Source organism: Salinicola socius (genome assembly GCF_001937195.1).
GTDB classification, from domain to species: Bacteria; Pseudomonadota; Gammaproteobacteria; order Pseudomonadales; family Halomonadaceae; genus Salinicola; species Salinicola socius.
On sequence record NZ_MSDO01000027.1, the window covers coordinates 1 to 50,486 of the forward strand.

Sequence of the window (50,486 nt, forward strand, 5' to 3'; positions counted from 1 at the left end):
TGCCGTCGAGCAGATCCAGCTCGGCAAGCAGGACGTGGTCTTCGCCGGTGGCGGCGAGGAGGAGCACTGGACGCTGTCGTGTCTGTTCGATGCCATGGGCGCACTGACCACTCACTACAACGACACGCCGGAAAAGGCCTCGCGCCCTTACGACGTGGATCGCGACGGCTTCATCATTGCCGGCGGCGGCGGGATGCTGGTGGTGGAAGAACTCGAACATGCCAAGGCTCGCGGTGCCAGGATCTATGCCGAGATCACCGGCTACGGCGCCACTTCCGACGGTCATGACATGGTGGCCCCCTCCGGCGAAGGGGCGGCGCGCTGCATGCGTCAGGCGCTCGCGGGTCTCGACGGCAAGGTCGACTACGTCAACACCCACGGCACTTCGACGCCGGTGGGCGACGTGGCCGAGCTCAAGGCGATTCGCGAAGTGTTCGGCGACAGCACGCCGGCGATGAGCTCGACCAAATCGCTGACCGGCCACTCGCTGGGCGCAACCGGCGTGCAGGAGGCGATCTACTCGCTGTTGATGATGCAGAACCGTTTCATCTGCGCGTCGGCCAATATCGACACGCTCGACGAGCAGGCCGACGGTTTCGATATCGTTCGCCAGCGACGCGACGATGTCGACATCAAGCGAGTGCTTTCCAACAGCTTCGGCTTCGGTGGCACCAATGCCTGCCTGGTGCTGGATCGCTTCGAAAGCTGATCGCCGACATCATCGCTGCCAATGCAAAAGGCGCCCCGCGGGGCGCCTTTTTTGGCTCGTTCTAAGTGAGGTCCAGCTGCCGGAGAATGGGGTCAGGACGGCAGCTCTGCCGGCGGCGCCCTTTCCGGCAGCGGTGGACGCGGCACTTCGGAAATCTCGTCCAGCGTGCGCTCGATCCAGGCTTCCATCTCGGCCATCACGTCTTCGGGCCGGCGCCCGACGGTGGCGATCGGTTCTCCCACCACCACGTTGAGCACGCCCGGCTGCTTGATCCAGTGGCGTCCCCAGCGCTCGCCGGCATTATGGGCGACTGGCAGCACCGGCACTCCCGTGCGACACGCGATCACCGCACCGCTCTTGTTGAAGCGGCGACGCTCTCCCGGCGGCACCCGGGTACCCTCGGGGAAGATCAGCACCGACAGCCCTTCTTCCAGCCGCTGCCTGCCATGGGAAAGCACCTGGCGCATGGCCGCCGATGGCTTCGAGCGATCCAGCGGGATCGGTTTGAGCAGACGCACGCCCCAGCCGAACAGAGGAATGGTGAGCAGCTCCTTCTTGAGCACGGTACAGATCGGCGTCTTGAGCAATTGCAGGTAGACGGTCTCCCACTCGCTCTGGTGATTGGCCAGTACCACGCAGGGCCCGTCGGGCACCCGTTCGCGTCCCTCCACGCGATAGCGAATGCCGCAGGTCAGCGACAGCCAGGTGACGATGAATCGGTTATGGCAGTTGAACAGCCGAAATCGCGCGCGTACCGGCAGCATCAGGCCAAGAGGTAGCATCACCAGGCCGGAGACCAGGATCGCCAGAAAATAGCCGATATAGAAGATCACACTACGAAAGACTTTCATGCGCGGGCCGCTTCTCCTCTGCTGCTGTCTCGGCTGCCATTGTCGGCCTCATCGTGATCGGGATAGTGCTGCTGACACCAGGCGTCCAGCATCAGTCCCAGCTCCAGCCGCCAGGACTTCTGATGGATCCCGAAGACATCGAGTAGCCGTCGGCAGTCGAGCACCCGCCGCAGCGGCGTATCATGATGCTGGTTGAGCGCCTGTAACTCCCCAAGCGCCGGTGATGCGCCCACGCCCTCGAGGCGGGTCGCCAGCTGAGTCCGGACGACCGAGCAGAAGGTGAAGACGCTGACCGGCTCCGTGCCGCAGAGATGGTAGGTGCCCCAGGCGCCGGCACCACTGTCGAGCTGCAGCAGCATGCCCGTGATGGCACGCGCGGCGGCCATGACCGACGTCGGGCAGAGCACCAGATCCTGAGTCGCTCGCACCGACTCGCCGCGCACCAGCGACTCGATCAACTCACTCAGCCAGGCATCCTCACCCTCGAGACCGAACAGCGGCCCCAGACGCAATATGAGGTGTCGAGGATGGTGGCGCACGCGCTGGCCGACCTCGACCAGACGGCGCATTGCCGCGTCCCGCGGTTGCGGCAGAACGGTCTCGTCGATAGGGCTTTCCGCACCATCTTCGTAGAGCGTATCCGATACGCCCCAGACCAGCGGGATCCCGAGTGTCTGGCACGCCTCGAGCAACGCTTCGACCCGATCGGCATGACGATAGACCGCCGCCGGCTCGCAGTGGCCGGGATCCGCCAGAGGCGGCACGATCACGGCATCCGGTGCTATCTCGGTCAGCACGCCGACGTCCACCACGGCGGGCGCCGGCAGGTACGCGATATCACCACGCTGCACCGCGGTGCCCCGCAGCGCCAGATTCAGGCAGTGCTCCGCTTGCAACACCAGACACTTCACGATGGCACCTCGACACGCCTCATCGCCTTGGAATCCTTACTCGTTTGGAAAACCATATTCCCATCGTCGACACCGGCACTATGATAACCAAGGCAGTGACAACGGAAGCACTGAACACCTCGGAATCGATCATGACCGAGATCGATACCGGTAAAATATCGACTGCCACCTAGCCAATCATGGAGACCATCATGCACAAGGACGTCACCGTCATCTGGAACGTCGGCGCCGAACTCGGCGAGGGCCCCATCTGGTCCGACAGCCTCGATGCCCTGCTGTTCGTCGATATTCGCCAAGCCAGAATTCACGCCTACTTTCCCGATGGCGGCGAACGCCAGAGCTGGGATCTCGACGAGGCCTGCTGCTGGCTGTTGCCCCGCGAGGGCGGCGGCTTCGTCGCCGGCCTGCTGTCCGGCGTGGTCGAACTCGACCTCGATGCCGATGGGCCTCGCATCGGCAAACGTCTGACGCCGATCGAGTGGCTGCCCGCCGGCGACCGCCTCAACGACGCCAACAGCGATACCCACGGCCGGCTGTGGTTCGGCTCCATGGACAATGACGAGGCCGAGGTCCGCGGCCACCTGTTTCGTCTCGATAGCCGTGGCCTGGTCGAGATGGACAGCGAGTACCACGTCACCAACGGGCCCGCCATCAGCCCTGACGGTGCCACACTTTATCATAATGACAGCGCGCGCCAGATCGTGTTCGCGTTCGATCTCGACGACCGGGGCGAATTGTCGAACCGACGCCAACACATCCGGCTCGCGCCCGGTGCCGGCTATCCGGACGGGATGACCTGCGACCGCGAGGGCGGCCTGTGGATCGCCCTTTGGGACGGCGGGCGCATCGCCCGCTACCACGCCGACGGCTCGCTCGATCGCGAGATCGCGCTACCCGTCTCCCGGCCCACCTCGTGCATCTTCGCCGGCGAGGCGCTGGATCGCCTGTTCGTCACATCGGCTGCCACCGGCTGCCCCGACGAGCCCATGGCCGGTGCGCTGTTCGAAATCGAGGTCGACATCGGCGGCATCGCGACCACCCCCGTGATCATGCCCAACGATTCGTCTCTTTAACCCGGCACAGCGACGGGCTCGACCGGCAGGATCAGGAGTCGACCGAAAGCATCGGGATCACCCGGCCCTGGGTAGCGCCAGCACGCGCCGATAGAAGCCGAGGCAGACGACGACGAATGCCACCAGCCCCAGCCACCGGGCGGTACTGGCGAAGTCGTCGCCGACCAGCGCCAGCGGCGCCGGCGCCCCGCTCATGCCGATGACGCCGGCCAGCAGCACGCCGACCAGGCTCTCGCCAACGATCAATCCTGAAGCGAGCAGCACGCCGCGCTGGCGAGGCTGCGCCGAGGCACGCTCGACGTCCTCGCCCCGCGCCAGCGCGCGGGCCCGCAGCCGACGGTCGATCAACCAGCCCAGCACGGCGCCGATCACCAGCGGCATGTTGATGCTCGGCGGCAGATAGATACCGATCCCCACGGCCAGCACCGGCAGGCGTGCGGTGCCGCCGCGTTTGCGCAACCCTTCGTCGACGGCGATCAATGCAGCACCGATCGCCAGCCCGATGATGATCATCGTCCACTCGAGATCGTGGGAGAACACCCCCCGCACGATGGCCGTCATCAGCGATGCCTGCGGCGCCGCCAGCGCCTGGGCAGGATCCATGCCATCCCGCGGCATCGCCCCGACGAACCCGTAGGCGTTGTAGAGCAGCGACAGCACCGGCGGAATCACCATCGCCCCGACCAGGCAGCCGATGATCAACGCCACCTGCTGGCGCCAGGGCGTGGCCCCGACCAGATACCCCGTCTTGAGATCCTGCAGATTGTCGTTGGAGATCGCCGCCACGGCGAGAATGACGGAGGTCACGAACAGCGCCAGCGCCGTGGGCAGCATCCGCGCGACGCCGGGGTCCAGCGCATCGAAGGCATCGCTGATGGCGGTGAAGCCGAGCAGCAACAGCGATACCAGAATCACCGCGACGATACCGATTCCCGAGATCGGGCTGCTCGACGACCCCACCAACCCGGCCATGTAGCCGCAGGCAGCGGCGATCAGAAAGCCGAACACGCCGGCGAATACCACGCTACCCAGCGTCAACGTCCAGAATGCCCCGCCGGCCAGCTGCGGCGCGGCCTCATGCAGGAAGATCGCGAATACTCCGGTCAGCAACAGCAGTAGTACGCCAGTCAGCGCCAGAATGATGCCTGCCGGCAGATCACGCTCGGTGCGCGGCTGATCTCGGAAGCCCCCCTGATCCCCCCGCACCGCGCCGAACGAGGTGCGCATGCCGACCAGCATCGGCTTGAACAGCGTCGCCAGAGTCCATACCGCGGCGATACCGATGGTACCGGCACCGATGAATCGCACCTTGTCGGACCATAACGCCATGCCGGCATCGGCCAGCGACTGCCCCGGCCCCAGCGGCGTGATGCTGGTCAACCACGGGACCGCAACGCCCCAGGCGATCAGGGTGCCGATCAGCATCGCCATGCCGCCGACGATACCGACCAGATAGCCCGCGCCGACCAGCGCCAGCGAAAACCCGGTGGAGAGCTGAAACGCCGCGCGCCCCGCCGAGAACCAGACGCTGACACTGTCCGCCAGCACTCGCAGGCCACCACTGGCGATCGAAAACGCCGCGGCGACGATACCGCCCAGCAGAATCTCCCGGGCACCCGGTTCACCGGCAGACTTGTCGTCATCATTGCGCGAATCGTCCAGCTTGGCCGCACCCGACGTTTCCGGCGCCGATGAATCGCGGCTGCCGACTTCGAGGATCTCGGCGGCGGCAATCCCTTCCGGATAAGGAAGATCGCTCTGCACCACCATTACCCGGCGCAGCGGAATCGTGTAGAGCACCCCGAGAATGCCGCCGATCGCGCAGATTGCCGTGGTCTGCCAGAAAGGGAAACCCTGCCAGTAGCCGATCATCAATAGCCCCGGCAACACGAAGATGATGGCAGAGAGCGTTCCGGCCGCCGAGGCCTGGGTCTGAACCATGTTGTTCTCGAGCTTGTTGGCACCGGCCACACGCCGCAGAACGGCCATCGAAATGACGGCGGCCGGAATCGCCGAGGCAAAGGTCAGCCCGACCTTGAGACCCAGATAGACATTGGAGGCGGTGAACAACAGCGTAATGAGCGCACCGAGAATGACGCCCCGCAGCGTCAGCTCGGGGAGGCGGGCCTCATCGGGGATACGTTGTGGCATGGAGAGACTCTTGACGTGAGGGGCCGACGGAAAAGCAGTGCGCCTTCGCCGATGAGGGCGAAGGCGCAGTCACAGCGCACCCCATTAGCAGTACGCGCAAATCATTAGATGACTATCGAGAGCGGTATTCTAGAACCCCCCGCCTTCCGCGTCGAGGCCATCATATCGATGCCGTGCCTGACGGCAGGGCGCCTCAAACCTCCTCATGCCTCGCCGAGCGGATGATATTGCCTTTCGCGTCGTGTTCGAGCGTCACGCTGCGGGCGCGTTGCAGCTCGGCGACCTGAGCCGAGTTCACGCCAAAGGAAAGCGCCAGTTTTTCAGGCGTCACCGGGGAAGCCGGCTGTCGACGGTCGGCATGTCGGAAGCGGCGATAGTTGTAGAACGCCCAGACCAGCAGCGCGGCACCGGCCAGCACGATGGTGGCCGCGTAGATCGCCAGCGACGCCCAGGCATGACCATGATTGTCGATGACATAGGTGTCGAATCGGTGCACGCCGAAGATCCAGCTGCCGATCGTGGCCAGCGGCAGAAGCAGGTAGAGCCACAGCATCCAGCCGATGCCTGCCACCAGCGCGAAGACGCTTCGCTGGCGACGCGACTGCAGGTCGGGACGATGGATGATTCGAGGCAGCCTGACGGCGCCCCGCTGTCTGTGGAGGTCATGAGGAAACTCTTGCATGGCGATACGTCCTGTCAGGGTTGAATGCCGCGATCCGGACTTTTCCAGCGCGCCCGCTGGCGGCGTGAGGCCAGCAGCGTCTTGGGCACGGCAACGACGGCGGTCAAGGTCGACAGCACCCAATACAGCAGCGGATACCAGATGACCCAGAAATAGTGGCGTAGAAATCCCGCACGTTCGTAGCGCTGGTCGATGCTCAGGCTGACCAGAAACTGGATCAGGCAGGTGGCACCCAGCAGCAGCCCGTTCCACTGCGGCAACAGCGTGGCGACCTGCCAGCGCGGCGGCAGCGGCATGAACCATCCGATGCAGAACAGGACGGCAATGGCGAGCATCACGTATGCCCATATCAGGCTGGTGAGGTACTCGAGCGCGACGCCCCAGAAGCGACGCTGGCGCCACGCGAGCAGACGTCTGCCATAGCGCAGCATCACCTCTACCCCGCCCTGGGCCCAGCGCAGCCTCTGCTGCCACAGCCCTTTCAAGGTTTCCGGCATATAGATGTAGCAGAGCGCTTCGGGCTCGAAGCGAATATCCCAATGGTTGATCTGGAGGCGCCAGGAGACGTCGATATCCTCGGTCACCATGTCGGAACGCCAGTAACCGATGCTATCCAGCGCCGCGCGATTGAAGCCCGTGATTACCCCGGAGACGGTGAAGATACGACCGTAGGTCCGCTGCGCCCGCTTGATCAGGCCGATGATAGAGGAGAACTCGCCTACCTGGATTTTGCCCAGTAGCGTCGAGCGATTGAGAATGCGCGGATTGCCGGTCACCGCGCCGACGCGCGGCCCGCCGGTGAGATGCTGCATCATCCAGTAGACGGCAAACGGGTGAAGCAGCGCATCGCCGTCGATGCACACGAGATAGTCCGAGGGCGCCGCCAGCGCGCCGGCACGCAGCGCCACCGCCTTGCCCTGGTTGGTCGCGAAATGAATCACGCGCAGGCGTTCATGCTGCTCGGCCAGACGGTCGAGGATCGCCCCGGTGTCATCATGGCTGCCGTCGTTGACCGCGATGACATCGAAATGCGGATAGCGGGTAGCCAACGCATAGCGGATCGTCTGCTCGACCTGATCCGCCTCGTCGAAGCAGGGAATGATGATGCTGGCATGGGGCGCATCGGAGCTCAGCGTTTCCAGTCGCGGGGTCATGTCTCTGCCACGCTCGCGACGCAGATAGAACCACAGCCCACCGGTAATCCACATCCAGGCCATGAAGATCGGATAGTAGAACGCGAAGCCGAACATCACGTCCCGCCAGTCGATGGCCACGATCCAGGCTTCGATATCGGCGATCATGGCTGACTCCGGAGAGGGGAAGTTGAGTAGGGAAATTCGTTGAGGCTCATGCCCTCGAATGTCGGCTGAAACGCCGGTTTGCCGGTGATGAAGTCATCCGGGTAATAAGCGAGATTCAATCCGCCGCGGCGCACGAGCTGCTGCATCCAGCCCTGGAAGCGTTGCGGTTCGATCCAGCGCTCACGCGCCCAATCGTATGCCTGCAATTCGAACACCGTCCTGTCGAGCCCGTCGGGATAGCGCATCACCTGATCGATCAGCGCATTCAACCACTGGCTGGCCGTATCGCCGTCACGCGTCATGTCCGCCTGATCGAGATACGGCATCGCCATCAGCGCCACTTCGTCGTAACTCTCGAGGAATGGCCCCAACGCTTGGGCGAAACGCGACTCGGCATCGGGATCGAGCACCACTCGCGGGTAGATATTGCGCGCCACTCGGAAGCGATGGCTCAGATTGACGTATTCACGGGCACCGGCGACCGCCTGGCGACTGAAGTCGATCAGCGCTCGGGTCTTGTCGCGAGCGCTCAAGCCACAGTCGGTCAGCACCTGCTGAGTGCCGGGCCACCGCGCTTCGGGGGTGCAGGCCTGTGCGTCCTCGTCGGCAGCCAGGTAGGCATCGTCGTGAATCAAGATGCCGTTGATGCCCGATGTGTTGCGGGCCAGATCGGCATAGATCCCGCGAACGATCGACAGCGTAGCGGGGCGAAACGGGCTCAGCCGGCGATAATCGCGATCGGCGGCCTGACTGTCGCCGTCGGCGCCATGCGCTCTCACCGCCAGCCGCTGCTGGCGTTCTTCATCCGGCAGATCGAAGGCGAGCAGCGGCAACCAGGCGTAGACCTCGACGCCGGCTCGGGTCTTCAGCTGCCAGGCGACGCGGTTGAACAGATCGGCACGCATCGGTAGCGAGTGGTTGGGGAAGTAGAGCGACGAGGCCGTGCCGTCGCCATCCGGATCGGCGAAGGCCTGCAGGTAGACCGTGCGCACTTGCATGGCCTGGATTCGATCCAGCAAGGCGCTGAGATTGGCATTGACCTGATCGGGGTCCGGGTCGTAGAGATAGTCGAGATCCACCTGAACGGCGCGCTGTATCCGCTTGGGCGGCGCGACCGTCTGGGCGATCTGGGACTCGATGGCGACCGGATCGGGATCGTCCATGACCAGAAACCGGCCGAAATCGGGTCCGCTCGATGGCGTCGACAGGCGCTGATCGCCAAGGCTGAAGGTAAATCGGTAGCCCGCCTTCCTCGCGATCGCCTCGGTGACGGCATTGGTAGCGCCGTAAGGCCAGACCAGCGTTCGCGGTCGAATGCCGGTGTGTTCCTCGATGATATCGGCACTGCGAACCAGATCGTCATGCACTCGCCGTCGATAGTCGACATCGCTCTCGTATTCGCCGCTCGACGCATCGTACTGCCGCGTCAGCGCCGCAGGCTCGACGTTACCCTGCGGGTTGGCCGAAATGCCGCGGTGAAGATCGTCGGTATGCGACGCCACTTCCACCAGCCCGGACGCCTGCATCTCGCGCACCTGCCGCCAGTCGACGAAGCCGGCACTTCCTCGCCCGCGACCGTTGTAACGCACCTCGTTGTCGGTCTCGTCGCCGCCATCACCGCGGATGACGGCGCCCTCGTCGAGCGGCGAGGTCACCGGATCGGTATCGGCCGCGGCCACGGTATCGCCGCGACTGACACGCTCGATCCAGCCGGTCTCCACTGCGAACAGCGCCGGGTAGTCGAATGCCAGCAGCAGCGGAAAGGCTCGGGTGTAGAAGCTTTCCAGCCCATCATCGAAGCTCAGCAGAACCGCATTGTGCGGCAGTACTCGCTCGCCGTTACGAGCCGCCTGGATATCGTCCAGCGACACCGGATGCCAATCGTTGACCGCCAGCCAGTCGAACAGCGATGCCAGCCGCTCGGTGCTGACGGCGTAGGGGTCGTGATCCACGGCGGGCTGCGCATCGTCGCGGACGTCGTGGAATGCCAGCGTCACGAATTGGCCGGCCGGAATCTGCAGTGTGGCCATCTTCGACGACGCCTCGCCCAGGCCACGGATCTGCATAGCGGTCGCTGTCCCGGCCGAAGCGCCGGTCGATCCGACGGCCGGTACTTCGGTAGCGGCGCCGGCCTGCGCCGGTGCCGGCGGAATCGAGCCTGCCGCCAGCGCCACTGCCAGCAGGGATCGGATGCAGGTCGACCGCATCAACTGACTCATCATAGCGCCCATCACAGCACCCCCTCGAAACCGAACTGGCCCAGCCAACGCCGCTCGCGCTCGCCCTCGTAATCGTGTTGTCCCCAGCCGACGCCATAATGGATCGACCAGGTTCGGGTCAGTTGCCAGGTGTGACCGTAAGTGACGTCGTAACCCGCTGCGCTGCCGTAGCCGCGCTCCCATTCGGAGGCTGCGCCCAACGTCAGATTCTGGGTGAAGGCGTGGTTGTAACGGCGCCAGGTCAGCCAGTCGTGCTCGAGAGCCAACCCCATCGAACGGGTATCCTCGGGGTTGTAGTAATCCGCCTCGGATTGGCTGTTGTGCTCGGCGGAGAGCGAGCCGATCAGTCGCGTCTGATGATGGGCACTGGCCTGAATGCGCTGGGTCAGATCGGCCGCGGCGTCGCTTCGCAGGTTGCCGTCGCTGATATCCAGCGCTCCCAGTGTCAGCGTGGCTTCACGCGACTCGTTCTGACGCCAGGTCAACTGCGCCTGATAGAGCCGCCCATCCAGATCATCGCGCTCCGCACGCAATGGTGTTTCGGGGGACTGGGTCTGGGTTCGCAGCTGGTACTGCCAGCGATCATCGAGCCACTGCGACCAGCCGAGTTCGAGCCCAAGATCGTGGCTGAAATGCTCTCCACTCAGCCCCGCCCACCAGTGACGACGCAGCCATTGGCGCTCCACGCCGCCCCCCTCGCGGTCGTGACGCTCGGTACCCTCGTCGTAGTCGCCCCAGCGGTAAGACTGCTCGACGTAAGCGCGATAGCCACCCTCGCTCCATGGGGAGTTCAGCCGAAGCTGGTACTCACCATCCTGGCTGCCGTTGACGGCATTGCCACCGTGGGATCGGCCGAAGCTGCCCTGCCCCTCGAGGGAGAAATGCTGGCGGTCCTGCCACTCGAGGCGGTTACGCCGAATCGCGCTATCGGTCGGAAACTGCGCCGCCAGTGGCTCGATGGTGTGTTGCCAGCGCGGGAAGTTCTCGAGGTCCTGAGCATTTTCGGCAATGTTCAGCCGGGTGGCCTGATCGCCGGGGGCGTAGGCAGCCGCCAGCTCAGCGGTTGCCTGGGCCTGTTCATACCAACCTCTCGAACGCTGGGCGGTAGCCAGACCATCGATTACGTCGGTGTTGCGCGGCGCCTGACGATAGAGCCCTCTGGCCTGCTCGAGAGCCGCTGCCTCGTGATGACGGTAAGTGGCATCGAGCACTCGCAGACGGTCGACTTCGCTACGCTCCCAGTTCGGCACCGGCGAGGCCGTCGCATTCGGGCGCGAGCGCCAGATCGGTGTGTCGATGTCCATCTGCGCCAGCACTTCGCCCGCGGCGGCGTAGTTCTCGCTCTCGATCAGCGCGTAGTAGTAACCGGTGCGCACGGACAGCGGCGCTTGAGGATTGGCATCGATCGCGTTGCGGTAGAGTTCTGCCGCGACCTCCGGCTGGCGACGCGCCAGATAGGCATCGCCAACGGCACCCTTGGCATAGCTCGGAACGACAATCGAGTCACGCTGCAAGGCACGGTAGTCTGCAATCACGGCGTCGAAGCGATTCAGTTGGCGCAGCACGATCAGGCGGTCGACACGAGTGCGCTGGCGAGCTTCGCTTGCGGCGGGGAAGCGTTCGAGATTGGCATTCAGCGTCTCGAGCGACTTGACCAACTCGAGATTGCTCGTCGCATAGCGATGTCGTCGCTCGAGACGGGCCTGCTCCTGCGTGCCATCGCGAATCGCCGCCGTTGCCACGTCGGCGTGGAAGCGCTCCTGCGTGGCCTGCGGCCAATCGGGCCGATACTGCTCACGCAGCTGATCGGCGCGGCGATGCGCGCCCAGATTGGCCAGGCTGGAAATCCGGGTCTGAATGGCCTGCGGGTTGTCCGGTGCGTACGCCAGCACCCGCTGGGCGAGGCGCAGTGCCGTCGCCGGGTGCCCCTGCTGCCGCTGGCGCTCCGCGATACCGGCCAGATCATCGGCATTGGGTTGCCCCCTGGGACCGGGACGAACGTCGTTACCGTAGGCTGATGCCGGCGTGTCGATCGCCGGCAGGCGGCCGCCCGGAAAGCGTTCGGCGGCCTCAGCCGAAGGCGTCAATAGTGACAGGAGACCAAGTGCGAGCGGCGCAAGAGAATAAAAAGCGCTGTCGCGGACACGGCCAGAATCGCCACGAGAGACCGTCGAAAGGTCAAGACCTTCGACAGCTCGCGCGGCTCGACCGCGGAAGCAGGATGTTCGCATTACAGGATTGAACCACCGTTATTTCCGTTAAGACTCTGATACGAGAGCACTCAAATCCCTGAGTGTGGTGCAGACAAGCGAGGTCAACTTAGAGACAAATGGGGTTTCTTACAAATTAGTAAACAATCATATATTTATGTATTTCGAACGCCTCGGCCAGATCCCGGAAACGACGACGCCCCGCGTCGCGGGGCGCCGAGGTGACGGCCGACGAGTGGGTCGGCCGCACGGCTTCTCTCAAACGTTTTTTCAGATGACCGCTAGAACGGGATTTCGTCGTCGAAATCGTCGAAGCTACCCGGATTGGGCGCGCCGTAATTGGGGTTCTGGTTGGGCTGCGGCGCCGGCTGACCCTGCTGCGGTGGGCGCTGTCCCTGAGCCGGGCGCTGCTGGGGCGGCTGTTGCGGCTGCGCGTTGCCACCCTGCTGCGGTGACGACTGATCGTAGCCGCCCTGGTCATACCCACCCTGGGCCGCTCCACCATACTGACCCTGGGGCTGGTAGTCACCGCCCTGGCCACCGCCACGGGAATCCAGCATCTGCATGTCGTTACCAACGATTTCGGTCGAGTAGCGATCCTGACCGTCCTGGCCCTGCCATTTACGGGTCTGGAGGCGGCCTTCGATGTAGATTCGCGAGCCTTTCTTCACGTACTGCTGGGCGATTTCCGCCAGTTTGTTGAACAGCACCACACTGTGCCATTCCGTGCGCTCCTGGCGCTGGCCGCTCTGACGGTCGGTCCAGCTATCGGTGGTGGCGATGCGCAGGTTGCACACCGGATTTCCCGAAGGCAGGAAGCGAACTTCCGGATCCTGTCCCAGGTTGCCGATCAGGATGACTTTGTTTACACCTCGGGCCATCGTTGTCTCCTCGCATTCCTGCGTTGCGACGCGTTCACGCGTCGGTTCGTTGCCATTGATTACCTGCGATACTGGCCAGCGCCTCGACATCCAGGTGCTGGCGGTCGACCTTGAGATAGGCCACCTGCTCTTCGGGCACGACCATGACGTCCTCGACACCGGTCACCGAGGCAAAGCGCTCGAGTAGTGTATCGAGCCTGTCCATGGATTGCTCGTCGAGTGCAATGATCTCGCTGGAGAGGTGGCGGGGTGCCGGCATTTTCCAGACCACGGCCAGCCAGACCGCACCGACCGCCGCCGCCCCCAGAAAGACACTTTGCACGCCGAAGCCTTGCGACAGTGCGCCACCCAGCGTACCGCCGAGAAAGGCGCCAAAGAACTGACTGGTCGAATAGACGCCCATGGCAGTGCCCTTGGCACCGGCCGGGGCCAATTTGCTGATCATCGAGGGTAACGTTGCCTCCAGAAGATTGAAGACCACGAAAAAGCCCCAAAGTAGAGTAACCAGCGTCACCCGATCCGTGGCGAGTTCGCCGAAACCGAGCAGAATCAGCGTCATTGCCGCGACGGCACCGACGAAGATGGGCTTCATCTGGCGATACTTCTCGGCCACGATGACCAGCGGAATCATGCCGAGGAAGGCCAGCGCCATCACCGGCAGGTATACCCAGCCGTGGTCTGCCGGCGCGAACCCCAGGGCCTCGAGCCGAAACGGCAGCGCCGTGAAGCAGGCGGTCAGGATCAGATGCAGCGCGAAGATCGAGAAGTCCAGCCGTAACAGATCGCTCTGGCCGAGCGTCGCCCGCAGCTGGCGGCGATCGATGCCGACATCGCGATGCGACATGCGCCGCGGCGCCTTCGGCACCAGCTTCCATAAAATCAGCAATCCGCAGGCGGCCAGCGCCGCCGTGAACCAGAATACCCCGGCGAGCCCGCCGATGTCCGCTATCAGCGGCCCGGCGACCATGGCCACTGCGAACGCCACGCCGATGGAGAGCCCAATGGTAGCCATCGCCGCGGTGCGGATCTCTTCACGCGTCTGATCCGCCAGCAGGGCCATGATGGCACCGGCAACGGCACCGCTCCCCTGCAGGCAGCGGCCGATGATGATGCCGGTGATGGAGGTGGCATTGGCGGCGACGATACTGCCGATGATGAACAGGACGATGCCGCCGCCAATGACCGCCTTGCGGCCGATGCGGTCAGATAACAGCCCGAAGGGAATTTGCAGGAGCGCCTGGGTCAGGCCGTAGCCGCCCAGCGCCATGCCGACCAGCAAGGGCGTCGCACCCTCGAGATGATCGGCATACAGCGCCAGCACCGGCAGGACCATGAACAGGCCCAGCATGCGCGAGGCATAGAGACTGGCCAGCCCGACGATGGCACGTCGTTCGGTAACGAGAAAACGAGAAGTCATGGAGGTCACAACGTTGGGTGAACTCGGTCAGCACCGAGGATGGTTCGGAATGAGCGACGCATTTTACCGCTCGCCTTCCACTAGTGAAAGCAGCCGGCTTTGCCGGGCATTTGATCCGCGACCTATAATGGTCGTTTCCCGCGTCGCAGCACGAGGTAGTCATGGACAGCATTCTGGTCAGGGGCGCACGAACCCATAACCTGAAGAACATTGATGTCGAACTGCCGCGCGACAAGTTGATCGTGGTAACCGGTCTATCCGGTTCGGGTAAGTCTTCACTCGCATTCGACACGCTTTACGCCGAAGGACAGCGACGTTACGTCGAGTCCCTGTCGACCTACGCCCGCCAGTTCCTGTCGATGATGGAAAAGCCTGACGTCGATCACATCGAAGGACTGTCGCCGGCCATCTCCATCGAGCAGAAATCGACATCGCACAATCCGCGCTCCACCGTGGGCACGATCACCGAGATCTACGACTACCTGCGCCTGCTTTTCGCCCGCGCCGGTACGCCGCGATGCCCGGATCACGACGAGGAACTGGAAGCCCAGACGGTCTCGCAGATGGTCGATCAGGTCCTGAGCTTGCCCGAAGGCAGCCGGCTGATGCTGCTGGCGCCGGTGATCAAGGGCCGCAAGGGCGAGCACCAGCAGCTGATCAGCGAGCTGCGGGCCCAGGGGTTCGTACGCGCGGTGATCGACGGTCATACCGTCGAGCTCGACGATGTGCCGGACCTCGACAAGAAGCGCAAGCACGACATCAGCGTGGTGGTCGATCGAATCAAGGTGCGATCCGATCTCCAGCAGCGCCTGGCGGAATCCTTCGAGACCGCCCTCAACCTGGCCGACGGCACCGCGATCATCCATTTCATGGATGGCGAACGGGAAGATCTGGCATTCTCGTCGCGCTTCGCCTGCCCCATCTGTGGCTATTCGCTCGCCGAGCTGGAGCCGCGGCTGTTCTCGTTCAACAACCCGGCCGGCGCCTGCCCGACCTGCGATGGCCTCGGCGTGCGTCAGTTCTTCGATCCGGACAAACTGATCAGCCATCCCGAACTCTCGCTGGCCGAGGGCGCGATCAAGGGTTGGGACCGGCGCAGCATCTACTACTTCAGCCAACTGCAGGCGGTCGCCGAACACTACCGATTCACCCTGGATACGCCCTGGAACGAGCTCGCCCGCCACGAGCGTGATCTGGTGCTCAACGGCAGCGGCAAGGACGAGGTCGCGTTCAGCTACGTCAACGACCGGGGCCGCAAGGTCACCCGCGAGCACCCGTTCGAAGGCGTGCTGCCCAATCTGGAACGGCGCTATCGTGAGACCGAATCGTCCATGGTGCGCGATGATCTCTCCAAGTACCTGGCCGTTCGCCCCTGTCCGACCTGCGACGGTGCCCGCCTCAAGCGGGAGGCGCGCCATGTCTTCGTCGACGGCAACAATCTTCCGACGCTGACCCAGATGCCGGTGGGTGAAGCCTGGAAGTATTTTGGCCAGGTGACGCTGCCCGGCCGCAAGGGCGAGATCGCGGTCAAGATCGTCCACGAGATTCACGCGCGCCTGGAGTTTCTGGTCAATGTCGGCCTCGACTACCTGACCCTGGAGCGCAGTGCCGATACGCTTTCCGGCGGCGAGGCCCAGCGCATCCGCCTGGCCAGCCAGATCGGTGCCGGCCTGGTCGGGGTGATGTACATTCTCGACGAACCCTCCATCGGCCTCCACCAGCGCGACAACGATCGTCTGCTGCGCACGCTGATCCGGCTGCGCGATCTGGGCAACACGGTCATCGTGGTCGAGCACGACGAAGACGCGATTCGTGCCGCCGACCACGTGCTGGATATCGGTCCCGGCGCCGGCGTTCACGGCGGCCAGATCGTCGCCCAGGGCACACCGCACGATATCGAGACGTCGCCGGACTCGCTGACCGGACAATATCTCTCCGGAAAACGCTGCATCGAGGTGCCGCCCTATCGAATACCGGTCAATCCGGAAAAGCAGCTGCATCTGCGCGGCGCCAGCGGCAACAACCTGCAGGATGTGGATCTGGCACTGCCGTTGGGGCTGTTCGTCTGCGTGACCGGCGTTTCCGGATCCGGCAAGTCCACCCTGATCAACTCGACGCTGATGCCGATTGCCGCGCGTGAGCTCAACCGTGCCACGACGCTCACCGCAGCGCCGTATCGCAGCATCGAGGGCCTCGAGCAGCTCGACAAGATCATCGATATCGATCAGAGCCCCATCGGGCGCACGCCACGCTCCAACCCTGCCACCTACACCGGCATCTTCACTCCGATCCGCGAGCTGTTCTCGGGGACCCAGGAAGCCCGTGCACGCGGCTACAAGCCGGGACGTTTCAGCTTCAACGTCAAGGGCGGTCGCTGCGAGGCGTGTCAGGGCGAGGGCATGATCAAGGTGGAGATGCACTTCCTGCCGGATATCTATGTCCCCTGTGACGTCTGCAAAGGCAAGCGCTACAACCGCGAGACGCTGGAGATTCACTACAAGGGCAAGAGCATCCACGAAGTGCTCGAGATGACCATCGAAGAAGCGCTGGCGTTCTTCAGCCCGGTGCCGGCGATTGCACGCCGTCTACAGACGCTGATGGATGTCGGGCTCTCCTACGTGCGTCTCGGCCAGAGCGCGACGACGCTCTCCGGCGGCGAGGCGCAACGCGTCAAGCTCGCCCGCGAGCTGGCCAAGCGCGATACCGGCCAGACGCTCTATATCCTCGATGAGCCGACGACGGGTCTACACTTCGAGGATATCCGCCAGCTGCTTGGAGTGCTGCACCGTCTGCGCGATCACGGCAACACGGTGGTGGTGATCGAACACAACCTGGACGTGATCAAGACTGCCGACTGGGTCGTCGATCTCGGCCCTGAAGGCGGCTCCGGCGGTGGACGGATCATCGCGGAGGGCACGCCGGAACAGGTAGCCACACTCGAACACTCCCACACAGGCCATTTCCTGGCCCCACTGCTGCCAGCGCCCAAGGCCCGCAAGGCCAAGCGCGCCTGAAGCCCCTACGCCGGCATGCTGCGTTGACGAGAGGGCGACACCCGCTCGTCAATGCAGCACCATCCCGTCGATGACCGCCCTTGATCGTCAGATCCCGAAATATCAGGCAAAAGAAAACCGGCTACCCAGAAGACTGGATAGCCGGTTTTTGTCGTGCCGGAAGCGTGGGACTTATTCGTCGCCAGCGGCTTCTTCAACGACCGGACGATCGACCAGCTCGATGTAAGCCATCGGGGCATTGTCGCCAGTACGGAAACCGCACTTCAGCACACGGACGTAACCGCCCGGGCGAGTGGCGTAACGCGGGCCAAGCTCGTTGAAGAGCTTGCCGACAGCTTCTTTGGAGCGGGTGCGGCTGAACGCCAGACGGCGGTTTGCCACGCTATCCTGCTTGGCCAAAGTGATCAGCGGCTCGATATGACGACGCAGCTCCTTGGCTTTGGGCAGGGTAGTCTTGATCACTTCATGCTCGACCAGCGAGATGCACATGTTCTTGAACATGGCGTGCCGATGCGAGCTGGTCCGATTCAGATGACGACCACTCTTACGATGACGCATGATTGCTATTCCTTACCAAACTGGTGATTCGAGTCGGCACGCTGGTTTCGACGCTAGGGCGACGACACCGGAGACGGAGTCCCGGCGTCATCTTCCTCAGGCGGAAGCCTTGTCGTCTTTCAAACTCGCCGGCGGCCAGTTATCCAACCGCATACCGAGTGAAAGACCGCGCGAAGCCAACACGTCCTTGATCTCGTTCAAGGACTTCTTGCCAAGGTTCGGCGTCTTGAGCAGCTCGACTTCCGTGCGCTGAATCAAATCGCCAATGTAGTAAATATTCTCGGCCTTCAAGCAGTTGGCACTGCGAACCGTGAGTTCGAGATCATCCACGGGGCGCAGAAGAATCGGATCGATCTGATCTTCTTCCTCTTCGGTTTCCTGCTCTCTGTCAGCTTCGAGGTCGACGAAGGCGGCCAGCTGTTCCTGAAGAATGGTCGCACTGCGGCGAATCGCTTCTTCGGGATCCAGAGTACCGTCAGTTTCGAGATCGATGACCAGCTTATCGAGGTCGGTGCGCTGTTCGACACGTGCAGCCTCTACCGCATACGACACGCGGCGTACGGGGCTGAATGTCGCGTCCAGCTGCAGACGACCGATGGCACGGGATTCGTCCTCGTCGGAGAGTCGCGCATCCGCTGGCTCGTAACCACGACCCCGAACGATCTTCAGCTGCATTTTCAGCTCGCTGCCGTCGTTGAGGTGAGCGATCACGTGCTCCGGATTGACGATCTCGACGTCATGACCGACGGCGATATCACCCGCAGTCATTACACCGGGGCCCTGCTTGTTCAGGGTCAGGACGGCTTCGTCGCGGCCGTGCATCCTGATGGCCACGTCCTTGAGATTCAGGAGAATCTCGATGACGTCTTCCTGAACACCCTCGATGGCACTGTACTCATGCAGTACGCCTTCGATTTCCGCTTCGACCACGGCACAGCCGGGCATCGAAGAGAGCAGGATGCGACGCAGCGCATTCCCCAGGGTATGGCCGAAACCACGTTCGAAGGGTTCCAGCACGATCTTTGCGTGATGTGCACTGACCTCTTCGACCTTGATGTCGCGGGGAAGGAGAAACTCTGTCACTGAACGCTGCATATGAACACCTTCCCAGGCTGCCAAACGAAATTCGGTACCCAATGCTGGAATCGGGCCACACGGAGCGGCCCGATATCAGACTTACTTGGAGTACAGCTCGACGATCAGGTTTTCGTTGATGTCGGCAGACAGGTCACCGCGTTCCGGGACAGCCTTGAAAGTGCCTTCCATCTTCTTCGAATCGATGTCGATCCACGTCACGTCGCCGCGATTGGCAGCGATGGACAGGGCCTGCTGGATACGGGCCTGGTTCTTGGCCTTCTCGCGAACAGACACGACGTCGCCCGGACGCACCTGATAGGACGCCACGTTGACGGTACGGCCATTGACCATAATCGCCTTGTGGCTGACCAACTGGCGAGATTCGTTACGCGTGGAGCCGAAGCCCATGCGATAAACCACGTTGTCCAGTCGGCATTCCAGCAGCTGCAACAGAGATTCACCGGTCGCCCCTTTCAGGCGAGCGGCTTCCTTGTAGTAGTTGCGGAACTGTTTTTCGAGTACGCCGTAGATACGACGCACTTTCTGCTTCTCGCGAAGCTGCAAGCCGTAGTCGGAAAGACGCTGACGGCGCTGGCCGTGCACACCCGGAATCTGCTCGGATTTGCACTTCTTCTCGAAGGGAGTGACACCGCTCTTGAGAAAGAGGTCGGTACCCTCACGACGAGACAACTTACACTTGGGTCCAAGATAACGAGCCATGAGTCTGTCTCCTTAAACGCGGCGTTTCTTCGGCGGACGGCATCCGTTGTGCGGAATCGGCGTCGCGTCAGTAATGCTCTGTACACGGAAGCCGGCGGCATTGAGCGCGCGCACGGCAGACTCACGGCCAGGACCTGGGCCCTTGACCAGCACGTCGACGTTTTTCACACCATACTCGGCTGCAGCAGTCGCTGCACGTTCACTCGCCACTTGAGCTGCGAACGGGGTGCTCTTGCGAGAACCACGAAAACCCGAACCACCGGCAGTTGCCCAGGAAAGCGCATTGCCCTGGCGGTCTGTGATCGTCACGATCGTATTGTTAAAAGAGGCGTGGATATGCGCAACCGCATCCACCACCTGCTTTTTAACCTTTTTTCGGTTGCTACGCGGGTTAGCCATGTTGATGTATCCTGATCTTAAACGCCGGAACGTTAATTACTTACGAATCGGTTTACGCGGTCCCTTACGGGTACGCGCATTGGTCTTGGTACGCTGACCACGCAGCGGTAGACCACGACGATGGCGCAGACCACGGTAGCAACCCAAGTCCATGAGACGCTTGATATTCAGCGTCACATCACGGCGAAGGTCGCCTTCTACGGTGTACTTGCCCACTTCGGTACGCAGGGTGTCGAGCTCTTCGCCTGACAGTTCCTGAACCTTGGCGGTCGGTGCGATGCCGGCAGCGACACAGATCATCTGTGCACGCGTGCGGCCAATCCCGTAGATGTAGGTCAGCGAGATCGCCGCATGCTTATTGTCCGGGATATTGACGCCTGCAATACGGGCCATCAGCTTACTCCGAATGTTGAGCGGCTTGCTCGTTTTAGTCGTCCACAAAGGGCGCAATAGCATACCCCCTGACCTCTCTCAAGGCAAGGGGTATGCCATGGCCCGCTTTTTACTCGCAACTTCAGGATCAGATCAACCCTGACGCTGCTTGTGACGAGGTTCCGTGCAAATGACACGAACCGCGCCGTTGCGCCGAATGATCTTGCAGTTACGGCACATTTTCTTTACAGAAGCTCGAACTTTCATCGTTCTCTCCAAATGCTCTCTGGCGGAGGCTCAGCGCGTCAGGCCGCCGCTACCGTAGCCCTTCAGGTTCGATTTCTTCATCACCGATTCATACTGATTCGACATCAGGTGTGACTGAACCTGGGCCATGAAGTCCATGATTACCACGACCACGATCAGCAGCGAGGTACCCCCGAAGTAGAACGGCACCTGCCAGGCCACCACCAGGAACTGCGGCATCAACGAGACCAGTGTGATGTAGAGCGCCCCGAACAGCGTCAGACGCGTCATCACCTTGTCGACGTAGCGCGCCGTCTGCTCTCCCGGACGAATCCCCGGCAAAAAGGCACCGGACTTCTTCAGGTTGTCGGCGACATCTCTCGGATTGAACACCAACGCCGTGTAGAAGAAGCAGAAGAACAGCACTGCCGCGGCGAACAGGATGATGTACAGCGGCGCACCGGGTGCCAGCTGTTGCGAGGCCACCTGTAGCCACTCGAAACCATCGCTCTGACCCAGCCACTGACCGATGGAACCCGGGAACAGCAGGATACTGGACGCGAAGATTGGCGGAATCACACCCGCCATGTTGACCTTCAACGGCAGATAGCTGCTCTGTCCGGCGTACATCTTGTTGCCCACCTGCCGGCGAGGATAGTTCACCGTAATACGACGTTGGCCTCGCTCGATGAACACCACAAAAGCGACGGTGGCGATACCGAGAATCGACAGCGCCAGCAAGGGCAGCACGTTCCAGGCTCCATCGTTACGAGCGAGCTCGAACGACTGACCGATCGCATTGGGCAAGCCCGCCACGATCCCGGAAAAGATGATCAACGAGATACCGTTGCCGATACCCTTCTCGGTAATCTGCTCGCCCAGCCACATCAGGAATACGGCACCGGCCACGAACGTCACGATCGCCGTGAAGTAGAAGCTGATGTCGCCCGAATAGGCAACGCCCTGACTGACCAGACCAACTGACATGCCCGTCGCCTGAATCAATGCCAGCAACACCGTACCGTAGCGCGTGTACTGGTTGATCTTGCGGCGCCCGGCTTCGCCTTCCTTCTTCAGCGCTTCGAGCTGAGGCGATACCGCGGTCAGAAGCTGCATGATGATCGACGCGGAGATGTACGGCATGATCCCCAGCGCGAAGATACTCATGCGCTGCAGCGCACCCCCCGAGAACATGTTGAACATGCCCAGGATGGTGCCCTGGTTCTCCCGAAACAGGGCAGCCAGCTGGTCAGGATCGATGCCGGGGACGGGGATGTGGGCACCAATGCGGTACACCACGATCGCGATAAAGACGAAACGCAGGCGTGCCCACAGCTCGCTGAGACCACTACCCATGTTCGCCGGCATGTTTCCTGACTTAGCCATTTAGTCCTCTACTTTGCCACCGGCCGCTTCGATCGCAGCACGCGCACCTTTGGTGACCTTGAGGCCACGCACGGTAACTGCCTTGCTCAGCTCGCCGGAAAGAACGACCTTGGCGTACTCGGTAGCATTCTTGAGTACGTTGGCTTTCTTCAGGCTAGCGAGATCGGCGACGTCGCCATCGACCTTGGCCAGCTCGGCCAGGCGGACTTCTTCGGACACCAGCGACTTGGCCGAGGTGAAACCGAATTTCGGCAGACGACGCTGCAAGGGCATCTGACCACCCTCGAAGCCCGGCTTGACCGAGCCACCGGAGCGGGACTTCAGACCCTTGTGGCCGCGGCCACCGGTCTTGCCCAGACCAGAACCGATACCGCGTCCCACACGCTTTTCAGCATGCTTGGAACCCGGGGCCGGGCTTAAGTCATTAAGTTTCATGGATTACTCTCCCTCGATTCGAACAAGGTAGTTGACCTTGTTGATCATGCCGCGAACGGCGGGGGTGTCTTCCAGCTCGACCGAGTGCCCAATTCGACGCAGACCGAGACCGGTCATCGTCGCCTTGTGCTTCTGCAGGACACCAATGGTGCTGCGGGTCTGAGTGATTTTGATCGTCTGTGCCATGGTCACTTACCCCGCCAGCTCTTCGACAGACAGGCCACGCTTGGCGGCGATGTCATCCCGAGATTGCATGGATTCAAGCCCCTTGATGGTGGCGCGAACCACGTTCACCGGGTTGGTGGAACCGTAGCACTTGGCCAGAACGTCATGCACACCCGCCAGTTCTAGCACGGAACGCATGGCGCCACCGGCGATGATGCCGGTACCTTCGGAAGCCGGCTGCATATAGACCTTGGACGCACCGTGACGGGCGCGAACCGGGTACTGCAGCGTGCTGCCGCTGAGGCTGACCTTGACCATGTTGCGGCGAGCCTGGTCCATGGCTTTCTGAATCGCAACAGGCACTTCACGTGCCTTGCCGCGACCGAAGCCGACCCGGCCGTTGCCATCACCAACGACGGTCAGGGCGGTGAAACCGAAGATACGGCCACCCTTGACCACCTTGGCGACGCGGTTGACCTGCACCAACTTCTCTTGCAGATCTCCGCCCTTCTGTTCGTTATTCGCCATCGTTAAACCCTTTAGAATTGCAGACCGCCTTCGCGTGCGGCATCAGCCAATGCCTTGACACGCCCGTGGTACTGGAACCCAGCGCGGTCGAAGGCCACTTTAGAGATGCCGGCATCCTTGGCGCGCTCGGCAATCAGAGCACCCACCTTGGCAGCCGCGTCAGCGTTGCCCGTGGCACCTTCGCGCAAATTCTTGTCCAGCGTGGAAGCGCTGGCCAGGACCTTGCCGCCGTCCGGTGAGATGATCTGCGCATAGATGTGTCGCGGGGTGCGGTTGACGCACAGGCGAAACACACCCAAATCGCGGATCTTGGCACGGGCGCGGCGGGCACGACGGAGACGAGATTCTTTCTTCGCGTTCATAACCCTGCCTTACTTCTTCTTGGCTTCTTTGCGGCGGACACGTTCGTCGCTGTACCGAACCCCTTTGCCCTTGTAGGGCTCCGGCGGACGGAACGCACGAATTTCCGCTGCCACCTGACCGAGCTTCTGCTTGTCCGCGCTTTTCAGCACGATCACAGTGTTCTTCGGCGTTTCCGCCGTGACACCTTCGGGCAGTGTGTAATCGATCGGGTGTGAGAAACCGAGTGTTAGGTTCAGCGTCTTGCCACTAGCCTGGGCACGATAGCCGACGCCATTGATTTCCAGCGACCGAGTGAAACCCTCGGAAGCGCCGGTGACCATGTTCTGGACCAGGGCACGCGTGGTGCCGACCATGGCCCATGTCTTCGCCGTTTCGCTCGGGGCGAAAACCAGCTGACCGTCTTCCTGAGTGATCTTCACGTCGGGATGCACGGTCAGTTCAAGCGTGCCCTGGCCGCCCTTGACGGACAGCTGGTCGCCGTCGAACTTCGCTTCGACGCCGCTGGGCAGTTTAACCGGATACTTGGCTACGCGAGACATTTCTCACTCCTAGAATACGGTGCAGATGACTTCACCACCGACACCCGCCTGGCGTGCGGCACGATCGGTCATGACACCTTGGGAGGTGGTGACGATCGCCACACCCAGACCGTCCGCGACCTTGGGCAGTTCACCTTTGCCCTTGTAGATCCGCAGTGACGGCTTGGACATACGCTGGATGTGCTCGATAACCGGCTTGCCCTCGAAATACTTGAGGGTCACGGTCAGCTCAGGCTTGGCGCCTTCGGTGACCGCGATATCGGTGATATAGCCTTCCTGCTTGAGTACGCGGGCCACTTCAATCTTGAGCTTGGAAGACGGCATGGTAACCGTCTCCTTGGTGGCCATCTGCGCATTGCGAATACGAGTAAACATATCCGCTAGAGTGTCTTGCATGCTCATTACATTGCGCTCCTGAATTCCTCGACGTGGCTTACCAGCTGGACTTCTTCAGCCCAGGGACATCGCCACGCATGGCAGCTTCGCGCAGCTTGTTACGGGCCAGTCCGAACTTGTTGTAGTAACCGTGCGGACGACCGGTAATGCGGCAGCGATTGCGCTGACGGACCTGACTGGAGTCCCGCGGCAACTGCTGCAGCTTCAGCTGAGCGTCAAAGCGCTCTTCATCAGAAGCGTTGACGTCATAAATGACGGCTTTGAGCGCGGTACGCTTGGCGGCGTATTTGTCGACCAGCTTCGCGCGCTTGAGCTCACGCTCAATCATGCTTTTCTTTGCCATGAATCCACCCTTATTGCTTGAACGGGAAGTTCAGCGCGCTGAGAAGCGCACGACCTTCTTCGTCGGTGATGGCGCTGGTCGTGATGGTGACATCCAGACCCCGAATCCGGTCGATCTTATCATATTCGATCTCCGGGAAGATGATCTGCTCACGTACGCCCATGGAGTAGTTACCACGGCCGTCGAAGGATTTCGGGTTCAGACCGCGGAAGTCACGTACGCGAGGAATCGCGATGTTGACCAGCCGATCCAGAAATTCCCACATCCTCTCGCGGCGCAGCGTCACCTTGACGCCAATCGGCCAGCCTTCGCGGACTTTGAAGCCTGCGATGGACTTGCGCGCCTTGGTTACCACCGGCTTCTGACCGGAGAGCTTCTCCAGGTCGCCGATGGCGTTGTCGATCAGCTTTTTGTCGCTGGTCGCTTCGCCGATGCCCATGTTCAGCGTCACCTTCGTGATCCGGGGCACCTGCATAACGTTGGCATAGCTGAACTGCTCTTTGAGCTGAGCCATGACTTCGTTTTGATAACGTTCTTTCAAGTTCGCCATTTTGCTACCCGACTCGCGTTAGGCGTCGATCTGCTTCTGCGTCGACTTGTAGATACGTACCTTGGTACCGTCATCCTGTAGCTGAAAGCCGACGCGATCCGCTTTGCCGGTTTCCGCGTTGAAGATGGCTACATTGGACGCATGGATCGGAGCCTCACGCTCGACGATACCCCCCGGGTTGCCAGCCATAGGATTGGGCTTGGTGTGGCGCTTGATCATGTTCACGCCCGAAACGACATAGCGGTCGTTTTCGAGAACGCGCTTGATCGTGCCACGCTTGCCCTTGTCCTTGCCGGCGATGACGATGACTTCGTCGTCACGTTTGATCTTGTGCATATCCGCCTCGCTCCTTACAGCACTTCGGGCGCCAAGGAAATGATCTTCATGAACTTCTCGTTACGCAGTTCACGAGTTACCGGTCCGAAGATACGGGTACCGATCGGCTGTTCGTTGGTGTTATTCAACAGAACCGCCGCATTTCCATCGAAGCGAATCAGCGAACCGTCGTTACGACGGACACCGCTACGCGTACGCACGACCACCGCCTTGAGGACCTGGCCTTTCTTGACCTTGCCCCGCGGGATGGCTTCTTTGACCGTCACTTTAATGATGTCGCCAACGCGAGCGTAACGGCGGTGTGAACCGCCCAGCACCTTGATGCACTGCACCCGGCGCGCGCCGCTGTTATCCGCGACATCCAGCATTGTCTGCGTCTGAATCATTGGTTTTCTCCAAACCTAATCTGACTGCACTGGTTCAGAAGGCGCCTGTCGGGCTCAGCCCTTGGCCTGCTCGACCACCTCGACCAACGTCCAGGCCTTCTTCTTGGACAGCGGACGGCATTCCTGAATGGAAACCAGATCGCCGGCCTTGGCCTGATTCGACTCGTCGTGGGCGTGCAGCTTGGTGGAGCGCTTCATGTACTTGCCGTAGATCGGATGACGCTCACGGCGCTCGATAAATACGACAATCGACTTTTCCATCTTGTCGCTCACCACCCTGCCGGTGAGCGTACGTGCTTTGCTTGCTTCAGCCATCATTGGTCACCTGACTTCTGGTTGAGCACAGTCTTGACGCGAGCGATGTCGCGACGAACCTGCTTCAGCAGATGCGTCTGGCTCAGCTGGCCGGTGGCCTTCTGCATGCGCAGGTTGAACTGCTCGCGGAGCAGTTCGAAAAGCTGCTCCTGCAGCGCATCGACTGACTTTTCACGCATTTCGTTGGCTTTCATCACATCACCGTCCGTTTCACAAAGGTGGTGGAGATGGGCATTTTCTGGGCCGCCAGGGAGAAGGCTTCACGCGCCAGCTCCTCGGAGACACCTTCGATCTCGTAAAGCACCCTGCCCGGCTGAATCTGGGCCACCCAGTACTCGACGGAACCTTTACCCTTACCCATACGAACCTCGAGAGGCTTGTTGGTAATCGGCTTGTCCGGGAATACGCGGATCCAGATCTTGCCACCACGCTTGACGTGACGGGTAATTGCACGACGACCCGCTTCGATCTGACGTGCAGTAATACGGCCGCGATCGGTAGCTTTGAGACCGAAGTCCCCGAAGCTCACCTTGCTGCCGCGATGCGCCAGGCCGCGGTTACGACCTTTCTGCACCTTGCGGAACTTTGTACGCTTGGGTTGCAACATCGATCAGTCTCCCCTTACCTGGAACCTTTCTTCTTCGGTGCGGGTGCCTGAGCCTGCTGCTTCTGCTTGGCACGCACCTCTTCGATGCCCCCGAGGATTTCGCCCTTGAAGACCCATACCTTGACGCCGATGACGCCGTAGGTGGTGTGGGCTTCATAAGTGGCGTAATCGATGTCGGCACGCAACGTATGAAGCGGCACGCGACCTTCGCGATACCATTCGGTACGTGCGATCTCGGCACCACCCAGACGACCGGAGAGCTGCACCTTGATGCCGCCGGCGCCCAGACGCATGGCGTTCTGGACGGCGCGCTTCATGGCACGACGGAACATCACCCGACGCTCCAGCTGACCGGCGATATTCTGCGCGACCAGGGCGGCATCCAGTTCCGGCTTGCGGACTTCTTCGATGTTGACGTGCACCGGCACACCCATCATGCGGGTGACGTCCTGGCGCAGGCGATCGACGTCCTCACCCTTCTTGCCGATCACGATGCCCGGACGGGCAGTGTGAATGGTAATACGGGCGTTGTTGGCCGGACGTTCGATGGTAATGCGGCTCACGGAAGCGTTTTTCAAACGCTGCTCCAGAAAGCTACGCACTTCCAGATCGCTGTTCAGCTTGTCGGCATAGGCTCCACGCTCGGCATACCAGACCGAGGTGTGATCCTTGACGATGCCCAATCGGATACCGATTGGATTGACTTTCTGACCCATCTGGTCGACTCCTACTTCTCGGCTACCTTGACGGTGATGTGGCAGGTGCGCTTCAGAATGCGATCCGCACGGCCTTTGGCGCGCGGTTGAATGCGCTTGAGCGTCATGCCCTCATCGACACAGATGGTCGAGACACGCAGCTCGTCGATGTCCATGCCGTTGTTTTCTTCCGCATTGGCGATCGCGGACTGCAGCACCTTCTTGACCAACTTGGCGGCCTTCTTCGGTGAGAAGGTCAGCACGTCGAGCGCTTCGGCGACCGGCTTACCGCGCACCTGGTCAGCCACCAAACGGGCCTTCTGGGCGGATAAGCTCGCGCCACGCAACTTAGCAGCGACTTCCATCTCTTATTCCTCTTGGCTTACCGTTTGGCTTTCTTGTCCGCTGCATGACCGCGATACGTGCGGGTGGCAGCGAACTCGCCCAACTTGTGGCCGACCATTTCCTCGGAGACATGCACCGGGACATGCTGGCGACCGTTATGTACCGCAATGGTGAGCCCGACCATATTCGGCAGGATCATCGAACGACGCGACCAGGTCTTGATCGGTTTGCGATCGTTCTTTTCCGTTGCGACGTCGACCTTCTTCAACAGATGAAGGTCGATAAAAGGACCTTTCTTCAGTGAACGTGGCACAGCCGTTACCTCTTAATGTCTGTTACTTGGACTTGCGGCGACGAACGATGAGCTTGTCGGTACGCTTGTTCTTGCGGGTCTTGTGGCCCTTGGTGGGAATCCCCCACGGGCTGACCGGGTGACGGCCGCCACTGGTACGGCCTTCACCGCCACCGTGCGGGTGATCCACCGGGTTCATTGCGACACCGCGAACAGTCGGGCGCACCCCTCTCCAACGTTTCGCACCGGCCTTGCCCAATTGACGCAGGCTGTGCTCAGAGTTACCGACTTCGCCCAATGTAGCGCGGCATTCGGACAGCACGCGACGCATCTCGCCGGAGCGCAGACGCAGCGTTGCATAGTTGCCTTCACGAGCCACCAGCTGAGCGCTGGCACCGGCACTACGCGCGATCTGCGCACCCTTGCCCGGCTTCAGTTCGATGCAGTGCACCGTGGAACCGACCGGGATGTTGCGCAGCGGCAGCGCGTTGCCACGCTTGATGGCGGCGTTGACACCGGACTCCACCACGTCGCCGACCTTGACGGCCTTGGGCGCGATGATGTAACGACGCTCGCCGTCCATGTACTTCAGCAGCGCAATGTTGGCGCTACGGTTCGGATCGTATTCGATGCGCTCGACGGTGGCCTTGATGCCATCCTTGATGCGCTTGAAATCGATCAAACGATAATGCTGACGATGGCCACCACCGATATGACGCGTGGTGATACGGCCATTGTTGTTACGCCCACCCGACTTGGACTGCTTCTCGACAAGCGCGCCGTAAGCGCGGCCCTTGAAGAGCTCGTCGTTGACCACTTTGACGACGTGACGACGACCGGCGGACGTGGGTTTTGTCTTGACTACTGCCATGATCCGTACTCCTGCCTTACTCGGCGCCAGAGAAGTCTTCGAGCGTCTCGCCCGCAGCCAGGGTCACATACGCCTTGCGGTAACCCTTGCGCAGACCAGTACCGAAGCGAGTGCGTTTGACCTTACCCTTGACATTGAGCACCTGAACGCCGGCAACTTTCTTGCCAAACAGCGCCTCGACGGCTTTCTTGATCTCGGGCTTGGTCGCATCCTGGGCCACCTTGAACACGTACTGATTGTTCTCAGCGGCGTGAGCGGCCTTCTCGGTCATGTGAGGTCCGAGCAGAACCTTATATACGCGTTCCTGGTTCATCCCAGCTTCTCCTCGAATTTACGCAGAGCGGAGACGGTCATCAGCACCTTGTCCAAGGCAATCAGACTGACCGGATCGGCGGCCGCAGCATCAACGACGTGAACGTTGGGAATGTTGCGTGCTGCCAGATAGAGCTTCTCGTCGATCTCTTCCGTGACGATCAGCACTTTCTCGAGCTCCAGCTCCTTCAGCTTGCCGACCAGCTGCTTGGTCTTGGAGGTCTCGACGACGAACTCCTCGACCAGCACCAGGCGCTCCTGGCGAACCAGCTCGGACAGGATGGAACGCATGGCCGCACGGTACATCTTGCGGTTGACCTTCTGCGTGTAGTCCTGCGGACGAGCGGCGAACGTCACGCCACCACTACGCCACAGCGGCGAGCGGATGGTGCCGGCACGCGCACGACCGGTACCCTTCTGGCGCCACGGCTTCTTGCCACCGCCACGTACGTCGGAGCGGTTCTTCTGAGCGCGGGTACCCTGGCGGCCTGCCGCCAGATAGGCGGTAACCACCTGGTGCACCAGCGCTTCGTTGAAGTCTTTGCCGAAAGTCTCTTCGGAGACTTCGACGGTGCCTGCAGCACCTACGAGATTCAGATTCATCGGTCTCAGTCCCCTCAGCGAGCTTTCACGGCACTGCGCACAACGACATTGCTGCCGGGTGCACCGGGCACGGCGCCCTTGATCAACAGCAGATTGCGCTCGGTATCGATACGCACCACTTCCAGGGTCTGGACGGTGACGCGCTCGTTACCCATCTGACCGGCCATTTTCTTGCCTTTGAAAACGCGACCTGGAGTCTGGCACTGGCCAATGGAGCCTGGCGCACGGTGAGAAAGCGAGTTGCCGTGGGTATTGTCCTGGGTACGGAAATTCCAGCGCTTAACAGCGCCCTGGAAGCCTTTACCTTTGGAGGTACCGGTCACATCAACTTTCTGACCAGCTTCAAAGAGGGATACGGTGAAGGAACCGCCAACTTCCGGAGTCTCATCGTCTTCTGCCAGACGGAACTCCATCAGGGAACGGCCTGCCTCGACACCCGCCTTGGCGTATTGACCAGCAATCGCCTTGGAGAGGTGCTTGGCTTTGCGGGAGCCAGTTGTCACCTGGACCGCTCGGTAGCCGTCGGACTCTAGAGTCTTGACGCCAGCGATGCGGTTGGGCTCAACCTCAATAACGGTTACGGGCACGGATGCGCCATCTTCGGTGAAGACACGGGTCATGCCCGCCTTCTTACCGACTAAACCGATCGTCATGTTCAGTCTCCTTTAGTGTACGGGGCTGTCACCCGCTATGGCTGCCCTTTCCAGAGCATTCCACTAGCACATTGTGTGGCGTCTCACGACGCGGCGGATACCGTTGAACTCGGCGCCCGCTAGTGTCTAGTGTTAGTTTCAGTCGAGTTTGATCTGCACGTCTACGCCAGCGGCCAGATCGAGTTTCATCAGCGCGTCGACGGTCTTTTCCGTCGGCTCGACGATGTCGAGAACGCGCTTGTGCGTGCGAATCTCATACTGATCACGCGCGTCCTTGTTGACGTGCGGAGAGATCAGGATGGTGTAACGCTCGCGATTGGTCGGCAGCGGAATCGGACCACGCACCTGCGCGCCAGTGCGCTTGGCAGTATCCACGATTTCCTGGGCCGACTGATCGATCAGCCGATGGTCGAACGCTTTCAGCCGAATGCGAATCTTCTGGTTCTGCATTTACCTTATGCTCCACTGGATGCTGACGGCGCGAGCCGTCGACCCACGCGTTCAAAGGACGCGCATTATAGGAGAGCCCCGATCGAGAGTCAAACACACTCTCCATCAAGGGCTGTCGAATCCATACAGAAAAAGGGGCGCGTGAGCGCCCCTTCTTTAGCAAGCATCGAAAAGATTATTCGATGATCTTGGCAACGACACCGGCACCAACGGTACGACCACCTTCGCGGATCGCGAAGCGCAGGCCGTCTTCCATGGCGATCGGCGCGATCAGCGTCACGATCATCTGGACATTGTCGCCCGGCATGACCATCTCGACGCCTTCCGGCAGTTCACAAGTACCGGTAACGTCGGTGGTACGGAAGTAGAACTGCGGACGATAGCCCTTGAAGAACGGCGTATGACGACCACCTTCTTCCTTGGACAGAACGTAGACTTCGGCTTCGAACTTGGTGTGCGGCTTGATGGTGCCCGGCTTGGCCAGAACCTGACCACGCTCGACGTCATCACGCTTGGTACCACGCAGCAGCGCGCCCACGTTCTCGCCAGCACGACCTTCGTCGAGCAGCTTACGGAACATCTCGACGCCAGTGACGATCGTCTTGGTGGTGTCGTGAATACCGACGATTTCGACTTCGTCGCCAGTCTTGACGATGCCACGCTCGACACGACCCGTTACCACGGTACCGCGACCCGAGATGGAGAACACGTCTTCGATCGGCATCAGGAACGGCTGATCGATAGCGCGCTCCGGCTCCGGAATGTACTCGTCCAGAGACTTGATCAGGTTGGCAACGGCGGTAGTACCCATGCCGTTGTCATCCTTGCCTTCCAGCGCCATCAGCGCGGAGCCGATGATGATCGGGGTGTCGTCGCCCGGGAAGTCGTACTCGCTCAGGAGTTCGCGGACTTCCATCTCGACCAGCTCGAGCAGCTCTTCGTCATCGACCATGTCAGCCTTGTTCAGGAACACGACGATGTACGGAACGCCGACCTGACGAGACAGCAGGATGTGCTCGCGCGTCTGCGGCATCGGGCCGTCAGCGGCGGAACAGACCAGGATAGCGCCGTCCATCTGGGCAGCACCGGTGATCATGTTCTTGACGTAGTCAGCGTGACCCGGGCAGTCGACGTGCGCGTAATGGCGAACTTCGGACTGGTACTCGACGTGAGCGGTCGCGATGGTGATACCGCGCTCGCGCTCTTCCGGAGCGTTGTCGATCGTGTCGAACTGACGCCATTCGCCACCGAAGACTTCGGCGGAAACACGAGTCAGCGCTGCCGTCAGGGTCGTTTTACCGTGGTCGACGTGACCGATGGTGCCGACGTTGACGTGCGGTTTGGAGCGTTCAAATTTTGCCTTAGCCACTGCTATAACCTCTTTACGTTAGCTAACGGTTAACCGTTCTGATTGATGACGGCATCAACGACGCTGGATGGTGCCTCTTCGTAATCCGCAAACTCCATGGTGTAGCTTGCGCGTCCCTGGGTCTGAGAACGCAGATCGGTTGCATAACCGAACATCTCAGCCAACGGAACCGTGGCGCGGATGATCTTGCCAGAAGTGGAGTCATCCATGCCCTGCACAAGGCCACGACGGCGGTTGAGATCGCCCATGACATCGCCCATGAAATCCTCGGGAGTCACGACTTCGACCTTCATCACCGGCTCGAGCAACACGGCCTTGGCCTTACGAGCACCTTCTTTGATCGCCATGGAAGAGGCGACCTTGAACGCAGTCTCGTTGGAGTCCACGTCGTGGTAGGAACCGTCGAACAGCGTGACCTTGACGTCGATCATCGGGTAACCCGCGATAACGCCGTTCTTGAGCTGCTCGTAAGCCCCTTTTTCGACGGCCGGCACGTACTCTTTCGGCACGGCGCCACCGACGATCTCGGACGCGAACTTGAAGGTCATCTCCTCGTCCTCGCCCTTGTCTTCGGCCGTCAGCGGTTCAATGCGCAACCAGACGTGACCGTACTGACCGCGACCACCTGACTGGCGGACGAACTTGCCTTCCTGCTCGACCTTGCTGCGGATGGTCTCGCGGTAGGCAACCTGCGGCTTGCCGATGTTGGCCTCGACCTTGAACTCGCGACGCATGCGGTCGACCAGGATATCGAGGTGCAACTCGCCCATGCCCGAGATGATGGTCTGACCGGTCTCTTCGTCGGTCTGGACACGGAAAGACGGATCTTCCTGCGCCAGCTTGCCGAGCGCGACACCCATCTTTTCCTGATCGGGCTTGGACTTAGGCTCGACGGCGACGGAAATGACCGGCTCCGGAAACTCCATGCGCTCGAGCACGATCTTGTCGTTCAGATCGCACAGCGTGTCACCCGTCGTGACGTCCTTCAGGCCGATGCACGCCGCGATATCGCCAGCGTAAACTTCCTTGATCTCTTCACGCGAGTTGGCGTGCATCTGAACGATACGACCGACACGCTCTTTCTTCGACTTCACGGAGTTGAAGATGCTGTCACCGGATTTCAGAACGCCGGAGTAGACGCGCATGAAGGTCAGCGTACCGACGAACGGGTCGGTCGCGATCTTGAACGCCAGTGCCGAGAACGGCGCACTGTCGTCGGCTTCACGCGTCGCAACGGTACCGTCCTTGTCATCCAGCTCACCTTCGATCGCCTTGACCTCGGTGGGCGACGGCAGGTACTCGATGACGCAGTCCAGAACGGCCTGTACGCCCTTGTTCTTGAACGCCGAACCACAGGTCACGAGAACGATCTCGTTGGCCAGTGTACGGGCACGCAGGCCAGCCTTGATTTCCGCTTCGGAGAGCTCGACCCCTTCGAGGTACTTGTCCATCAGCTCTTCGTTGGCTTCGGCCGCAGCTTCGACCATCTGCTCGCGATACTTTTCAGCGGTTTCCTGCAGGTCGGCCGGGATATCAGCCAACTCGTAGTTCATGCCGAAGTTCTCTTCGTCCCAGACGATCGCCTTCATCTGAATCAGGTCGATGACGCCCTTGAACTCGTCTTCCGCGCCCCAGTTGATCTGGATCGGAACGACGTTGGCGCCCAGGCGATCCTTGAGCTGATCGATCACCATGAAGAAGTCGGCGCCGGCACGGTCCATCTTGTTGACGAACACCATGCGCGGAACTTCGTACTTGTTGGCCTGACGCCAGACGGTCTCTGTCTGCGGCTGCACGCCGGAAGAGCCGCACAGCACGACGACCGCACCATCCAGAACACGCAGAGAACGCTCGACTTCGATGGTGAAGTCGACGTGTCCCGGGGTATCGATGATGTTGATACGGTGCTCGTCGAACTGCTTGTTCATGCCCTGCCAGAAGCAGGTAGTCGCAGCGGAGGTGATCGTGATGCCACGCTCCTGCTCCTGCTCCATCCAGTCCATGACGGCAGCGCCTTCATGAACCTCGCCCACCTTGTGGGACAGACCGGTATAGAACAGGACACGCTCGGTAGTGGTCGTCTTACCAGCGTCGACGTGGGCAACGATACCGATATTGCGATAACGCTTGAGTGGTGTCTTTCGTGCCACGATGGAAGTCCCCGTTGATTAGAAGCGGTAGTGAGAGAAGGCCTTGTTGGCATCTGCCATGCGGTGCACGTCTTCACGCTTCTTCACAGCAGCACCCTTGCCTTCGGCGGCATCCAGCATCTCGCCAGCAAGACGTTGCACCATGGTCTTCTCGCCACGGCCGCGCGCGGCGTCGACCAGCCAGCGCATGGCCAACGCCTGACGGCGTGACGGGCGAACCTCGACCGGAACCTGGTACGTCGCACCACCGACACGGCGCGACTTGACCTCGACCATCGGTTGAATGGCTTCCAGCGACTTGTCGAAGATGTCCAGCGGCGCTTCGTTACTGCGCTCGGCAACCCTGTCCAACGCGCCGTAAACGATGCGCTCGGCTATGGACTTCTTGCCGCTGACCATCAGATGGTTCATGAACTTGGCCAGGCGCTCGCTTCCGAATTTGGGATCGGGAAGGATCTCGCGCTTAGCGGCGACTCTTCTTCTTGGCATGATAAGCCCTCTAGTTAAGGGTCGTTCAGGTAAACCCGGCACCACTTGTCGCTAGCGAGCGAGAAGGGCCGACCTTACTCTTATCTGACCGATAATGAATATGGAAAGCGCCCGGATCAGGACTTGGGACGCTTGGTGCCGTACTTGGAACGGCCTTGACGACGATTCTGGACACCGGAGGTGTCAAGGGCGCCACGAACGGTGTGATAACGTACACCCGGCAAATCCTTGACGCGGCCGCCACGAATCAGGACCACGGAGTGCTCCTGCAGGTTGTGGCCTTCACCGCCGATGTAAGAACTGACTTCAAAACCGTTGGTCAGACGCACACGACACACCTTACGCAGCGCCGAGTTCGGCTTCTTGGGCGTAGTGGTGTAGACGCGGGTACAGACCCCACGGCGTTGTGGGCAGGCCTGCAGCGCCGGCACGTCGCTAGTCTCGACGGGGCGCTTGCGCGGCTTGCGCACGAGCTGGTTAATCGTTGCCATAGTCTTTAGCTGACTCCATTGGGTTGCCTTGCCTCATGCCGGGAACGATGTGCACGGACCGGTACATCGATCGGTTGCACCTCCCCTACATAAAGGCTGCGCATTCTAATCAGTTGTCATGAGACCCGTCAAGGCCACCCACCCCGAGAGGCAGGTGGCCGGGATCACGACTTACAGATCGTCGTCATCGGCGTCGAGCGCGGTGAGCTGGGCGCCCAGCTCCTGCTCGACATCGAATGCCGACGGCTGCAGCGTGCGCTCGGACTCTTCGCGCTTGCGACGCCGCTCGTCGTGATGGGCAAGGCCGGTACCGGCCGGGATCAGACGCCCCACCACCACGTTTTCCTTCAGACCGCGCAGATAGTCACGCTTGCCGGTCACCGCAGCTTCGGTCAGTACGCGCGTCGTCTCCTGGAACGATGCCGCGGAGATGAACGACTCGGTCGCCAACGATGCCTTGGTGATACCCAGCAGCAGACGCTCGTACTTGGCCGGGAATTTCTCTTCCTGCTCGAGACGGGCATTTTCCTCGAGCACTCGAACCAGTTCGACCTGATCGCCCGGAATGAACGTCGAATCGCCGGAATCGGTGATCTCGACCTTGCGCAGCATCTGACGCACGATGACTTCGATGTGCTTGTCGTTGATGCTGACGCCCTGCAGACGATAGACGTCCTGGATCTCGACGGTGATGTACTTGGCCAGTTCCGCCACACCCAGCAAGCGCAGGATATCGTGCGGGTTGCTCGGACCGTCGGAGATGACCTCGCCCTTCTCGACCGTTTCGCCTTCGAACACCCCGATCTGGCGCCATTTCGGGATCAGCATTTCCAACGGATCGCCTTCTTCCGGCGTGATCGTCAGACGACGCTTGCCCTTGGTCTCCTTGCCGAAGCTGATCGTACCGCTGATCTCGGCGAGGATGGACGGCTCTTTCGGCTTGCGCGCTTCGAACAGATCGGCAACGCGCGGCAGACCACCGGTAATGTCCTTGTTGCCGGACGCTTCCAGCGGAATACGGGCGATGACTTCACCGACACCGATCTCGGTACCGTTCTCCGCTGCCACGATGGCACGACCCGGCATCAGGTACTGAACCGGCGTGTTGGAGCCCGGCAGCGTCACGTGCTGACCGTCTTCGCCCACCAGCATGATCATCGGTCGCTTGTCGCGACCAGAGGCCGGACGCGCCGCCGACTCGATCACCTCGATGTTCGACAGACCGGTCATCTCGTCGACGGTGCGCGTCATGGTCAGACCTTCGGTCATGTCCGTGAACTGCGCCTTGCCCTGAACTTCGGCGACGACCGGGTGGGTGTGCGGATCCCACTTCGCCACCACCTGACCGCCTTCGACGTGATCGCCGTCCTTGACAGACAGCTCGGCACCATAGGGCAGCTTGTAGTACTCGCGCTCGCAGCCATGGTCGTCGGCGACGGCCAGGGCGCTCGAGCGAGACACCACGATCAGCTTGCCATCGGCGCGCTCGACCGACTTGATGTTGTGCAGTCGAACACTACCACCGTGCTTGACCTGGACGCTGTCGACGGCAGACGCACGCGATGCCGCGCCACCGATGTGGAACGTACGCATGGTCAGCTGGGTACCCGGCTCACCGATGGACTGGGCGGCGATGACGCCGACCGCTTCACCGATGTTGGCCTGGTGCCCGCGGGCCAGATCGCGACCGTAGCAGGAGGCGCAGACGCCATGAGCCGTTTCGCAACTGATCGGGCTACGCATGACGATCTCGTCGACACCCATGGTGTCGAGTTCCTCGCACCAGGCTTCGTCGAGCAGCGTGCCGCGAGGAATCAGGACATCCTCGGTCTGCGGATCGATGACGTCCTGTGCCACGACGCGGCCCAGCACGCGCTGCGCCAGTGACACGATGACATCGCCGCCTTCGATCACCGGATGCAGGGTCAGACCGCGATCGGTGCCGCAATCCTCTTCGGTGATGACCAGATCCTGCGCCACGTCGACCAGCCGGCGTGTCAGGTAACCGGAGTTGGCAGTATTGAGTGCCGTATCCGCCAGACCCTTACGCGCCCCGTGTGTGGAGATGAAGTACTGGAGTACGTTCAGACCTTCACGGAAGTTGGCGGTGATCGGCGTCTCGATGATCGAGCCATCCGGCTTGGCCATCAGGCCACGCATGCCGGCCAGCTGACGAATCTGGGCCGCACTACCACGGGCGCCGGAATCCGCCATGATGAAGACGCTGTTGAACGAGTCCTGCTCGACTTCGTTGCCATCGCGATCGACCACGGTCTCTTTCGAGATCCCGGCCATCATCGCCTTGGCGACCTTGTCGTTCGCCTTGGACCAGATATCGATGACCTTGTTGTACTTCTCGCCCGCGGTCACCAGACCGGAGGAGAACTGGTCCTCGATCTCCTTGACCTCGTCCTCGGCCGCATCGACGATCTCGGCCTTGGCGTCAGGGATGACGAAGTCGTTGACGCCAATGGAGGCGCCTGACCACGTCGCCAGACGGAAGCCGGTGTACATCAGCTGGTCGGCGAAGATCACCGCGTCCTTGAGACCGGTACGACGATAGACCTCGTTGATCAGCCCGGAGATCGCCTTTTTCTTCATCGGACGATCGACGAGCTCGAAGGGCATGCCCTTCGGCAGAATGCGAAACAGCAGCGCACGACCGACCGTGGTTTCCTTGATCGAGGTCGTCTCGGTCAGTTCGGTCACCTCGCCGTCCTTCTCGTCGGACAGCCACTCGGTCAGGCGCACCTTGACCCGGGCATGCAGCGCCACGTTATGGGTCGCGAATGCGCGGTCCAGCTCGTTGAGGTTGGCGAAGGCCTTGCCTTCACCCTTGGCGTTGATGCGCTCGCGGGTCATGTAATAGAGACCCAGCACGACGTCCTGGGACGGCACGATGATCGGCTCGCCGTTGGCCGGCGACAGCACGTTGTTGGTCGACATCATCAGCGCACGCGCTTCGAGCTGGGATTCCAGCGTCAGCGGTACGTGAACGGCCATCTGGTCACCGTCGAAGTCGGCGTTGTAGGCCGCACAGACCAACGGATGCAGCTGAATCGCCTTGCCTTCGATCAGCAGCGGCTCGAACGCCTGAATACCCAGGCGGTGCAGCGTCGGCGCGCGGTTGAGCAGGACCGGATGCTCGCGGATGACATCGGCGAGGATATCCCACACTTCCGGCAGTTCCCGCTCGACCATCTTCTTGGCGGCCTTGATCGTGGACGCCTGACCGCTGCCCTGCAGCTTGGAGTAGATGAACGGCTTGAACAGCTCGAGTGCCATCTTCTTGGGCAGACCGCACTGATGCAGACGCAGGGTCGGACCGACGGTGATGACCGAACGACCGGAGTAGTCGACACGCTTGCCCAGCAGGTTCTGACGGAAACGCCCCTGCTTGCCCTTGATCATGTCGGCCAGCGACTTCAGCGGACGCTTGTTGGAACCGGTGATGGCGCGACCGCGACGACCGTTGTCGAGCAGCGCATCGACCGACTCCTGCAGCATGCGCTTCTCGTTGCGCACGATGATGTCCGGCGCATTGAGGTCGAGCAGGCGCTTGAGACGGTTGTTGCGGTTGATCACGCGACGGTACAGATCGTTGAGATCCGAGGTCGCGAAACGGCCACCGTCCAGCGGCACCAGCGGGCGCAGATCCGGTGGCAGCACCGGCAGCACTTCCATGACCATCCACGCCGGCGCATTGCCGGACTTGTAGAAGGCCTCCAGCAGCTTGAGGCGCTTGGAGAGCTTCTTGATCTTGGTCTCGGAGTTGGTCTGCGGAATCTCTTCACGCAGCCGATCGATCTCTTCTTCCAGATCGATGTCCTTGAGCAACGCCTGCACGGCTTCGGCGCCCATGCGCGCGTCGAAGTCGTCGCCGAACTCTTCCAGCGCCTCGAAGTACTGCTCGTCATTGAGCAGCTGGCCACGCTCGAGGGTGGTCATGCCCGGATCGATCACCACGAACGATTCGAAATAGAGCACGCGCTCGATATCACGCAGGGTCATGTCCAGGAACATGCCGATGCGTGACGGCAGCGACTTCAAAAACCAGATGTGCGCGACCGGCGAGGCCAGTTCGATGTGGCCCATGCGCTCACGGCGAACCGCCGCCTTGGTCACTTCGACGCCACACTTCTCGCAGATGATGCCGCGATGTTTCATGCGCTTGTACTTGCCGCACAAGCACTCGTAATCCTTGACCGGCCCGAAGATCTTGGCGCAGAAAAGTCCGTCACGTTCAGGTTTGAACGTACGGTAGTTGATGGTCTCGGGCTTCTTGACTTCGCCGTATGACCAGGAGCGAATCATTTCCGGCGAGGCGAGCGTGATCTTGATCGCCTCGAACTCGTCAGATTGCGCCTGTGACTTGAGGACTTTCACCAAATCTTTCATGGGATCGCTCCGTTGCGGAGTTGTCATGAGCGGGGCCGCGAATCACTCGCTCGCCCCGCAAACCGTCGCTATCGATCGACTGTGCCGGTCTTAGCTTTCCAATTCGATGTCGATACCCAGCGAGCGGATCTCCTTCACCAGCACATTGAAGGATTCCGGCATACCGGCCTGCATGGTGTGGTCGCCGTCCACGATGCTCTTGTACATCTTGGTACGACCTTCGACGTCATCCGACTTAACGGTGAGCATCTCCTGCAGGGTGTAGGCGGCGCCGTACGCCTCGAGTGCCCACACTTCCATCTCACCGAAGCGCTGTCCGCCGAACTGCGCCTTACCACCCAGCGGCTGCTGCGTGACGAGCGAGTAAGAGCCGGTGGAACGCGCGTGCATCTTGTCGTCGACCAAGTGGTTGAGCTTGAGCATGTACATGTAGCCCACGGTCACCGGACGATCGAACGATTCACCGGTACGCCCGTCGTAGAGCGTCATCTGGCCGGAATCCGGCAGATCGGCGAGCCGCAGCAGATGCTTGATCTCGTGCTCCTTGGCGCCGTCGAACAGCGGCGTCGCGATGGGTACACCGCCGCGCAGGTTCTTGGCCAGCGTGATGATCTCGTCATCGGTCAGCGAGTCGATGTCTTCCTGACGCGTTTCCTCGGTGTTGTAGACCTGCTTGAGGAAACCGCGAATCTCGCCGACCTGCTGTTCGCGCGCATCACGCAGCATCCGATCGATCTTGACGCCGAGACCGTGGGCCGCCATGCCCAGGTGGGTCTCGAGGATCTGACCGACGTTCATGCGCGACGGCACGCCCAGCGGGTTGAGCACCACGTCGACCGGCTGACCGTTGTCGTCGAACGGCATGTCCTCGATCGGCATGATCGCGGAAATGACACCCTTGTTACCGTGGCGACCGGCCATCTTGTCACCCGGCTGGATGCGACGCTTGACCGCCAGGTAGACCTTGACGATCTTGAGCACGCCCGGGGCCAGATCGTCACCCTGAGTGAGCTTGCGTTTCTTGTCTTCGAAACGCTCGTCCATCTCCTTGCGACGATTTTCCAGCTGCTCGTCGGCCTGAGCCAGCAGCTCGTTGACGGCCTCGTCCTGCATGCGCAGCTTGAACCACTGCTGGCGCGGCAGCTCGTCGAGGTAGTCCTCGCTCAGCACGTCGCCTTTCTTCAGCTTCGGACCGCCGTGAACCGCCTGACCATCCAGCGTGCGCTTGAGGCGCTCGAACGTGGCTTCCTCGGCGATACGGTAAGTTTCCTGGAGGTCGCGGCGCACTTCGTCGAGCTGCTGCTGCTCGATGGACAGTGCACGCGAATCCTTCTCCACGCCGTCGCGAGTGAACACCTGAACGTCGATGATGGTACCGCGGATGCCGGTCGGCGCCCGTAGCGAGGTGTCCTTAACGTCGGACGCCTTCTCACCGAAGATCGCACGCAGGAGTTTCTCTTCCGGTGTCAGCTGGGTTTCGCCCTTCGGCGTCACCTTGCCGACCAGGATATCGCCCGCGCCCACTTCGGCACCGATGTAGACGACGCCCGCCTCGTCCAGCTTGCCCAGTGCCGACTCGCCCACGTTGGGGATGTCGGAGGTGATCTCCTCCGCGCCCAGCTTGGTGTCACGAGAGACACAGGTCAGTTCCTGGATGTGGATCGTGGTGAATCGGTCATCCTCGACCACACGCTCGGAGACGAGGATGGAGTCCTCGAAGTTGTAGCCATTCCACGGCATGAACGCGAGGCGCATGTTCTGACCCAGCGCCAGGTCACCCATGTCGACGGACGGACCGTCGGCGAGGATATCGCCACGTGCCACCTTGTCGCCCGGGCGCACGATGGGGCGCTGGTTCTGGCAGGTGTTCTGGTTCGAACGCACGTACTTGGTCAGATTGTAGATATCGACGCCAGCTTCACCGCCGATGATCTCGTCCTCATCGATACGCACGACGATACGCTTGGCATCGACGGAGTCGATCACGCCACCCCGACGAGCCACGGCGCAGACGCCGGAGTCACGGGCGACGAAACGCTCCATGCCGGTACCCACGAGTGGCTTGTCGGCACGCAGGGTCGGCACCGCCTGACGCTGCATGTTCGACCCCATCAGGGCGCGGTTGGCGTCATCGTGCTCGAGGAACGGGATCAACGCGGCAGCCACGGAAACGACCTGACGCGGCGACACGTCCATCAGCGTGACCTTGTCCGGCGCCATGAAGGTGGTTTCACCCTTGTGGCGAACCTGGACCAGGTCGTCGATCAGCTTGTTGCTCTCGTCGACCGTTGCCGAAGCCTGGGCGATGATGAAGTCGCCTTCCTCGATCGCCGACAGGTGCACGATCTCGTCGGTCAGCTGGCGATCCACGACCTTGCGGTACGGCGTCTCGAGGAAGCCGTAGCTGTTGGTCTTGGAGTAGGTCGCCAGCGAGTTGATCAGACCGATGTTCGGGCCTTCCGGCGTTTCGATCGGGCACAACCGGCCATAGTGCGTGGCGTGAACGTCGCGCACCTCGAAGCCGGCACGCTCACGGGTCAGACCGCCCGGCCCAAGCGCGGAGACGCGACGCTTGTGCGTCACTTCCGACAGCGGGTTGTTCTGGTCCATGAACTGGGACAGCTGCGAGGAGCCGAAGAACTCCTTGACCGCGGCCGCTACCGGCTTGGCATTGATCAGATCCTGCGGCATCAGGCCTTCGCTCTCCGCCATGGAGAGACGTTCCTTGACCGCACGCTCGACGCGCACCAGGCCGACGCGGAACTGATTTTCCGCCATCTCGCCGACGCAGCGGATGCGGCGGTTGCCCAGGTGGTCGATATCGTCGACTTCACCGAAACCGTTACGGATATTGATCAGCTCTTTCAGGACATCGAGGATGTCCTGATTGTCGAGCACACCGGAACCGGTATCGCCTTCACGACGCAGACGGCGATTGAACTTCATCCGGCCAACGCCTGACAGGTCGTAGCGATCTTCGGAGAAGAACAGGTTGTGGAACAGTGTCTCGGCCGCTTCCTTGGTCGGCGGCTCGCCGGGACGCATCATGCGATAGATCTCGACCAGCGCTTCCAGTCCAGAGCGTGTCGAATCAACCTTCAGCGTATCGGAGATGAACGAACCGGCGTCGAGATCGTTGGTGTAGAGCGTTTCCAGCTTGGTGACACCGCCCTGCCCCAGCTTCTCCAGCAGATCCGGCGTCAGCTCGCTGTTGCACTCGCAGATCAGCTCGCCCGTATTGGCATCGATCTGATCCTTGGCCAGCGTCTTGCCGAACAGGTAATCCATCGGCACCTTTAGCCGCTCGAGTCCGGCACTTTCCAGCTGACGGATGTGCTTCTGGGTAATTCGACGGCCTTCTTCGACGATGACGTTGCCGTCGTTGTCCTTGATGTCGAAGGTCGCGGTTTCACCACGCAACCGCGACGGCACCAGCTCGACGAAGATGCCTTCGCTTTCGATATGGAACGTGCTGGTATCGAAGAAGGTATCGAGAATCTCTTCGGCATTCATGCCCAGCGCGCGCATCAGGACGGTCGCCGGCAGCTTGCGGCGACGGTCGATACGCACGAAGACGTTGTCTTTCGGGTCGAACTCGAAATCCAGCCAGGAGCCGCGGTAAGGAATGATACGCGCGGAATAGAGCAGCTTCCCGGAGGAGTGGCTCTTGCCCTTGTCATGATCGAAGAACACGCCCGGCGAGCGGTGGAGCTGAGACACGATGACACGCTCGGTACCATTGACGACGAAGGTACCGTTCTCGGTCATCAGGGGGATTTCCCCCATGTAGACTTCTTGCTCCTTGATGTCCTTGATAGCCTTGTTCGACGACTCTTTGTCGTAGATGATCAGGCGTACCTTGACGCGCAGCGGTGCAGAGTAGGTCACGCCACGGAGCTGACACTCCTTGACGTCGAAAGCCGGCGTGCCAAAGCGGTAACTGACATACTCGAGCGCCGCATTACCCGAGAAGCTCTCGATCGGAAATACGGACTTGAAAGCCGCATGGAGACCGGTCTCGAGACGCTCTTCCGGCGCCCGGTCCTGCTGGAGAAAGTCGTAGTAGGAATCAAGCTGGATGGCCAGCAGGTAGGGCACATCCATTACTTGAGGCAGTTTGCCGAAATCCTTGCGGATGCGTTTTTTCTCAGTGTATGAGTAAGCCATCTGTATTCCCCAGCTTGTTCACCATGGGTGACCGGTGCGTGGTCGGCGCTCCCCTAACGCGGGCTACCCCCGTTAGGCGCTGACGGCAAGCCTCCCGAAAGAGGGAGCTCGCCGTCGGAATTTGTCTAGTGGCAACAATCCTGAACCCGGGAGGTCGACCCCGAGTCAGGCGTACTAACGCCAGGCTAGCAAAAACAGAAAAAGGCCGGCAGCGGGTAGGCCCGCCACCAGCCGTGGCGCTTACGCAGCGCGTGAAGCCGTGAGCACAGAGTTACTTGAGCTCCACAGAAGCGCCAGCTTCTTCCAGCTTCTTCTTGGCTTCTTCGGCATCGTCCTTGGACAGACCTTCCTTGATAGTCGCCGGAGCGCCGTCAACGGCACCTTTGGCTTCTTTCAGGCCCAGACCGGTGATCTCACGGACGACCTTGATGACGTTGACTTTCTTGTCACCGGCAGCGGTCAGAACCACGGAGAATTCAGTCTGTTCTTCAGCAGCAGCTTCACCGCCGCCACCAGGACCGGCAACGACAGCAGCCGCCGCAGAAACGCCGAACTTTTCTTCCATTGCAGAAACCAGTTCCGCAACTTCCATCACGGACATTTCGGCAACGGCGTTGATGATATCTTCTTGAGAAAGTGCCATTTTCAGATTCCTAAACTTTGCGGAGCCCCGACCGGAATCGGCCAAGTGCTCGTTGATTCAAACGTCGACTCAGTCTGCGAAAGCAGGCCACCTATCAGGCAGCTTCGTCCTGCTTTTGATCGCGAACTGCTGCAAGAGTACGAACCAGCTTGCCGGCAGAAGCTTCCTTCATGACGGACATCAGCTTGGCGATCGCTTCATCGTAAGTCGGCAGGGTTGCCAGACGGTCGATATCAGCAGCCGGGATCATCTCCCCTTCGTAAGCCAGCGCCTTGACTTCGAATTCCTTCTGCGTTTTGCCGAACTCCTTGAACAGCCGCGCGGCAGCGCCGGGGTGCTCGTAGGAGAAGGCCAACAGCGTCGGGCCTGCGAAAGTCTCGTTCAGGCACTCCCATGAAGTCCCTGACAGCGCTCGGCGTGCCAGCGTGTTGCGAACAACACGAATCTGGACGCCATTCTCGCGTGCCTGTTTGCGCAGATCGGTCATTGCGCTAACGGTCACACCACGAGAATCGGCAACTACGACGGAAAGAGCGTCCTTAGCGGCTTCACTGACCTCGGCAACAATCGCTTTTTTGCCTTCGAGTGCTAGTGGCACAGTGGTTACTCCTTCGTGCCGGGGCGACGACGTCGCGACCCGGTGATTACCATCTCTTCCACCCAACTGCGGTGAAAGTCTTGGATGATGGCTGCACACCTGAACCGGCGAGCAACACCATCTGCGCAGGCCCCTTTACAGAGCATTAAGTCGACGGCTTGCGTCGACACCTGCGGTCTTTGACGGTGCCCCGCCCCAAGCTGTCGAGACAGACTGCAGGACTGTCGAAACAGTGCACGGGGACCGCAAAGTTATTGCCTGGTTACCGCCAATCAAGCGTAAGCGCTATGGTCGACGGTCAGACCCGGGCCCATGGTACTGGACAGGGTCAACTTCTTGAGATAGATGCCTTTGGACGTGCTCGGCTTGAGACGCTTGAGGTCGTTGACCAGCGCTTCAAGGTTGCCACGCAGCGCTTCGGCCGGAAAATCCACCTTGCCGATAGAGGCATGGATGATGCCGTTCTTGTCGGTACGGAAGCGAACCTGACCCGCCTTGGCGTTCTTGACCGCGGTCGCCACGTCCGGCGTCACGGTACCGACCTTCGGGTTCGGCATCAGGCCGCGCGGACCCAGGATCTGACCGAGCTGGCCGACCACACGCATGGCGTCCGGTGCAGCAACGACAACGTCGAAATTCATGTTGCCTTTCTTGACGTCATCGGCCAGATCTTCCATGCCAACGATGTCGGCACCGGCTTCCTTGGCGGCGTCAGCAGCAGCACCCTGGGCGAACACGGCGACGCGGACGTCACGACCCGTACCGTTCGGCAGCACGGTAGCACCGCGCACGACCTGGTCGGATTTACGCGGATCGACACCCAAGTTGATAGAGACTTCGAGAGCCTCCTTGAACTTGACGGTGGACACCTCGGAAAGCAGCGCGACGGCTTCTTCCAGCGTGTAGACCTTGCCCGGCTCGACTTTCTCGCGAATCATCTGAGCGCGTTTCGTCAGTTTTGCCATGATCAGAGGCCCTCCACGTTGAGGCCCATGCTGCGAGCACTGCCAGCAATGGTACGAACGGCGGCGTCAAGACTGGCAGCCGTCAGATCGGGCTCCTTGGTCTTGGCGATCTCTTCGAGCTGCTCGCGAGTCACGGTGCCAACCTTGGTCTTGTTCGGCACGCCGGAACCGGATTTGATACCGGCAGCCTTCTTCAGCAGCACCGCCGCCGGCGGCGTCTTGGTGACGAAGGTGAAGCTGCGGTCGCTGTAGACGGTGATCACGACCGGCGTCGGCAGACCCGGCTCGATTTCCTGAGTCGCCGCGTTGAACGACTTGCAGAACTCCATGATGTTGACGCCGTGCTGACCCAGCGCAGGGCCCACGGGCGGACTCGGATTGGCCTTACCGGCTGCCACTTGCAGCTTGATGTAGGCCTGGACTTTCTTAGCCATTTTCAACTCCAGTCGGGTACGGACGCCTTGCGGCTCCCCTGTTCAGCCGGCATTCGACCGGCAACGATAACGCAGCACCCGGAGGCACTGCGGTGAATTCCTGCTTTTACGCCGATCAGTCCTTGACCACCTGGATAAACTCCAGTTCGACCGGCGTCGAGCGTCCGAAGATCAGCACGCTGACCTGAAGACGGCTCTTTTCATAATTGACCTCTTCCACGACGCCATTGAAGTCGGCGAAGGGGCCGTCGACGACACGCACGGTCTCGCCTGGCTCGAAGAGTGTCTTGGGACGAGGCTTGTCGGTACCGTCCTGAACACGACGCAGAATCGCATCTGCTTCTTTCTGGGTGATCGCAGCGGGCTTCTCCGGCGTACCGCCGATGAACCCCATGACACGCGGCGTTTCATTGACCATGTGCCAGGTCTGTTCGTTCATTTCCATCTCGACCAGCACATAGCCGGGATAGAACTTGCGCTCGCTCTTGCGGCGCTTGCCGTCACGCATCTCGACGACTTCCTCGGTCGGCACCAGAATGTCACCGAACTGATCCTCGACACCGTAAAGCTTGACCCGCTCGATCAACGAACGCATCACCTGCTTCTCAAAACCGGAATAAGCGTGAACGACGTACCAACGCTTGGACATGAAAACTCCTAGCCAATGATTCCGGACATCGCCCAACCGAGGACGGTATCGATAAGCCACAGCAACAGACCCACAACCAGAACGGCCGCCAGCACGATCAGCGTCGTCTGGATAGTCTCTTGTCGAGTCGGCCAGACGACACGCTGAATCTCGCGCTTGGAACCGCGCGCAAGCTCCATCAGTGCCTGCCCTTTCGTAGTGGTCAACGCGATCGCTGCAGCAATGCCGCAAATGACAACGACGCCCAGCACGCGATACAGCAACGCTTGATCCGCAAACCAGGCATTGCCGCCAACCGCGACTGCCAGCAGCAACACCACGACGATCCATTTAGGGGTGTCGTAGCGTGGCTCCTGCACCTCGGCGTTGTGCTTCATGAAAACTCCTCAACTCAAGGCGCGATAACCGAACAAGACAAGATATCAAGACAAGCCAGTCTGGGGAAGACTGGCAGGCCAGGAGGGAATCGAACCCCCAACCTGCGGTTTTGGAGACCGCTGCTCTGCCAATTGAGCTACTGGCCTGCAACTACACATCCGAGAATCACCCGGAAATTAGGAGGGCGCTATGATAGCGAAGAAGTGCCGGACAATGCAATCCCGCCACAACATTTTCTTTTGCCATCAAAAAAGCGAGCCAAAGCTCGCCTTCACGCATCAAACCGAAGATCGATAATGGAGCTCATGGACGGAATTGAACCGTCGACCTCACCCTTACCAAGGGTGTGCTCTACCCCTGAGCTACATGAGCCTGAATCATCATCAACACAGTTGGAGCGGGTAGTGGGAATCGAACCCACACCATCAGCTTGGAAGGCTGAGGTTCTACCATTGAACTATACCCGCCTACCCGCTCTGACTCCGGCTTGCCGAGACAGACCGGTGAAACTGTGGTGGAGAGGGAAGGATTCGAACCTTCGAAGCTTTCGCGGCAGATTTACAGTCTGCTCCCTTTGGCCACTCGGGAACCTCTCCATACCGGCGGCAGATTTTACACTGCCTTGCATCGATGTCAAGCATCTGTTTTTGCTGCAATAACAGAACTGCCGATCGATGGCCTTGCGCTCAAAGCGGGGCGCATTGTGTCAAAGCAAAACACCGAATGCAAGCTCGAAGTCGCTCTTTTCGACCGTCTCATCCGCTGCGAACGGACGATCCAAGGGGGCAGCCTGGATTCGTCAATCCGGACGGATGCTGATCTCTCCGCCGGTCAGGGTACGCTTGCCGCCATTCGTCATCACGATGAGATTGCCATTCCCATCTACCTCGCCGGCCACGGCCGCATAGGAAGCGTTACCCTGGTGGACGCGAATGGTGCTACCGGCATAAGCATGGCGACGATTCCATTCAGCCTGCCAGGCACCGAAACCGTGTTGCTCGAACCGAGGCAGCATCGTCAGCAGAGATTCGATCAGGGAGGCAGCCACATGGTTGCGAGACGGCGCCTCTATCACGTCTGCCAGGGCGCCTACAGGCTGCCCTGCAGCCTCTCTGACCGCGTCGCTCAGAGAGATGTTGACCCCGATACCGATGACCACCTCGCAAGGCCCTTCAACATCGCCGGTTACCTCGAGCAGGATGCCGGCGAGCTTGCGCCATTCGCCATCGATGGCAACCAGAACGTCATTGGGCCATTTCAATGCGACTTCGCCGCCTGCGGCTTCGATGACTTCGGCCAGCACCACCCCGACGGCCAGGCTGAGACCTTCCAGCGCTGCGACCCCGGCGTCGAACCGCCACCCCATGGAGAGAATCAGGCTCCCTCCCCAATGGGTATTCCATGCCTTGCCTCGTCGACCTCGTCCCGCCGTCTGGCTTTCCGCCAGACAGACTTCTCCGTGGCCAGCGCCATGACGGAAGCGTTCACGCAGGAAGGTATTGGTGGAGTCGAGCACGTCTTCGACAAAAAGCCGCTTGAGATGCCGGCGCGGTTCGGCAGATAGCTGCGATACGATGCTGGCGCCATCCAGAGACTCCAGAGAGTTGACCAGACGGTATCCGCGCCCTTTGACCGCCTCCAGCGGCAGGTCCATCGCCTCGAGCTTCTTGAGCTGCTTCCAGACCGCCGTTCTCGATACACCGAGGCGCTCGCCTAGCTGCTGGCCCGAGTGATAACGACCATCGCCGAGAAGGCGAATGAGATCACCGATACTCATAGAAATACGCCTGACGACAAAAGCCGACAGTCTAGCGAAATTACCCGCTTACCGGTAACTCGGCGGGGGGGCCACTCGAGGTTCTGAGCATGAGGTTCTGGACATAAAGCTCCAGGCAAAAGGCCCCGGACCGGGAAGGCTTAACCCAAATGCCGGGCATAAAAAACCCCAGCCTGTTGGCCGGGGTGTCGGATGAGTGCCTGACGATGACTGCGTTGGTTTTCTGTCGCACCATAAAAATACCCCAGCTTCTTTCGAAGCTGGGGTACGGTATAGGTGCCTGACGATGACCAGGGCGGCTCTCCGCTACTCTCCATGGGGAGACCCCTAAAAACAAAGCCCCGACCAAATGGCCGGGGCTTCGTTAAATAAGTGCCTGACGATGACCTACTCTCACATGGGGAGACCCCACACTACCATCGGCGCTAAGCGGTTTCACTACTGAGTTCGGCATGGATCAGGTGGTTCCCGCTCGCTATGGTCGTCAGGCAAAACTGACGCAGAAATAATGAGCCTTCACTGCCTACCCGGCCCTCATTCCCACTGATTCGGATCATGCTGCTGAGCGACGTCTCTTGGCTGCCCGCTCTTGAGGGCAGCGCGTATCCGGCAATGTC

General features: G+C 60.9%; 53 protein-coding genes, 4 tRNA genes and 1 rRNA gene. 3 read left to right on the plus strand and 55 right to left on the minus strand.

What is annotated here, in order from left to right:
• A partial coding sequence (locus BTW07_RS16935; RefSeq protein ID WP_279626550.1) for a beta-ketoacyl synthase N-terminal-like domain-containing protein occupies nt 1-709 on the plus strand: 709 nt, incomplete at its 5' end.
• Nucleotides 710-801: 92 nt separating this feature from the next.
• Here BTW07_RS16935 and BTW07_RS16940 read toward each other — a convergent pair.
• Nucleotides 802-1,560 carry a lysophospholipid acyltransferase family protein gene (locus BTW07_RS16940; protein WP_075571366.1) on the minus strand — a complete coding sequence of 253 codons (759 nt, stop codon included), beginning with the start codon at nt 1,558-1,560 and terminating at the stop codon, nt 802-804.
• Nucleotides 1,557-2,471, minus strand: coding sequence for a sugar nucleotide-binding protein (locus tag BTW07_RS16945; protein ID WP_075571367.1), 915 nt, complete (start codon nt 2,469-2,471; stop codon nt 1,557-1,559). The genes BTW07_RS16940 and BTW07_RS16945 overlap by 4 nt, the downstream gene beginning before the upstream one ends.
• Nucleotides 2,472-2,662: 191 nt before the next feature.
• On the opposite strand from BTW07_RS16945, the gene BTW07_RS16950 reads away from it, so the two are divergent.
• Nucleotides 2,663-3,544, plus strand: a complete 882-nt coding sequence (locus tag BTW07_RS16950) for an SMP-30/gluconolactonase/LRE family protein (protein ID WP_075571368.1) — start codon at nt 2,663-2,665, stop codon at nt 3,542-3,544.
• 57 nt (nt 3,545-3,601) lie between these two features.
• Here BTW07_RS16950 and BTW07_RS16955 read toward each other — a convergent pair whose 3' ends face one another.
• The 7 genes from BTW07_RS16955 to BTW07_RS16985 form a co-directional block, all read right to left on the minus strand.
• Complete coding sequence (locus tag BTW07_RS16955; protein WP_075571369.1) at nt 3,602-5,695, minus strand: OPT family oligopeptide transporter; 2,094 nt, start codon at nt 5,693-5,695, stop codon at nt 3,602-3,604.
• A 193-nt stretch (nt 5,696-5,888) separates the two neighbouring features.
• The gene (gene pgaD, locus BTW07_RS16960) at nt 5,889-6,377 is read right to left on the minus strand and encodes a poly-beta-1,6-N-acetyl-D-glucosamine biosynthesis protein PgaD (RefSeq protein ID WP_075571370.1); all 489 of its coding nucleotides are present in this window, start codon (nt 6,375-6,377) and stop codon (nt 5,889-5,891) included.
• Between the two features lie 14 nt (nt 6,378-6,391).
• Nucleotides 6,392-7,678, minus strand: a complete 1,287-nt coding sequence (pgaC, locus tag BTW07_RS16965; protein ID WP_075571371.1) for a poly-beta-1,6-N-acetyl-D-glucosamine synthase — start codon at nt 7,676-7,678, stop codon at nt 6,392-6,394.
• On the minus strand, nt 7,675-9,885 hold the full coding sequence (pgaB, locus tag BTW07_RS16970; protein ID WP_158025890.1) for a poly-beta-1,6-N-acetyl-D-glucosamine N-deacetylase PgaB: 2,211 nt from the start codon (nt 9,883-9,885) through the stop codon (nt 7,675-7,677). Before pgaB ends, pgaC begins: the two co-directional genes overlap by 4 nt.
• Before the next feature lie 23 nt (nt 9,886-9,908).
• Nucleotides 9,909-11,984: a poly-beta-1,6 N-acetyl-D-glucosamine export porin PgaA gene (gene pgaA / locus BTW07_RS16975; protein WP_158025891.1), complete on the minus strand. Its 2,076-nt coding sequence runs from the start codon at nt 11,982-11,984 to the stop codon at nt 9,909-9,911.
• A 404-nt stretch (nt 11,985-12,388) separates the two neighbouring features.
• Complete coding sequence (locus BTW07_RS16980; protein ID WP_075571373.1) at nt 12,389-12,988, minus strand: single-stranded DNA-binding protein; 600 nt, start codon at nt 12,986-12,988, stop codon at nt 12,389-12,391.
• 34 nt (nt 12,989-13,022) lie between these two features.
• Nucleotides 13,023-14,405, minus strand: coding sequence for an MFS transporter (locus BTW07_RS16985; RefSeq protein ID WP_075571374.1), 1,383 nt, complete (start codon nt 14,403-14,405; stop codon nt 13,023-13,025).
• Nucleotides 14,406-14,566: 161 nt separating this feature from the next.
• On the opposite strand from BTW07_RS16985, the gene uvrA reads away from it, so the two are divergent.
• Complete coding sequence (uvrA, locus tag BTW07_RS16990) at nt 14,567-17,419, plus strand: excinuclease ABC subunit UvrA (protein ID WP_075571375.1); 2,853 nt, start codon at nt 14,567-14,569, stop codon at nt 17,417-17,419.
• A 171-nt stretch (nt 17,420-17,590) separates the two neighbouring features.
• Here uvrA and rplQ read toward each other — a convergent pair whose 3' ends face one another.
• The 46 genes from rplQ to rrf form a co-directional block, all read right to left on the minus strand.
• Nucleotides 17,591-17,977 carry a 50S ribosomal protein L17 gene (rplQ, locus tag BTW07_RS16995; RefSeq protein WP_075571376.1) on the minus strand — a complete coding sequence of 129 codons (387 nt, stop codon included), beginning with the start codon at nt 17,975-17,977 and terminating at the stop codon, nt 17,591-17,593.
• 96 nt (nt 17,978-18,073) lie between these two features.
• On the minus strand, nt 18,074-19,072 hold the full coding sequence (locus tag BTW07_RS17000; protein WP_075571408.1) for a DNA-directed RNA polymerase subunit alpha: 999 nt from the start codon (nt 19,070-19,072) through the stop codon (nt 18,074-18,076).
• A gap of 81 nt (nt 19,073-19,153) precedes the next feature.
• Complete coding sequence (gene rpsD / locus BTW07_RS17005) at nt 19,154-19,774, minus strand: 30S ribosomal protein S4 (protein WP_075563665.1); 621 nt, start codon at nt 19,772-19,774, stop codon at nt 19,154-19,156.
• A gap of 12 nt (nt 19,775-19,786) precedes the next feature.
• Nucleotides 19,787-20,173 carry a 30S ribosomal protein S11 gene (gene rpsK / locus BTW07_RS17010; RefSeq protein WP_009723883.1) on the minus strand — a complete coding sequence of 129 codons (387 nt, stop codon included), beginning with the start codon at nt 20,171-20,173 and terminating at the stop codon, nt 19,787-19,789.
• A 36-nt stretch (nt 20,174-20,209) separates the two neighbouring features.
• Nucleotides 20,210-20,566 (minus strand): 30S ribosomal protein S13, encoded by a 357-nt coding sequence (rpsM, locus tag BTW07_RS17015; RefSeq protein ID WP_075571377.1) that lies wholly within the window; start codon nt 20,564-20,566, stop codon nt 20,210-20,212.
• A gap of 132 nt (nt 20,567-20,698) precedes the next feature.
• Nucleotides 20,699-20,812 carry a 50S ribosomal protein L36 gene (gene rpmJ, locus BTW07_RS17020; protein ID WP_031384759.1) on the minus strand — a complete coding sequence of 38 codons (114 nt, stop codon included), beginning with the start codon at nt 20,810-20,812 and terminating at the stop codon, nt 20,699-20,701.
• A 30-nt stretch (nt 20,813-20,842) separates the two neighbouring features.
• The gene (gene secY / locus BTW07_RS17025) at nt 20,843-22,177 is read right to left on the minus strand and encodes a preprotein translocase subunit SecY (RefSeq protein WP_075571378.1); all 1,335 of its coding nucleotides are present in this window, start codon (nt 22,175-22,177) and stop codon (nt 20,843-20,845) included.
• Nucleotides 22,178-22,612: a 50S ribosomal protein L15 gene (gene rplO / locus BTW07_RS17030; protein ID WP_075571379.1), complete on the minus strand. Its 435-nt coding sequence runs from the start codon at nt 22,610-22,612 to the stop codon at nt 22,178-22,180.
• Nucleotides 22,613-22,615: 3 nt separating this feature from the next.
• The gene (rpmD, locus tag BTW07_RS17035) at nt 22,616-22,798 is read right to left on the minus strand and encodes a 50S ribosomal protein L30 (RefSeq protein WP_075571409.1); all 183 of its coding nucleotides are present in this window, start codon (nt 22,796-22,798) and stop codon (nt 22,616-22,618) included.
• Nucleotides 22,799-22,804: 6 nt separating this feature from the next.
• On the minus strand, nt 22,805-23,305 hold the full coding sequence (gene rpsE / locus BTW07_RS17040; protein WP_075571380.1) for a 30S ribosomal protein S5: 501 nt from the start codon (nt 23,303-23,305) through the stop codon (nt 22,805-22,807).
• Nucleotides 23,306-23,316: 11 nt separating this feature from the next.
• Complete coding sequence (gene rplR / locus BTW07_RS17045; protein WP_075571381.1) at nt 23,317-23,667, minus strand: 50S ribosomal protein L18; 351 nt, start codon at nt 23,665-23,667, stop codon at nt 23,317-23,319.
• Nucleotides 23,668-23,676: 9 nt separating this feature from the next.
• Entirely contained in the window at nt 23,677-24,207 is a 531-nt protein-coding gene (rplF, locus tag BTW07_RS17050) for a 50S ribosomal protein L6 (RefSeq protein WP_075571382.1), read from the minus strand.
• A gap of 9 nt (nt 24,208-24,216) precedes the next feature.
• On the minus strand, nt 24,217-24,609 hold the full coding sequence (gene rpsH, locus BTW07_RS17055) for a 30S ribosomal protein S8 (protein ID WP_075571383.1): 393 nt from the start codon (nt 24,607-24,609) through the stop codon (nt 24,217-24,219).
• Between the two features lie 31 nt (nt 24,610-24,640).
• A complete protein-coding gene (gene rpsN / locus BTW07_RS17060) occupies nt 24,641-24,946 on the minus strand; it encodes a 30S ribosomal protein S14 (protein WP_075571384.1) in 306 nt (101 codons plus the stop codon).
• Between the two features lie 10 nt (nt 24,947-24,956).
• On the minus strand, nt 24,957-25,496 hold the full coding sequence (gene rplE / locus BTW07_RS17065; RefSeq protein WP_071230717.1) for a 50S ribosomal protein L5: 540 nt from the start codon (nt 25,494-25,496) through the stop codon (nt 24,957-24,959).
• An 18-nt stretch (nt 25,497-25,514) separates the two neighbouring features.
• Nucleotides 25,515-25,832, minus strand: a complete 318-nt coding sequence (rplX, locus tag BTW07_RS17070; protein WP_075571385.1) for a 50S ribosomal protein L24 — start codon at nt 25,830-25,832, stop codon at nt 25,515-25,517.
• 14 nt (nt 25,833-25,846) lie between these two features.
• The gene (rplN, locus tag BTW07_RS17075) at nt 25,847-26,218 is read right to left on the minus strand and encodes a 50S ribosomal protein L14 (RefSeq protein WP_075571386.1); all 372 of its coding nucleotides are present in this window, start codon (nt 26,216-26,218) and stop codon (nt 25,847-25,849) included.
• A gap of 54 nt (nt 26,219-26,272) precedes the next feature.
• Nucleotides 26,273-26,533: a 30S ribosomal protein S17 gene (gene rpsQ, locus BTW07_RS17080; protein WP_075571387.1), complete on the minus strand. Its 261-nt coding sequence runs from the start codon at nt 26,531-26,533 to the stop codon at nt 26,273-26,275.
• Nucleotides 26,533-26,727, minus strand: a complete 195-nt coding sequence (gene rpmC, locus BTW07_RS17085) for a 50S ribosomal protein L29 (protein ID WP_075563678.1) — start codon at nt 26,725-26,727, stop codon at nt 26,533-26,535. The genes rpsQ and rpmC overlap by 1 nt, the downstream gene beginning before the upstream one ends.
• Nucleotides 26,727-27,140: a 50S ribosomal protein L16 gene (gene rplP, locus BTW07_RS17090; protein ID WP_071230712.1), complete on the minus strand. Its 414-nt coding sequence runs from the start codon at nt 27,138-27,140 to the stop codon at nt 26,727-26,729. The genes rpmC and rplP overlap by 1 nt, the downstream gene beginning before the upstream one ends.
• 14 nt (nt 27,141-27,154) lie before the next feature.
• The gene (gene rpsC / locus BTW07_RS17095; RefSeq protein ID WP_075571388.1) at nt 27,155-27,856 is read right to left on the minus strand and encodes a 30S ribosomal protein S3; all 702 of its coding nucleotides are present in this window, start codon (nt 27,854-27,856) and stop codon (nt 27,155-27,157) included.
• A gap of 11 nt (nt 27,857-27,867) precedes the next feature.
• Nucleotides 27,868-28,200, minus strand: coding sequence for a 50S ribosomal protein L22 (rplV, locus tag BTW07_RS17100; RefSeq protein ID WP_035470378.1), 333 nt, complete (start codon nt 28,198-28,200; stop codon nt 27,868-27,870).
• A 17-nt stretch (nt 28,201-28,217) separates the two neighbouring features.
• Complete coding sequence (gene rpsS, locus BTW07_RS17105; protein WP_075563680.1) at nt 28,218-28,493, minus strand: 30S ribosomal protein S19; 276 nt, start codon at nt 28,491-28,493, stop codon at nt 28,218-28,220.
• A 22-nt stretch (nt 28,494-28,515) separates the two neighbouring features.
• Nucleotides 28,516-29,343 carry a 50S ribosomal protein L2 gene (rplB, locus tag BTW07_RS17110; protein ID WP_075571389.1) on the minus strand — a complete coding sequence of 276 codons (828 nt, stop codon included), beginning with the start codon at nt 29,341-29,343 and terminating at the stop codon, nt 28,516-28,518.
• Between the two features lie 16 nt (nt 29,344-29,359).
• The gene (gene rplW / locus BTW07_RS17115; protein ID WP_075571390.1) at nt 29,360-29,656 is read right to left on the minus strand and encodes a 50S ribosomal protein L23; all 297 of its coding nucleotides are present in this window, start codon (nt 29,654-29,656) and stop codon (nt 29,360-29,362) included.
• Nucleotides 29,653-30,258 carry a 50S ribosomal protein L4 gene (gene rplD / locus BTW07_RS17120; protein WP_075571391.1) on the minus strand — a complete coding sequence of 202 codons (606 nt, stop codon included), beginning with the start codon at nt 30,256-30,258 and terminating at the stop codon, nt 29,653-29,655. The genes rplW and rplD overlap by 4 nt, the downstream gene beginning before the upstream one ends.
• Nucleotides 30,259-30,272: 14 nt before the next feature.
• On the minus strand, nt 30,273-30,911 hold the full coding sequence (rplC, locus tag BTW07_RS17125) for a 50S ribosomal protein L3 (protein WP_075571392.1): 639 nt from the start codon (nt 30,909-30,911) through the stop codon (nt 30,273-30,275).
• A gap of 138 nt (nt 30,912-31,049) precedes the next feature.
• Nucleotides 31,050-31,361 carry a 30S ribosomal protein S10 gene (rpsJ, locus tag BTW07_RS17130; protein ID WP_035470365.1) on the minus strand — a complete coding sequence of 104 codons (312 nt, stop codon included), beginning with the start codon at nt 31,359-31,361 and terminating at the stop codon, nt 31,050-31,052.
• Nucleotides 31,362-31,536: 175 nt separating this feature from the next.
• Complete coding sequence (gene tuf / locus BTW07_RS17135) at nt 31,537-32,730, minus strand: elongation factor Tu (protein ID WP_075571393.1); 1,194 nt, start codon at nt 32,728-32,730, stop codon at nt 31,537-31,539.
• A gap of 29 nt (nt 32,731-32,759) precedes the next feature.
• Nucleotides 32,760-34,880 carry an elongation factor G gene (gene fusA / locus BTW07_RS17140; protein WP_075571394.1) on the minus strand — a complete coding sequence of 707 codons (2,121 nt, stop codon included), beginning with the start codon at nt 34,878-34,880 and terminating at the stop codon, nt 32,760-32,762.
• Between the two features lie 18 nt (nt 34,881-34,898).
• On the minus strand, nt 34,899-35,369 hold the full coding sequence (rpsG, locus tag BTW07_RS17145; RefSeq protein WP_075571395.1) for a 30S ribosomal protein S7: 471 nt from the start codon (nt 35,367-35,369) through the stop codon (nt 34,899-34,901).
• Between the two features lie 116 nt (nt 35,370-35,485).
• The gene (rpsL, locus tag BTW07_RS17150) at nt 35,486-35,860 is read right to left on the minus strand and encodes a 30S ribosomal protein S12 (RefSeq protein WP_075571396.1); all 375 of its coding nucleotides are present in this window, start codon (nt 35,858-35,860) and stop codon (nt 35,486-35,488) included.
• Between the two features lie 171 nt (nt 35,861-36,031).
• Nucleotides 36,032-40,258, minus strand: coding sequence for a DNA-directed RNA polymerase subunit beta' (gene rpoC / locus BTW07_RS17155; protein WP_075571397.1), 4,227 nt, complete (start codon nt 40,256-40,258; stop codon nt 36,032-36,034).
• A gap of 90 nt (nt 40,259-40,348) precedes the next feature.
• The gene (rpoB, locus tag BTW07_RS17160) at nt 40,349-44,425 is read right to left on the minus strand and encodes a DNA-directed RNA polymerase subunit beta (protein WP_075571398.1); all 4,077 of its coding nucleotides are present in this window, start codon (nt 44,423-44,425) and stop codon (nt 40,349-40,351) included.
• A gap of 271 nt (nt 44,426-44,696) precedes the next feature.
• Nucleotides 44,697-45,068 carry a 50S ribosomal protein L7/L12 gene (gene rplL / locus BTW07_RS17165; protein WP_075571399.1) on the minus strand — a complete coding sequence of 124 codons (372 nt, stop codon included), beginning with the start codon at nt 45,066-45,068 and terminating at the stop codon, nt 44,697-44,699.
• Nucleotides 45,069-45,162: 94 nt separating this feature from the next.
• Nucleotides 45,163-45,666 (minus strand): 50S ribosomal protein L10, encoded by a 504-nt coding sequence (rplJ, locus tag BTW07_RS17170; RefSeq protein WP_075571400.1) that lies wholly within the window; start codon nt 45,664-45,666, stop codon nt 45,163-45,165.
• A gap of 272 nt (nt 45,667-45,938) precedes the next feature.
• Nucleotides 45,939-46,631 carry a 50S ribosomal protein L1 gene (rplA, locus tag BTW07_RS17175; protein WP_075571401.1) on the minus strand — a complete coding sequence of 231 codons (693 nt, stop codon included), beginning with the start codon at nt 46,629-46,631 and terminating at the stop codon, nt 45,939-45,941.
• Between the two features lie 2 nt (nt 46,632-46,633).
• Nucleotides 46,634-47,065: a 50S ribosomal protein L11 gene (gene rplK / locus BTW07_RS17180; protein ID WP_075571402.1), complete on the minus strand. Its 432-nt coding sequence runs from the start codon at nt 47,063-47,065 to the stop codon at nt 46,634-46,636.
• A 115-nt stretch (nt 47,066-47,180) separates the two neighbouring features.
• A complete protein-coding gene (nusG, locus tag BTW07_RS17185; RefSeq protein WP_075571403.1) occupies nt 47,181-47,714 on the minus strand; it encodes a transcription termination/antitermination protein NusG in 534 nt (177 codons plus the stop codon).
• 8 nt (nt 47,715-47,722) lie between these two features.
• Nucleotides 47,723-48,091, minus strand: a complete 369-nt coding sequence (gene secE / locus BTW07_RS17190; protein ID WP_075571404.1) for a preprotein translocase subunit SecE — start codon at nt 48,089-48,091, stop codon at nt 47,723-47,725.
• A gap of 71 nt (nt 48,092-48,162) precedes the next feature.
• Nucleotides 48,163-48,238: transfer RNA gene (locus tag BTW07_RS17195), tRNA-Trp, on the minus strand.
• 151 nt (nt 48,239-48,389) lie between these two features.
• Nucleotides 48,390-48,464 (minus strand) — tRNA-Thr (locus tag BTW07_RS17200).
• Nucleotides 48,465-48,485: 21 nt separating this feature from the next.
• Nucleotides 48,486-48,559 (minus strand) — tRNA-Gly (locus BTW07_RS17205).
• A 45-nt stretch (nt 48,560-48,604) separates the two neighbouring features.
• A tRNA-Tyr gene (locus tag BTW07_RS17210) sits at nt 48,605-48,688 on the minus strand.
• A 203-nt stretch (nt 48,689-48,891) separates the two neighbouring features.
• Complete coding sequence (locus BTW07_RS17215; RefSeq protein WP_075571405.1) at nt 48,892-49,869, minus strand: biotin--[acetyl-CoA-carboxylase] ligase; 978 nt, start codon at nt 49,867-49,869, stop codon at nt 48,892-48,894.
• Between the two features lie 374 nt (nt 49,870-50,243).
• A 5S ribosomal RNA gene (rrf, locus tag BTW07_RS17225) occupies nt 50,244-50,358 on the minus strand.
• Nucleotides 50,359-50,486 lie beyond the last annotated feature (128 nt).

Excerpts from the sequence above, each read along its gene's own strand:
- rplO (WP_075571379.1), bottom strand. The coding sequence starts at position 22,612 with ATGAAACTTAATGACTTAAGCCCGGCCCCGGGTTCCAAGCATGCTGAA.
- rpsM (WP_075571377.1), bottom strand. The coding sequence starts at position 20,566 with ATGGCCCGTATTGCAGGCGTCAATATCCCGGACAATAAGCATGCGGCG.
- BTW07_RS17000 (WP_075571408.1), bottom strand. The coding sequence starts at position 19,072 with ATGCAGCGTTCAGTGACAGAGTTTCTCCTTCCCCGCGACATCAAGGTC.
- rplX (WP_075571385.1), bottom strand. The coding sequence starts at position 25,832 with ATGCACAAGATCAAACGTGACGACGAAGTCATCGTCATCGCCGGCAAG.
- rplQ (WP_075571376.1), bottom strand. The coding sequence starts at position 17,977 with ATGCGTCATCGTAAGAGTGGTCGTCATCTGAATCGGACCAGCTCGCAT.
- rpsG (WP_075571395.1), bottom strand. The coding sequence starts at position 35,369 with ATGCCAAGAAGAAGAGTCGCCGCTAAGCGCGAGATCCTTCCCGATCCC.
- nusG (WP_075571403.1), bottom strand. The coding sequence starts at position 47,714 with ATGTCCAAGCGTTGGTACGTCGTTCACGCTTATTCCGGTTTTGAGAAG.
- secE (WP_075571404.1), bottom strand. The coding sequence starts at position 48,091 with ATGAAGCACAACGCCGAGGTGCAGGAGCCACGCTACGACACCCCTAAA.
- rplK (WP_075571402.1), bottom strand. The coding sequence starts at position 47,065 with ATGGCTAAGAAAGTCCAGGCCTACATCAAGCTGCAAGTGGCAGCCGGT.
- rplW (WP_075571390.1), bottom strand. The coding sequence starts at position 29,656 with ATGAACCAGGAACGCGTATATAAGGTTCTGCTCGGACCTCACATGACC.
- rpsC (WP_075571388.1), bottom strand. The coding sequence starts at position 27,856 with ATGGGTCAGAAAGTCAATCCAATCGGTATCCGATTGGGCATCGTCAAG.
- BTW07_RS16985 (WP_075571374.1), bottom strand. The coding sequence starts at position 14,405 with ATGACTTCTCGTTTTCTCGTTACCGAACGACGTGCCATCGTCGGGCTG.
- rpmD (WP_075571409.1), bottom strand. The coding sequence starts at position 22,798 with ATGGCACAGACGATCAAAATCACTCAGACCCGCAGCACCATTGGTGTC.
- rplB (WP_075571389.1), bottom strand. The coding sequence starts at position 29,343 with ATGGCAGTAGTCAAGACAAAACCCACGTCCGCCGGTCGTCGTCACGTC.
- rpsH (WP_075571383.1), bottom strand. The coding sequence starts at position 24,609 with ATGAGCATGCAAGACACTCTAGCGGATATGTTTACTCGTATTCGCAAT.
- rpoC (WP_075571397.1), bottom strand. The coding sequence starts at position 40,258 with ATGAAAGATTTGGTGAAAGTCCTCAAGTCACAGGCGCAATCTGACGAG.
- rplE (WP_071230717.1), bottom strand. The coding sequence starts at position 25,496 with ATGGCGAACTTGAAAGAACGTTATCAAAACGAAGTCATGGCTCAGCTC.
- rpsD (WP_075563665.1), bottom strand. The coding sequence starts at position 19,774 with ATGGCTCGTTATCTTGGACCCAAGTGTAAGTTGTCTCGTCGTGAGGGT.
- rpoB (WP_075571398.1), bottom strand. The coding sequence starts at position 44,425 with ATGGCTTACTCATACACTGAGAAAAAACGCATCCGCAAGGATTTCGGC.
- rpsN (WP_075571384.1), bottom strand. The coding sequence starts at position 24,946 with ATGGCAAAGAAAAGCATGATTGAGCGTGAGCTCAAGCGCGCGAAGCTG.
- BTW07_RS17215 (WP_075571405.1), bottom strand. The coding sequence starts at position 49,869 with ATGAGTATCGGTGATCTCATTCGCCTTCTCGGCGATGGTCGTTATCAC.
- rpmJ (WP_031384759.1), bottom strand. The coding sequence starts at position 20,812 with ATGAAAGTTCGAGCTTCTGTAAAGAAAATGTGCCGTAACTGCAAGATC.
- rplV (WP_035470378.1), bottom strand. The coding sequence starts at position 28,200 with ATGGAAGTCGCTGCTAAGTTGCGTGGCGCGAGCTTATCCGCCCAGAAG.
- uvrA (WP_075571375.1), top strand. The coding sequence starts at position 14,567 with ATGGACAGCATTCTGGTCAGGGGCGCACGAACCCATAACCTGAAGAAC.
- rplC (WP_075571392.1), bottom strand. The coding sequence starts at position 30,911 with ATGACGATCGGTTTAGTCGGTAAGAAGGCGGGCATGACCCGTGTCTTC.
- rpmC (WP_075563678.1), bottom strand. The coding sequence starts at position 26,727 with ATGAAAGCCAACGAAATGCGTGAAAAGTCAGTCGATGCGCTGCAGGAG.
- rpsJ (WP_035470365.1), bottom strand. The coding sequence starts at position 31,361 with ATGCAGAACCAGAAGATTCGCATTCGGCTGAAAGCGTTCGACCATCGG.
- pgaC (WP_075571371.1), bottom strand. The coding sequence starts at position 7,678 with ATGATCGCCGATATCGAAGCCTGGATCGTGGCCATCGACTGGCGGGAC.
- rplD (WP_075571391.1), bottom strand. The coding sequence starts at position 30,258 with ATGAATCTGAATCTCGTAGGTGCTGCAGGCACCGTCGAAGTCTCCGAA.
- pgaB (WP_158025890.1), bottom strand. The coding sequence starts at position 9,885 with ATGCGGTCGACCTGCATCCGATCCCTGCTGGCAGTGGCGCTGGCGGCA.
- rpsK (WP_009723883.1), bottom strand. The coding sequence starts at position 20,173 with ATGGCTAACCCGCGTAGCAACCGAAAAAAGGTTAAAAAGCAGGTGGTG.
- rplL (WP_075571399.1), bottom strand. The coding sequence starts at position 45,068 with ATGGCACTTTCTCAAGAAGATATCATCAACGCCGTTGCCGAAATGTCC.
- rplN (WP_075571386.1), bottom strand. The coding sequence starts at position 26,218 with ATGATTCAGACGCAGACAATGCTGGATGTCGCGGATAACAGCGGCGCG.
- rpsE (WP_075571380.1), bottom strand. The coding sequence starts at position 23,305 with ATGGCGAATAACGAACAGAAGGGCGGAGATCTGCAAGAGAAGTTGGTG.
- rplR (WP_075571381.1), bottom strand. The coding sequence starts at position 23,667 with ATGAACGCGAAGAAAGAATCTCGTCTCCGTCGTGCCCGCCGCGCCCGT.
- BTW07_RS16950 (WP_075571368.1), top strand. The coding sequence starts at position 2,663 with ATGCACAAGGACGTCACCGTCATCTGGAACGTCGGCGCCGAACTCGGC.
- secY (WP_075571378.1), bottom strand. The coding sequence starts at position 22,177 with ATGGCTAAGTCAGGAAACATGCCGGCGAACATGGGTAGTGGTCTCAGC.
- rplF (WP_075571382.1), bottom strand. The coding sequence starts at position 24,207 with ATGTCTCGCGTAGCCAAGTATCCGGTTAAACTGCCCAGCGGCGTCGAA.
- rpsQ (WP_075571387.1), bottom strand. The coding sequence starts at position 26,533 with ATGGCTGAAGCAAGCAAAGCACGTACGCTCACCGGCAGGGTGGTGAGC.
- BTW07_RS16980 (WP_075571373.1), bottom strand. The coding sequence starts at position 12,988 with ATGGCCCGAGGTGTAAACAAAGTCATCCTGATCGGCAACCTGGGACAG.
- BTW07_RS16955 (WP_075571369.1), bottom strand. The coding sequence starts at position 5,695 with ATGCCACAACGTATCCCCGATGAGGCCCGCCTCCCCGAGCTGACGCTG.
- rplA (WP_075571401.1), bottom strand. The coding sequence starts at position 46,631 with ATGGCAAAACTGACGAAACGCGCTCAGATGATTCGCGAGAAAGTCGAG.
- pgaD (WP_075571370.1), bottom strand. The coding sequence starts at position 6,377 with ATGCAAGAGTTTCCTCATGACCTCCACAGACAGCGGGGCGCCGTCAGG.
- BTW07_RS16940 (WP_075571366.1), bottom strand. The coding sequence starts at position 1,560 with ATGAAAGTCTTTCGTAGTGTGATCTTCTATATCGGCTATTTTCTGGCG.
- rpsL (WP_075571396.1), bottom strand. The coding sequence starts at position 35,860 with ATGGCAACGATTAACCAGCTCGTGCGCAAGCCGCGCAAGCGCCCCGTC.
- rplP (WP_071230712.1), bottom strand. The coding sequence starts at position 27,140 with ATGTTGCAACCCAAGCGTACAAAGTTCCGCAAGGTGCAGAAAGGTCGT.